We start from the raw sequence: 46,985 nt of genomic DNA on the forward strand, positions 1-46,985 counted from the left end.
TGCCGGCAAAGTGGTCGGTGGTGGTGTTGCGGATGCAGTTGCCGCTGGTCTGGATGGCATGCATCTGCACCGTGGCGAGTTCCGCCAGGATGGCAGGCGCGTCTTCCAGGCGCGGCCAGTTGAACTGCAGGTTCTGCCGCGTGCTGAAGTGCCCGTAGCCGCGGTCCCAGCGGCGCGCGATCCCGGCCAGCTTGCGCAGCTGCCTTGACGCCAGCATGCCGTAGGGGATGGCCACGCGCAGCATCGGGGCATGGCGCTGGATATACAGGCCATTCTGCAGCCGCAGCACGCGGAACTCTTCCTCGTCGAGCTCGCCGTCCAGGAAGCGGCGGGTCTGGTCGGTGAACTGCACGACCCGCTCGTCGACCAGCCTCTGGTCGATCTCGTCATAGACATACATGATGAAGGTCTCCTTGCGCGTAGCGCTAGTCTTTTGCCCGTGCCCGTTCGATGGACATGTCGGTCGGCATCATGTTGAGGTCGGCGTTGTGCATCACCCACAGCGAGCCGGCGACGACGATGACGATCAGGAAGCCGGTACAGGCGAAGATGGCGGTATTGCCGCGCTGGCCGGGACCGGTGCCCAGGTGCAGGAAGTACACCAGCTGCACCAGCAGTTGCGCGACGCACAGGCCGACAACCAGCGCGATCGCGGCGTGGCTTTGCAACGTGCCGGTCATCACCGAGGCAAACGATGCCACGGTAAGCGCGACCGACAGCAGCAGGCCGATGGTGTAGCTGCGCACGCTGCCGTGGGTGGGGTGCTCACCCGGATGGACGGAGTGAAGATGGGACGGCTTCATGCGAACTCCCGCAGGTAGACGAAGGTAAAGACGCAGATCCAGACCAGGTCCAGGAAGTGCCAGAACAGGCTCAGGCACGCCAGCCGGCGGCGCACGATGTCATCGAGGCCGAAACGCCGGACCTGGTGGATCATCACCGCCAGCCAGCACAGGCCCGCGGTGACGTGCAGGCCGTGGGTGCCGACCAGCGTGAAAAACGCCGACAGGTAGGCGCTTACGCCGGGCCCGGCGCCCTGGTGCAGCAGGTGGGCGAACTCGTAGACCTCCATCGCGACGAACACGGCGCCCAGCACGAAGGTGGCCGCCAGCCAGCGGATCATGCGCGGCGCGGCATTCGCGTCCTGCCGCAGCATGGCCAGGCCGAAGGTGTAGCTGCTGAGCAGCAGCACCATGGTCTCGGTGAACACGAACGGCAGCTCGAACAGTTGCTGCCCGCCCGGCCCGCCCGCCGTGTTGCCCGACAGCACGCCGAAGGTTGCGAACAGCACCGCGAAGATCAGGCAGTCGCTCATCAGGTAGAGCCAGAAGCCCAGCGTGGTATGGGCGGCGGCATCGTGATGGCCGTGGTCGGCGGCGTGCGGCACCGGATGTGCGGCGTGCGGGCCTGGATGGTGCAGGGTAGGGGATAGCGTCGGGTTCATGGTTCAGGCAGCTTGCTGCAGTTGGGCGTAGCGGGCGCGCTCGATGCGCTCGACTTCGGCGGCCGGGACGTAGTAGTCGACATCGCGGTCGTAGCTGCGCCGCACGAAGGTTGCGATCGCGCCAACCAGCCCGGCCACGGCGACCAGCCACATGTGCCAGACCAGCGCGAAGCAGGACACCAGCCCGAACACTGACACGAGGAAGCCGGCCGCGGTGGGGCGTGGCATGTGGATGTCCTCGTAGCGGGCCGGCTGGCGCCATGCGCGGCCGGCTTCCTTGTCGTCCCAGTGCTGCTCCAGGGAGGTGATGTGCGGCACCAGGGCGAAGTTGTAGAACGGCGCCGGCGATGCGGTCGACCATTCCAGGCTGCGGCCGTCCCACGGGTCGCCGGTCAGGTCCTGGTTCTGCTTGCGGTCGCGGATGCTGACGGCCAGTTGCACGATCATCGCCAGGATGCCGGCGCCGATGACGAAGGCGCCGATCATCGCCACCACCAGGTAGGGATGCCAGTCGACGTTGGCGTAGTGGTTCATCCGGCGGGTCATGCCCTTGAAGCCCAGCACGTAGAGCGGCATGAAGGCCAGGAAGAAGCCGGTCAGCCAGCACCAGAACGACACCTTGCCCCAGAACTCGTTCAGCTTGAAGCCGAACACCTTCGGGAACCAGAAGCTGATCGCCGCCAGGCAGCCGAACAGCACGCCGCCGATGATCACGTTATGGAAGTGGGCCACCAGGAACAGGCTGTTGTGCAGCACGAAGTCGGCGCCCGGCACCGCCAGCAGCACGCCGGTCATGCCGCCGACCGCGAACGTCACCATGAAGCCGATGGTCCACATGGTCGAGGTATGGAAGCGGATCCGGCCGCGGTACATGGTGAACAGCCAGTTGAACAGCTTCACGCCGGTGGGGATCGAGATGATCGACGTCATGATGCCGAAGAAGGCGTTGACGTTGGCGCCCGAGCCCATGGTGAAGAAGTGGTGCAGCCAGACGAAGAACGACAGCACGCCGATCGACGAGGTGGCATAGACCATCGACTTGTAGCCGAACAGGGGCTTGCGCGAGAACGTGGCGATGATTTCCGAGAACGCGCCGAACGCGGGCAGGATCAGCACATAGACCTCGGGGTGCCCCCAGATCCAGATCAGGTTCACGTACATCATGGCGTTGCCGCCCAGCTCGTTGGTGAAGAAGTGCATGCCGAGGTAGCGGTCGGCGGTGAGCAGGGCCAGCGTGGCGGTCAGCACCGGAAAGATGGCGACGATCAGGATGTTGGTGATCAGCGCGGTCCAGGTGAACACCGGCATCTTCATCAGGGTCAGGCCCGGAGCGCGCATGCGCAGGATGGTGACGATGAAGTTGATGCCGGTCAGCGTGGTGCCGAGCCCGGATATCTGCAATGACCAGATGTAGTAGTCCACGCCGACGGTCGGGCTGTAGCCCAGCTCGGACAACGGCGGATAGGCGACCCAGCCGGTCGCGGCGAAGTCGCCGACGAACATCGACAGCATCACCAGCACCGCGCCCATGGCCGACAGCCAGAAGCTCAGCGAGTTGACGAACGGGAAGGCCACGTCGCGCGCGCCGATCTGCAGCGGCACGATCACGTTCATCAGCCCCACCACCAGCGGCGTGGCCACGTAGAAGATCATGATCACGCCGTGGGCGGTAAAGATCTGGTCGTAGTGGTGCGGCGGCAGGTAGCCGGCGGCATCGCCGTAGGCGACTGCCTGCTGCGTGCGCATCAGGATCGCGTCGGCGAAGCCGCGCAGCAGCATGACAAGGGCCAGGATGATGTACATCACGCCGACCTTCTTGTGGTCGACCGAGCAGATCCATTCGGTCCACAGGTATTTCCACTTGCCGTACCTGGTGATCGCGCCGAGCAGCGCGGCGCCCAGCACCAGCACCACGGCCAGCGTCCCCATGATGATCGGCTCGTGGTAGGGGATGGCCTCGAGATTGAGTTTTCCTAGCATGTCATTGCTCCATGCGGCCGGGGAGCGCCGACGGGACGCGTTGGAAGGCCTGCAGTGATTCGGGGGTGTTCGCGCGGCAGATCGCGCCGTTGGCCAGCATGTACTTGTCAACCACCTGGTCGAACAGCTTCGGCGTCACCGATGCGTAGAGCGCGACGGGGTCCCTGGTGCTGGGCTGCTCCAGTGTGCTGTAGGTGTTCGCGTCAAGCGTCCGGGCCGAGGCCCGCGCCTTGCTGATCCACGCGTCGAAGTCCTCGCGCGAGGTCGCCAGGGTCTTGAAATGCATGTCCGAGAAGCCCGCGCCACTGTACGCCGCGGACTGGCCGAGATAGACGCCCGGTGTGTCCGCGATCAGGTGCAGGCGGGTCTGCATGCCGGCCATGGTGTAGACCATGCTGCCAAGCTGCGGAATGAAGAACGCATTCATCATCGATTCCGCGGTCAGCCGGAAGTTGACCGGCGTGCCGACCGGGATGGCAAGCTGGTTCACCGAGGCGACGCCGTATTCGGGATAGATGAACAGCCATTTCCAGTTCAGCGCGATGACGTCGACCTGCAGCGGCCTGACCTCGGACTCCAGCGGCCGATAGGGGTCGAGCTTGTGCGTCGAATCCCAGATCAGCACGGCCAGGCAGGCCACGATCACGCACGGGATGCCCCACACCACGATCTCGATTTTGGTCGAGTGCGACCACTTGGGCGCGTAGGTCGCGCGCGTGTTGCTCTCGCGGTAGCGCCAGGCAAACCACAGCGTCAGGAAGATCACCGGGATGACGACCATCAGCATGACGAACAACGCGATCAGGATCAGCGATTTTTCCTGTGCGCCGATGCTGCCCTTGGGATTGAGCAGTTCGAGGTTGCAGCCGCTGAGCAGGGCGCTCAGCCCGGCGGCCAGCAGCAACGCGCCGATGCGGGGCGGCAGGGCGGGCGATGGGCTGAGGCTGGGGGAAGGGTGGGGCAACGGGCCTTGTCGATCTTTGTTTGCCAGCCCGGCGGTAGGTTTGAGCATGTCGGACACCTTGGTTACGGATTACCGAAGGCATCCGGCCACGCGCTCCGATTCAAGTGCTGCGTCAGCCCGCGGCTGCGGGCTTGTATGGATTCCCTCGACAATGTCTGGCATGCTAGTCGAAGACAAGACCCATACATCGAGGAAAGTTTTGGGGACAGAATCCATACAAGATAGCGAAAGCGCTGCCCGGATCACCGGCCAGTGGGATCTGCGGATCACTGCGTCCGGTGGGGTCCGGTACCTGCAGATCGTCGACTTCATCGAGCGGGCAATCGGCGAGGGCCGCCTCGTGGCCGGCGACCGCGTGCCGCCGCAGCGCAGCCTGGCGCAATCTCTCGGCGTGGACCTGACGACAGTGACGCGCGCCTATAACGAGGCGCGGCGAAGACAGCTGATCGAAGCGAGGGGCGCGCTCGGCACCTTCATTGCCGCGCCGCGTGCGGAACTCGCGCGCGTGGTCGACATGAGCATGAACGTGCCGCCGCCGCCGGCGGGCGTGGATTTCCCGGACCTGTTGCGGCGCGGCCTGAACCAGGTCCTGCTGCGCAGCGACCCGCACCTGCTGATGACCTACCAGCTTGGCGGCGGCAGTGCGTCGGACCGGGCGGCCGGGGCGCTCTGGCTTGCGCCGATCTTCGGGCAGGTCGACACGGCGCGGCTGGTGGTGTGCCCCGGCGCCCAGGCTGCGCTGGCCGCCGTGATCCTGAGCTGGACCCGGCCCGGCGAGGCAATCGTGACCGAGCCGCTGGCCTATCCGGGCATCCGCGCCGCGGCAGCGCAACTGGGCCGGCGCGTGGTGGTCGCACCGTGCGATGCGGACGGGATGCTGCCCGACGCGCTCGCCGCGGCCCGCGCCGCAGGCGCCACGCTGGCCTACCTCAACCCGACCGCGCAGAATCCGACCACGCACACCATGCCGGCCTCGCGCCGGGCAGAGATCGCCAGCGCCGCGCACCGATGCGATATCGCCTTGCTGGAGGACGACCCGTACTGGCTGCTGACGCCGTCGGCACCGCCGCCGCTCGCCACCTTTGCGCCCGAGCGCACCTGCTACGTCGCGACGCTGTCCAAGGCGCTCACGCCGGGCCTGCGCACCGCGTACGTCCTGTTGCCGGAGGGCAGGAGTGGCGACGACCTGCTGGCTTCGCTGCGCGCCTTCGCGCTGATGGCCGCGCCGATGACCGCGGCGCTGGCCACGCAATGGATCCATGACGGCTCGGCCATGCAGCTGCTCGACGGCATCCGCACCGAAGCGCTGGCGCGGTGCGCGCTGGCAAGCCGATGGCTGAGCGGGATCGGCCAGCTGCCGCCCAGCGCCATCCACGTCTGGCACCGCCTTCCCGCGCAGTGGTCGGCGCAGCAGCTCACCCGGGCCGCGCTGGCGGAAGACCTGCGGGTCACGCCTTCCGACGCGTTCTGGGACGGGCCCAATGCGCCCAATGCCATCCGCATCTCGCTGGGCGGCGTCGACAATCACGCGCAGCTGTCGCTGGCTCTGAGGAAGCTGGCGGCATTGCTCGAGCGCCGGCCAGCGTCTGGGGTCGAGATGGTGGTGTGAACCAGCCTCGCGCAAGCAGCGCCGGTATCAGGCCTCTGAAACGAAGTTGATCACCGCGTCGGAAAACTCCGCCGGCAATTCCCAGTTCGACAGATGCGCCGCATTGAGCGCGAGGTAATCGGCGTTGGCAATGCCTTCAGCCAGCTCGCGCCCCTGTTCCGGCGTGGTGGCGGCATCCTGGACGCCGGCGATCACCAGCACGCGCGCATCGATGCCGGGCAGCAGGCCGTGCAGGTCGGCATCGCGCACCGCGGCGCAATTGGCGACATAGCCGTCGGCATCGGTCGAGGCGAGCATCGACAGCACCGGTGCCATGCGCGCCGGATCGCCGGCGAGCGCCGCCGGGGTGAACCAGCGGGCCAGCACGCCCTCGGCGATGGCCGCCATGCCTTCGGCCCGCACGCGCTCGATGCGCGTGTTCCAGCCGGAAGCCGGGCCGATCAGCGCCGCGGTGTTGGCCAGCACAAAGCGGCCGAAGCGTCCGGGGTGATGACGTGCCAGCCAGATGCCGGTCATGCCGCCCATCGACAGGCCGCAGAAATGTGCGCGTTCGACGCCGGCATGGTCCATCACGGCCAGCACGTCGGCGCCCAGTTCGGCCATGCCGAACGGCGCGTCAGGCACGGCAGAGGCGCCGTGGCCGCGCGTGTCGTAGCGCAGCACGCGGAAGCGCTCCAGCAGCGCCGGCATCTGCGGGTCCCACATCGACAGGCTGGTGCCGAGCGAGTTGGACATGACCAGCGCCGGCGCGCCGGCCGGGCCCTGGAGTTCGTAGTGCAGGCGCAGCCCGTCACGGGTGGCAATGCTCATTAGGGCGGCCTCTCTCAGCGAATCGAAGACGGATGCGGCGCCAGCGGCGTGACGGCGATTTTCATGTACGGGAACAGCGGCAGGGCCGACAGCAGGTTGTGCAGCGCCTCGTTCGACTCGACGTCGAACACGCTGTAGTTGGCATACTCGCCGACCACGCGGTAGAGGTGCAGCCATTTGCCCTGGCGCTGCAGGTCCTGCGCGTAGGCCTTCTCGCGCGCCTTGATTTCGTCGGCCTGCGCGGCGGGCATGTCGTGCGGCAGGTTCACGTCCATTCGTACCAGATACAGCATCGGGTTCTCCTTGTTCCAGTCTGATGGTGATTTCAGGCGCGACGATAGTGCGCCAGCTTGTCTTCGTCGAGCGCGATCCCCAGCCCGGGCCCTTGCGGCAGGTGCAGCGCAAAGTCGCGGTACACCGGCCGCTCCAGCACGATATCGTCCTTCAGCAGCAGCGGGCCGAACAGCTCGGTGCCCCACGCCAGTTGCGGCAACGTGGCGAAGCCGTGGGCCGCGGCGATGGTGCCGACGCTGCCTTCCAGCATAGTGCCGCCATACAGCGCGATGCCGGCCGCGTCGCCGACCGCGGCGGTGCGCAACATGCCGAAGATGCCGCCGGACTTGGCGATCTTCAGCGCGAACACGTCGGCGGCGCCGAGGCGGGCCAGTTCCATCGCGTCCTCGGGACCGCACACGGCTTCGTCGGCCATGATGGGCACGATAAAGCGCGCCGCCAGCCGGGCCAGCGCGGCGCGCTGCTCGCGCGGCGTGGGCTGCTCGATCAGGTCGATGCCGGCGGCTTCCAGCATGGCGATGCCGGTGGCGGCATCCGCTTCGTTCCAGGCCTGGTTGACGTCGACGGTGACCCGGGCACGGTCGCCCAGCGCGCGCTTGATCGCCGACACATGGGCCACGTCCTCGCGCACGCTGCGCCGGCCGATCTTGAGCTTGAAGGTGTCGTGGCGGCGCTCGGCCAGCAGGCGCTCGGCCTCGTCGATGTCGCGCGCGGTATCGCCGCTGGCCAGCGTCCACAGCACCGGCAGCGTTTCACGCACGGCGCCGCCCAGCAGCGTCGCCAGCGGCACGCCCAGGCGCTTGCCCTGCGCGTCGAGCAGCGCGGTCTCCAGTGCCGACTTGGCGAAGCGGTTGCCGCGCGCCACCTTGTTCAGCCGCGCCATGGCGGCGTGCACGTTGGTGGCATCCTGCCCCAGCAACGCCGGCGCCAGGTAAGTGTCGATAGTCAGCTTGATGCCCTCGGGGCTTTCATCGCCGTAGGACAGGCCGCCGATGGTGGTGGCCTCGCCGATGCCTTCCACGCCGTCGGCGCAGCGCAGGCGCACGATCACGAGGGTCTGCCGCTGCATGGTCGCCATGGCGAGCTGGTGCGGGCGGATGGTCGGCAGGTCGACCAGGATGGCCTCGATCGACTCGATGGCCGTGGAACTGGATTGTGTCGCCACTTTCATACCTTCCTGATGCAGTTGAACGTTGCATCGGAGTATGGATGGCTATTTTTCAGCTGTCCAAGACCGTTGTCGTCTGATTTGATACCTCAAAAGTATGGATTGTAGACGGCGCCTTATTCCTTGGACGATTGGGTCGAGTGCTACCACCCGGACGTGAAGTTCTGGATGCCGTGCTGGGACGACGACGGCAAGCTGGTCACCGACCCGCAACGCGGCGTGACGAAGGAGGGCAACAACATGAGAAGCTCCGCACGATTCGCCGGGAAGGCAATGATCGTCACCGGCGCCGCGCCGCGCAGGGCATCGGCCGCGGCGTGGCGCTGGCCGCCGCCGCAGAGGGCGCGTCGGTGGCGCTGGCCGCCGCTCGGCGCTGGTCGATGAAGTCGCCGCCGGGATCGTTGCCGCCGGCGGCAAGGCCATCGCCGTGCATGCCGACCTGGAAACGTTTGCCGGCGCCACGCAGATGGCGCAGGCCGCCGAAGCCGCCTACGGCCGCATCGACGTCCTCGTCAACAACGTCGGCGGCACGATCTGGGCCAAGCCCTACCAGTTCTACGAAGAGGACCAGGTCGAAGCCGAGATCCGGCGCTCGCTGTTTCCGACGCTGTGGTGCTGCCGCGCGGTGCTGCCGGGCATGGTCGAGCGCCGGCAGGGCGTGATCGTCAACGTGTCGTCGATCGCCACCCGCAGCATTCACCGCGTTCCTTATGCGGCGGCCAAGGGCGGCGTCAATGCGCTGACCGCCAGCCTGGCCTTCGAACACGCGCACGAAGGCATCCGCGTCAACGCCATCGCCACCGGCGGGACCGAGGCGCCGCCGCGCAGGATTCCGCGCAACACCGAAGCGCAGAGCGAGCAGGAGGCGGGCGGGTACCAGGCCATCGTCGACCAGACCCGCGAGAGCAGCCTGATGCACCGCTATGGCACGATCGACGAACAGGTGCATGTGATCCTGTTCCTGGCATCGGACGAAGCGTCCTACATCACCGGTACGGTCTTGCCGGTCGGTGGCGGCGACCAGGGCTGAGCGCGAGCGGTTGAGCCAGCCAGTCCGGCGCGGCTGGAGAACACGCGCTCGCCTATAGTGAACGCAGCCATGCAGCAGCCGGTCCTCGGGGGCTGCAGCGGCCACGGGAGGCGAGCCATGCGGATTGCGTCGATCGACACCATCGTGCTGCGCGTGCCATTCACGGTCGGCGGGGTCTCCGCCGCCGGCGTGTGGGGCGGGGCGGGTTTGCAGGCCGCCGATTCGCTGCTGGTCAAGGTGACCACGGACGACGGCATCGTGGGCTGGGGCGAAACCTTCGGCTTTATCGGCATCCCGATGGTCAAGGCGGCGCTCGACGAACTGCTGGCGCCCGCGTGCCTCGGCATGGATGCCACGCAGCCCGAGGCGCTAAGCCTGGACCTGCAGCGCCGGTTCCACGTCTTCGGGCGCAGCGGCGCCATCATGTACGGGCTGTCGGCGCTAGATATCGCGCTGTGGGACATCTGTGGCAAGGCCGCCGGCCTGCCGCTGTACCGGCTGCTGGGCGGAACGCGGCGGGAACAACTGCCGGCGTATGCCAGCCTGATCCGCTACGCCGACCGTGAGACGATCGCGGCCAACACGCAGCGCGCGATCGCCGACGGCTACCGCAGCATCAAGCTGCACGAGGTCGACCTCGCTGTCGTACAGGCCGCGCGCGAGACGGCCGGGCCCGATATCGAAATCACGCTCGATGCGAACTGTCCGTGGTCGCTGGCCGAGGCCATCGACATGGCGCGCGCGCTGGCGCCGCTGTCGCTGCGCTGGCTCGAGGAGCCGCTGTGGCCACCGGAGAACTACGCCGGCCTGGCCGCGTTGCGCCGGCAATGCGGCATTGCCGTGGCGGCGGGCGAGAACGCCTCGACGCTGATGGACTTCCACCAGATGCTCGGCGCCGGCGCGGTCGACGTCATCCAGCCGAGCCCGGCCAAGATGGGCGGCATCAGCCCGCTGCGCAAGGTGTTCGCGCTGGCCGAGGCGCACAACACGCAGGTGATGGTCCACACCTTCTACGACGGCCCCGGGCTGCTGGCCAGCATCCATGCCACGGCGGCGCTGGGCGATGCGCGTGCCATGATCGAATGGCGCTACTTCGACATGGAGGCCCGGGTGCTCGGCGATGCGGTGGTGCCGCGGGACGGGATGATTCGGGTGCCAGACGGGCCGGGTCTGGGCATCGATCCCGATCCGGAGGTGATCCGGCGCTACCGGGTCGGATGAAAGGCATCACCCCGAACAGCGCGTGCACCAGTTCCGTGCCTGTCCTGGGCTGGCGACGTCGGCAATCCAACGCAGGCAAAGTTGCCTGCGGCCCAACGGTCTCCGGGAAGTGCAGGGCCGGTACCAACACTACACCCATTCCGCCACACCGGCGTCCGCGAGTGGCTTGGCTAGCCGCCGGCGTCGATGCCCGCGCCGCACACCCAAAAATGTCATGCGAGGCAGGTACGCTGCACATCCCGCACGGCCTGGCAGCAAACTTGCTTGTTGATTGCATCTGGCCGACAGGGGACATCCATCCGTTGGGAGAAGCCATGCATCAAGCACGCATCACCGCGCACAAAGGGATTCTGGTCGTCGAACTGGTGCCTGACCCGGCAAACGGCGACGGCACCTCGACCGACAAGCTCCGCAACCTGGCCACGGTCATCCATGACACAGGACGGCACCTCGGCGTTTCAGAGGAAGCCCTGGCGCTGCTGAAGATGGTGAAGCGCGGCCTCGACCGCATCGGCGACTTTGCCTGGTTCAGCAGCGACGACGGCAAGGATCACTTCGCCTGGCTGGGCGGCCCGAAGCGGCTGGTGAGTCCGACGTCAGTGGCGGCTGCCCGCGACTACGCGATCCTTGCCCACCGGGTGATTCCGAACCAGGTGCCGGACGGCGCCAGGATGGCGATCGAGACGAACTTCTGAGTGCGGCGCCGCGCGCACCGGTGTCGAGACTGGCGTGAGGGGAAGCCATCACGGCCCAAAGCGCCGTGCTGTGGCTGGAATGCCAGCGGGTCCATTTGGTATACTTCAACGCAACTTCCTGGCCCTTTGCCGGGCCACAAATACCAACGACCCGCCATGACCCAACCGCAGAAGCAAAGCATGGCCGCCGAGATCCGGGCGGCCATCGAGGCCGAGATCGAAAGCGGTGCGTTGCCTCCCGGTACGCCGCTGGACGAGCGCAGCCTGGCAGAGCGCTTCGGCGTATCGCGCACGCCGGTGCGGGAGGCGCTGCAGCAACTCGCCGTGCAGAATCTCGTGCGCATCGCCCCGCGCGTAGGGGTCTTTGTCTCGCGCATGTCGATCACACAGTTGCGGGAAACGCTGGAACTGCTTGGCGAGCTGGAAGCGGTTGCCGCCAAGCTCGCCGCGCGCCGCATGGACGACGAGCAACGCCTCCAGCTCAAGGCCAGCATGCAGCAGTGCGCCGAGGCGTTCTCCCAGGAAGACGGCAAGAAATTCGCCGAGGCCAATGCCGGCTTTCATGACCTGGTCTACGCCGGCAGCCACAACGAATACCTGGTCGAGCAGATCCAGGGCATCCGCCGGCTGATGCAGCGCTACCGGCCGAAGATCTTCCTGACCCAGGGCCAGCGCCAGCGTGCGCTCGCGGACCACCAGCGCCTGGCCGATGCCATCCTGAGCGGCGACGAGGCCGCGGCGCATGCGGCCATGCTGGAACATGCGCCGGTCGGCACCACCGGGTTCTCGGAGTTCCTGTCGACGCTGCCGATGAGCTACCTCGAAACCGACAGCGGACCGGCCGCCGGCATGGCGCCCGCGACCGCCGGCAAGCGAGGCCGGCGCGCCGCGACGGAAGACGAGGGCGAAGCCAGGCCGCGCGCCCGGCGCATGCCGGGCCGCGTCAGCACGGCCTGACTGACGCGCCTCGCCGCCGCTCAGAAGCGGTGCCGTATGCCGGCGGCGACGCCGAACTGGCTGTCCTCGCTGGGCGCGATCCGGTAGGCCGCCGTGGCCCCGTTGAAGTTCTCGAAGTTGAGCGCCGCGTTCTTGGTGAAGGCTGCGCTGAGGTAGACGTCGGTGCGCTTGGACAAGCTGTAGTCGGCGATCATCGTGACCTGCCACGGGTTGGCCGGATCGCCCGCGGCGCCATAGACCGACCTGAGGTTGTCGTAGTAGACCGCGCCGGTCAGCTGCAGCGCCGGAGTGGCCTGGAAATTGAGGGCGAACCACCAGAGGTCGTCGCGCCCGATGGCGCCGGGCGTCGCGACATCGTTCTTGCCGTAGCGGTACGCGGCCTGGGCCAGCAACTGCGGCGTGACCTGGTAGCGCAGGCCCAGTGCTGCCTTCTGCGTCCGCTGGTAGTCGCCCGCCACCTTCGCGCTGTTCACATTGTCATAGGCCGCCGCAATGCCGAACGATCCGATGCGGTAGTCCACGCCGGCACCGTAGCCCGCGGATCCCGTCATCGAGCCCGGCTGCTCGCCAAAACTCCAGTGCAGTTCCGTGGACAGCGGGCCGAAGTCGCCGTGGTACTTCGCCATATTGTCCTGGCGCAGCCCGGCGCCGGCGATGGTGGTCACCGGTTCGTACAGGGTCGCATACGCGGTGGGCGAGTAGTTGGCCATGGTCAGGAACAGCGACGAGTATTGCCGGCCGAAGGTCAGCTTGTGCCCGCCGGCCGCGAGTCCGACCCAGGCCTGGCGCCCGAACAGCCGGCCGCCCTGCGTGGAAATGCCGGTGTCGACGCTGAAGCCGCTTTCCAGCGCGTAGATCGCCTGCTTGCCGCCGCCCAGGTCTTCCACCCCGCGCAGGCCCCAGCGGCTCGGCGACAGGCCGCCTGAGCTGAGCGCTACCTTTGACTTGCCGTCCGGCTGCCCCGTCGCGAGGTTGTTGTTGCTGTACTCGATGTTGGCATCGACCACGCCGTACAGCGTGACCGAAGCTTGCGCCGTGCCGGCCAGGCCGGCCAGGGCGCACGCGATGCCGATGGTGCTTTTTTTCATTGCTTTTCTCCTCCAGGATGAACGGATTGCGCGGCTGATCCCGCCGCTGCACCGGGGTGCCATTGCATCAACGGCATGAACAAAATGGCCGGAAACGGCGTTTTCCGGCGGCACGGACCCGCGCCCGAGGCGCAGCCCAGGCAGGGCTGCAATCCATCGGACGCATCGGACGGTGTCGGGGTGGCGAGGGGTGGAAAACTCAGGCCGGCACGAGGCCCGGCTCGAGGTCAGCGAAGCGACGGCCTTCGCGCGCCAGGCGTTGAAGCAGCGGGGACGGGGTCCACCAGTAGCCATGGCGGGCATGGAAGCGCTCGATATCCGCGCAGACGCTGGCCAGTCCCAGCTGGTCCGCCAGGTACATCGGTCCGCCGCGGTGCGCCGGGAAGCCGTAGCCGGTCACGTACACGATGTCGATATCGCTCGCGCGCAGCGCAACGCCCTGTTCGAGCAGTTTCGCGCCTTCATTGATCATGCCGTACAGGCAGCGCTTAAGGATCTCTTCCTCGTCAACCGGCTGGCGCGCGATGCCCAGCCTGGCGGATTCGTCGACGATAAACTGCTCGACCGCCGGGTCGCGTTGCGGCGTGCGGCTGCCTTGTTCGTAGCGATACCAGCCCGCACCGGACTTTTGGCCCAGGCGTCCCATCTCGGTCAGCTTCAGGATCAGGTCGTTCCAGCGCCGGTCGGTGGGGCGGGTGGCCAGCTGCGCCTTGCGGGTCTGGTAGCCCACGTCGTTGCCGGCCATGTCATGCACGGCGAAGATCCCCATCGCATAGCCGAAGCGTGTCAGCGCCTGGTCGACTTCATGCGGCAGCGCGCCTTCCTCCAGCAGGAAGTGCGCCTCGCGCGTGTAGTTGCGGAACAGCGCGTTGCCGATAAAGCCCGGATAGACGCGGGCGAGCACCGAGACCTTGCCCAGGCGGCGTCCCAGCTCCATCAGCGTCGCGATCACGTCCGGCGCAGTCTGCTGCGCGCGCACGACCTCAAGCAAACGCATGACATGGGCCGGGCTGAAGAAATGCGCGCCGACCACATCCTGCGGCCGCTGCGTGACCGCGGCGATGGCGTCCACATCCAGCCCCGAGGTATTGGTGGCCAGGATCGCACCGGGCTTGGCCAGCGCATCGAGCTTGCGGAAGATGTCCTGCTTGAGCGCCATGTCTTCGAACACGGCTTCCACGATCAGGTCGGCTCGTGCCACGTCGGCGAGCTCGACCGAGCCGCGGATCCGCGCCAGCCGCTCGTCCATCTGCGCCTGCTGCAGCCGGCCGCGCGCGACGCTGCCCGCATAGTTGTCGCGCACGCGCTGCAGGCCACGCTCCAGCGCGGCAGGCTCGGCATCGATCACCGTCACGGGAATGCCGGCATTGGCAAGCGCCATGGCGATGCCGCCGCCCATGGTGCCGGCGCCGATCACGGCCACGTGTTCTACCGGGCGCAGCGGCAGTTCCGCCGCAATGTCGGGAATCCTGGAGGCTTCCGCCTGCGCCAGGCGGATGTGGGTCTCGGCGGCGTCGCGTTCCGGCTGGGTCACGGCGTTGCCGGCAAGGGCAGGGGTGGGGTTTGTCATGGCCTCAGTCCTGTTTGCCTGCCGGGGAGACCAGCGGCTGGGCCCGCCCTTCGACGAATTCGCGCAGCCGCTCGGCGGTTTCGGGGGAACGCTCCATGTTCGAGTTCAGGTACTCCATGAACAGGCCGTCGTCATGCGACAGGTCGTTGATGCGCGGCAGCACATTGGTGATGCGCCAGTTGGTGTCGGGCGTATTGCGGGCGATCCTGGCGGCCAGCTCGCGCGCCTTGTCCAGCGCCTGCCCGGCCGGCACAACGTAGCGCACGATGTGCTCGCGCTCGCCCTCGGCCGCCGACAGCAGGCGGCCGGTCAGCATCATGTCGGCCATCACGGTGTAGCCCACCACGCGCTGCACGCGCACCGTTCCGCCACCGCCGACAAAGATGCCGCGCTGGCCTTCGGGCAGGCCGAAGAAGGCGGATTCATCCGCCACGCGCACGTGCGCCGCGGTGGCCAGCTCCAGCCCGCCGCCGACCACCGCGCCATGCAGTGCGGCCACGAACGGAATGGGACCGCGCGCGATGATGTCGAACACGGTGTGCCAGGAATGCCGCTGGCGCTTGCGTGGCCGCGGGGCGTTGGCGAGGGCGCCGGCCGCGCGCGCCAGCGCTTCCTTCAGGTCCAGGCCCGCGCAGAAGTTGCTGCCATGGCCAAACAGCACGCCGACGCTGGCTTCTTCGCCGGCGCGCACCACGGCATCGCGCAGCGCCCACACCACGTCTTCGTTGATGGCGTTGCGCTTGTCGGGGCGGTTGAGGCCGATCAGCGCGACCGGCCCGTCGAGTTCATAGGTAACCAGTTCAGTGCTCATAATGGGAGTTCCAGTTGGCAGGAGCGGATATCGCTCGTTCGTTCATTCGATCAGTGGATGGGGGCGGTCACAGGTCCAGCACCAGCTTGCGGCTCCTGGCGCCGGAGCAGCAGATCATCATGCGTTGGTTCGCGGCCTTGTCCGCCTCGCTGAGCACCAGGTCGCGATGGTCCGGCACGCCGTCGAGCACGCGCACCTCGCAGGTGCCGCAGATGCCCTCCTGGCACGAATACGGCGGCTCGATGCCCTGGCCGAGCAGGCAGTCCAGGATGGTCTGGCCCGCCTGCACTTCGACGCTGCGGCCGCTGCGGGCCAGCTCGACGGTGAAGCCGCCCTCGGTGGCGGCGCTCTCGCGCGCCGCGAAGTACTCGCGGTGGACCTGCGCGGGCGGCAGGCCGGTAGTGGCCTGCTCGAACGCTTCCAGCATCGGCAGCGGGCCGCAGCAATAGACATGGGCGCTGGCCGGCAGCGCACGGACGACGCCGGCGATATCCAGCATGCGCCCGCCGGGCTCGCGGTCGAAGCACAGCTGCACTTCGGCGTTGGCGTCATCGCGCAGCGCCTGCACGGCGTCGAGGAAGCCGGCATTGCGGCGCGTGCGCGCTGCGTAGTGCAGCTGCCAGTGCCGGCCGAGCGCCTGCAGGCGGCGGATCATGCCGAGGATCGGCGTAATGCCGATGCCGCCCGCGATAAACACACTCAGCGCGGCCGACTCCTCGAGCGGGAAGTTGTTGCGTGGGGCGCTGATCGCCAGCGTATCGCCGGGGCGCAGCACCTCGTGCAGGTAGCGCGAGCCGCCGCGGCTGTTCGGGTCCTTGTTCACGCCGATCACGTAGCGGTGCCGCTCGTGCGGCGCGTTGAGCAGCGAGTAGTTGCGGATCAGGCCATTGGGCAGGTGCACGTCGACATGGGAGCCGGCCGAGAACGGCGGCAGCGCCTTGCGCGGCGGCTCGGGCCACAGTTCGTAGCTCAGGATGCCGTCGGCCTCCCAGGCCATGGACTTGACCCTCACCTGCAGTGTTTCGGAATTGCTCATGGTGCTTCCTTCGGTTCTTCCTGTCGGAACGCTGTCATTCCGGGCGGAAGCCGGACGACCTGATGATGGGTTCCCACGTCGCCAGTTCGGCGCGCTGCCGGCGGGCCATGTCCGCGGCGTTGAGGTAGTCGGGCACGACCGACAGGCGCTGCATCAGGAACGTCGCGGTCCCGGGTGCGGACAGGATCTTGCGCAGGGCTTGCTGCATGCGCTCAAGTTCGGCCGGCGGGGTCCGGGCGGGCGCCCACATCGCGGTCCAGCCTTCGGCGAACGGCATGTTCACGCCTTGCTCGGCCATGGTCGGGATCTCGGGCGCCAGCGGCGAGCGCTTCGGGCTGAAGATGCCGATCACGCGGACCTTGCCGCTGCGGTGGTACTTCATCATGTCGTCCAGCAGCGTGACGGCCGCGGGCACATGGCCGCCCACCAGGTCGGTGATCATCGGCGGGGTACCCTTGTAGGGCGCCGCGGTCAGCGTGATGCCGGCCGCCCGCGCGAACTGCATGCCGAGGAAGTGGTTCTGCCCGCCCAGCCCGGGCGTGCCGAAGGCCTCGGCTGGATGGCTTTTGGCCCAGCGGATGAACTCCTGCGCGTTCTTGCCGGTATCCGGGCGCACGGCCATGCCCAGCGGGTATGACACCAGCCCGGCCACCGGCGCGAAGTCGCGCCACAGGTCCCACTTGAGCTGCTTGCCGAACACCAGGGTCTGGAAGGTCGGCGTCGCGTTGGGGGCGATCATGTAGGTCAGGCCGTCGGGCCTGGCCGCCATCAGCATGTCGGCCGCGATGCGGCCGCCCACGCCGACATGGCTTTCGATGATGACGGGCTGGTCCAGTAGCGCGGGCAGCCGGTCGGCGAAGTAGCGGGCGATCGCGTCGGTGCCGCCGCCGGGCGGCAGCCCGAGCAGAATACGGATCACGGGTTTGCCCTGCATGCCGGCATGCGCCGCCGCGGGGGCGGCTGGGGCGGCGATGGCGGCACAGGCCGCCAGCAACAGCCGGCGTCGGCACATGCTTGTCATGCTTGTCTCCGTTTCTCTTTGTCTTTGGTTTCCGTGCCGGCGCGCTTCAGCCCGCCTGGGTCAGCACGCGCCAGTCCGTGCCGGCGGGCAGCACGCCGCCCACCGATACCGCTTGCGCGTAGTCGAGCTCGGGGCTGTCCGCCAGCGTGGGGGTCTTGCCGGCCATGAACTCGCGCACGGACTTCAGCAGCGCCTGGCGCACGCGCAGCACGGCGCCGTCGGCCGAGCACAACTGTTCGGTGGTGCGGTCGGCGATCGGGCCCTGGCCCAGGAACATGGCGAAGTCTTCGGTCCCCAGGTGCTGCGGGAAGCCGGTGGCGTGGCCGCGCCGCATCAGGTCGCGGTTCTGTCCCCAGTTGTTGTCGGGGCCGCCCGGCGGCAGCGGCGGGAAGTCCCACACGTCCGGCGTGGCCGACATCACCGTCATGCCCAGCGGCCGGTGCGGATTGAAGTGGACGAACCAGGCGCGGTGCGTGACGTCGTCGACAGGCGTCGAGAAGAACACCGTGCCGGGACCCTTCGCGTCGGGGGCGCAGATGATCCCGTACCACGGCATCACGAAGTTGTTGACGCGGGCATAGACCTTGTCGTCGGCCAGGGGGCGGATGGCCGCATAACGGTAGCCGTAGGGCCGGTCCTCGAATTCCAGCCGCGGCGCCAGGGCCTGCGTCATGTGCAGGCGCTCGTTGCCGGAGCCGGCGGTGATCTGCGTGGTGGACTCGTGCAGCACGCCGACATGCGAAGAATCCATCGAGGCTTCCACGCCTTGGACCCAGTTGGTCGGCACTTCCTGGCTGGTGACCGAGCGCTGGTCTTCCGGCAGGGTGGTAAATGGCAGGTCGGGGAACTTCGGCGCTTGCTCGCCCTTGCCCAGCCACACCCAGACGATGCCGCCGCGCTCCTCCACCGCATAGCGGTTGACGCGCACGTGCTTGCAGAACTGCGCCTGCTCGCCGGTGTGGTTGGGCGCCTCCACTACCTCGCCGCGGGTGTTGAGCTTCCAGCCGTGGAAGATGCAGCGCAGGCCGTTGTCTTCGTTGCGGCCCATCAGCAACGAGGTCTTGCGGTGCGGGCACAATTCGTCGACCACGCCCACGCTGCCGTCGGTGGCGCGGAAGGCCGCATAGTTGCTGCCCAGCAGGCGCACGCGCACCGGCGCGCCGTCTGCCACCAGCTTGGCCGACGGCACCGCCGGCAGCCAGTAGTGCTGGCGGATCATCTCGCCCATCGGCGCGCCGCCCTCGACGCGGGTGAGCAGGTCGTTGTCTTCGCGGGTCATTGCCATGTCAGCACTCCTCGTCCTTGCGGAAGGCGCGTGAGTAGAGGCGGGTGCAGTTGCACTCGAAGATATTGCGGCGCTGTTCCTCGGTCAGCCAGTCGATGCTTTCGATCACCGGCTTCATGTCGTCGAAGTCGCGGCCCGAGACCGGGTCGCGCGCGCTACCCGTGCCGGGCTTCTCGGTGCCAAACAGCACGTTGTCGGTGCCGGCCACCTTGAGCAGCAGCTCGATCGCCTCGCGCGAGTAGTTGCAGGTGTCGAAGTACAGGTGCCTGAGCTGGTCGTCGAAACTGGTGGCTTCGCCCTTGCGCACGTTCCACGCGCGGAAGCGGCCCATCTGGTAGGGAATCGCGCCGCCGCCGTGTGCCACCACGATCTTCAGGTCCGGGTACTTGTCGAACACCTTGGCGCCCAGCAGCGAGACGATGGCGATGCTTTCCTCGTTGATGAACTTCAGCGTGTACGACTCGCGCGCGCTGCAGCTGCCCGCGGAGTGGATCAGGCCCGGCACGTCCAGTCGCGTCATGGCGTCGTAAAGCGGATGCCAGAACGGGTCGCCCAGCCCCGGCGGGGTCGGGCCTTCGCCTTCGGTGGGATCCGGATTGATCAGGCAGCCGACAAAGCCCAGTTCCTTGACGCAGCGTTCCAGCTCGGGCACCGCGCGCAGCGCCGGCGATTCGTCCATGTACTGGGGCAGGCCCGCCACGCCGCGGAAGCGGTCGGGGAACAGCTCGACGAAGCGCGCGATCAGGTCGTTGCAGTGGCGCGACCACAGTTCCGTGACGCGGCCGGGCTTGACCGAATGCATCTGCAGGTAGGGGCGTGGCGAGATGAACTGCACGTCGGTGCCGACGTTGTCCATGCTGCGCACCAGCTCCTCGGCGACCTTGCGCACCGATTCATCGGGGATGCGCGGCGTGGTCGAGGGGTTGGCGCGGCCGCCGACCAGTTCCGCCATGTAGCGGAAGCTTTCGGGGGGCATGACGATGTGGGCGTGGGAATCGATGATCATGGGTTTCAGCCTTGGGTATCGCTGGCCACCACGGCCAGGCATTCGAGTTGCAGCAACATGCCGTGCTGGAGGTCGTGCACGACGATGTGCCGCGCGGGGCGGTCGCGCGGGTCCGGGAAGCAGCGCAGCCATGCGCCGTTGATGGCATCGCGCACGCTGTCGTCCTTCACGTACACGGTGAGCTTGAGCACATCGGCGAGCGAGGCACCGCCGGCATCGAGCACGCCCTGCAGGTTGTGGAAGGCGAGCGCGGCCTGCGCGGCGGCGTCTGGCGGCAGCTCGCCGGTGCGCGCATCCTTGCCGGCGATCGCCGACGTGCAGATCAGGTTGCCCACGCGCGCGCCGACCGGGATCGGAGCCTTGTGCGCGAGGCCGGGAACATCGAGTGAGCGAGGCGGGCGGGTCATGGAGTCCTCTGTCAGGAGATGTCGGCGCCGTGGTCGCCGTCGAAGAAATGGCGGGGCACGGTGGCCAGGAATTCGGAAAAGCCGGTGGTGCCGGCCGGCACGTGCAGCAGCATCGCCTTGCCGGCCTGGGTTTCGTCGCCGGCCTGGATGGCGCGGGCGATCTGCTGGTGGTCGTGCAGCGACCTGGCGATCTGCGCCGGGCTGATGAAGTCGCGCGTGCGGTAGCGCTGCAGGCGCCGGCGCGCGTGGCGGATGTGGTCGGCCAGGAAGTCGTTGCGGCTGCCGGCATAGATGGCCTCGTGGAACACCACGTTGGCGGCCGCGTAGCCGGCGGCGTCGCCGCTGTCGGCGGCCGCCTGGCAGCAGCGCAGACCCTCGTCCAGCGCCGCCTGCACGGTTTCGTCGATGCGCCGCGCGGCCAGCCTGGCGCTCAGCGCCTCCAGTTCTCCCACGTACTCGAGCATCGCCCGCACCCTGGCGATCGACATGCGCGCCACCGTGGCGCCCTGGCGCGGCGACATGCATACCAGCTCGCGCGCGGCCAGCTGCTGCAGCGCCTCGCGCACCGGCGTGCGCGACACGCCGAAGCGGTCTGCCAGCGCGCGCTCGTCCAGCAGCGCGCCGGGCGGCAGCACACCCTTCTCGATCTCATCCTCGAGCGTGGCCCGGATGTCGTTGGCCAGGCCGGCACGTGCCGGGGCGTCAGCAGCGCCGGTGCCTGCCGTCGGGGCGGGCGTGTGCGGGTGAGGAGTGTGCGGAGTCATCGGCGTTTCTTTCTGTCGGGGCGAAGCCAGCTCTGTATGCGAAAAAATATACAACACATGATTTGTGGTATGCAAACAGAGATTTCAGGCATCCAGTTAGGTTGAGGCTGATACGCCGCTGGCAAAGTGCTGGTTTCGGGCCCATCGATGCATGCCGTCGCCTCCGCGGCAAGCTGTTGCTCCGGCTCGGAATTCGCAGCAAAGCCTTTGCTGGTGCGGAAAGCGCGTCCTAATCTGTTGCTGCGGAAGCGGCCCGGAAGCAGTGCCTTCAGCGCCGCGCCGCGCTTGGGTACGCAATCTCCGCCTAGGGAAAACACCGATCGGTGAATGCCAAGAAATTTATGTGGTGTGTTGAAATTGGTCTTCTGGTATGCCAGAATGAATTCAACCAACCCGGTCACGAACCAACCATGGCTGCGTGGGGCCTGTATGGCCCGGGTCGCACCATCCAACTGGAAGCTGCAATTCCATGAACAGTCACACTCCCGCCCCTGCATCCGAACTGGTGCCGGTGGATCGCATCCTGAAGCCGCGTTCGATCGCCATCGTCGGCGCCTCGGCGGACCCGAGGTCGTTTGGCGGCTTCGTGCTCGATAACCTGGAGCGCTTCGGCTATGCCGGCGCCATCCACCTGGTCAGCCGCAGCAGTACCGAGATCAACGGCCGTGCCTGCGTGAAGAGCGTGGATGAACTGCCGGAAGGCATCGACCTGGCCGTGCTGGCGATTCCCGAAGCCGGCGTGCTGGATGCCGTGCGGGCGCTGGCCGAGCGCCGTGCCAGCGCGGCGGTGTTGTTTGCCTCGGGCTATGCCGAGACCGGCGACGAAGGCCGTGCGAAGCAGGAGGAGCTGGCTGCCGCCGCGCGTGCGGCCGGCATCCTGCTGCTGGGCCCCAACTGCATGGGCTTCACCAACTTCGAGGCCGGCGTGCCGGTGACCTTCGAGCCGGTGCAGCCATATCCCTGCGGCGGCCGTCCCGGCATCGGCGTGGTGGCGCAGAGCGGCGCGATGGCGGCCAACCTGCGCGATGCCTTCATCGGCCGCGGGTTGCCGATGACCGCCACGGTGTCCACGGGCAACGAGGCGTCGGTCGGCATCGAGGACGTGCTCTCGTATTACATCGCCGATCCGCAGACGCGCGTCATCGCGGTCTACGCCGAGCAGGTGCGCAGGCCGGGCCTGTTCCTGCAGCTGGCGCGCACAGCCCGCGCCGCCGGCAAGCCCGTGGTGATGCTGATGCCGGGCCGCAGTGCGCGGGCGCGCGAGGCCGCGCAGTCGCATACCGGCGCGCTGGCCGGCGACCACGCCACGGCGTCGGTGCTGCTGGCGCGCGAGGCGGTGGTGCTGGTCGATGCGCTCGACGAACTGTTCGACACAGCGGCGATCCTGCTGCGTTTTCCGGTTCCGCCCAGCGGCGGGCCGGCCTTTATGACCGGATCGGGTGCGATGAAGAACATCGCGCTCGACTTCTGCGACGGACTCGGCCTGGAGCTGCCGGCGCTGACCGCGCCGACCACGCAGCGCCTTACCGAAATGCTGCCCGGCTATGCCGTCGCGGAGAATCCGCTGGACTACACCACCATCGGCGTGCGCCAGCCCGGCCTGATCGGCGACATCCTGCTGACCATGCTGGCCGATCCCAACATCGGCAGCATCGTGCTGGGCATTCCGGCCGGCCCGGAGGTGGCCCAGCGCGACAAGGCCGAGCACATCGTGCCGGCGCTGGCCCGCGCGGACAAGCCGGCGGTGCTGGTGGTGACCGGCGACAGCGGACCGATCGAACCGTTCTTCGTGGAGGCGATCCGCGCCAGCGGCGTGCCGTTCTTCCGTTCGCCGGACCGCGCGCTGCGCGCGCTGGCGCGCGTGGCCGCCTACGGCGAGGCGCTGCAGCGTGCGCACCGTGCCACGCAGGGCGCGCCACGGGCGCTGCCGTTGCCCGGCCCGGTGCCACCCTCGGGTGTCTTTGCCGAGTACCAGGGCAAGGCCTGGCTCGCCGGCGCCGGGCTGCCGGTGCCGCAGGGTGGCCTCGCCGCCACCGCGGACGAGGCCGTCGCAGTGGCCGCGCGCATCGGCTATCCGGTGGTGATCAAGGCGCAGGCCAGCGAGCTGCCGCACAAGAGCGACGTCGGCGGCGTGATCGTCGGGCTGGCGGGCGAGGCGGCCTTGCGTGCCGGCTGGCAGCAGCTGCACGACAACATCGGCAAGCACCGTCCCGGCCTGCGCCTGGACGGCGTGCTGGTCGAGGCCATGGGCCCGCGCGGGCTCGAACTGGTGGTTGGCGCGCGGCGCGATGCCGACTGGGGGCCGGTGGTGCTGGTGGGCCTGGGCGGCATCTGGATCGAGGCGCTGAAGGACGTGCGGCTACTGCCGGCCGACCTGGCCGAGGCCGACATCCTGCAGGAACTCGGCCGGCTGAAGGCGGCATCGCTGCTGCGCGGCATCCGTGGCGCGGCTGCGGTCGACACCGCGGCCATCGCCAAAGTGGTCGCGCTGATCGGCGAGCAGATGCGGGCCAATCCCGGGATTGCGGAGATCGACATCAATCCGCTGGTGGCCTACCCGGACCGCGTGCTGGCGCTGGATGCGCTGGTGGTCCTGCAGCCGCAGGCGGTGGTCATGAAGCCGCACGCATGAGGCAAGCACGATGAGACTGACATTTTCCCCCGCGGAAGAAGCCTTTCGCCAGGAAGTGCGCGCCTTCGTGAAGGCGCACCTGCCGGCCGCCATCAAGCGCAAGGTCGAACTCGGCCTGCGCCTCGAACACGCCGACTACGTGACCTGGTTCCGCATCCTGGAAGCGCGCGGCTGGCTCACGCCGGGCTGGCCGGTCGAGCACGGCGGCCCGGGCTGGACCCACGTGCAGCGCTACCTGTTCGACGAAGAGACCATGCTCGGCGGCGCGCCGCGCATCATCGCCAGCGGTATCCAGATGCTGGGCCCGGTGCTGATTGCCTTCGGCACGCCCGAGCAAAAGGCCAGATACCTGCCGGACATCCGGCAGAGCAATACCTGGTGGGCGCAGGGTTTCTCAGAGCCGGGAGCCGGTTCGGACCTGGCAGCGGTGCGCACGACGGCGGTGCTGGAATCCGACGGCAAGCATTTCGTCGTGAACGGGCACAAGGTGTGGACCTCCTACGCGCACTGGTGCTCGATGATGTTCGCGCTGGTCCGCACCGATCCCGATGCCGCCAAGCCGCAGGAGGGCATCTCCTTCCTGCTGATCGACATGAAGTCGCCCGGCGTGGAAGTGCGCCCGATCCGCATGCTCGAAGGCGGCACCGACCTCAACGAGTGCTACCTGGACAACGTGCGCGTGCCGGTCGAGAACCTGGTCGGCGAGCTGCACAAGGGCTGGTCCTACGGCAAGTACCTGCTGGGCCATGAGCGCACCGGCATCGCCGGCATCGGCTCGTGCAAGCAGCAGCTCGAGCGGGCACGTGCGCTGGCGGTGCAGCAGGGACTGGAGCACGACGCGGTACTGCAGTCGCGGCTCGCGCAGTTCGAGATCGAGCTGATGGCGCTGGAATTCACCGCGCTGCGCCTGCTGAGCCCGAACCAGCAAAGCCGCGTGCCGGCCGTCGAGGCCTCGATGCTGAAGGTGCGCGGCACCGAATTGCGCCAGGCCATCTATGAGCTGCTGGTGGAAATCGCCGGCCCGCATGCGGTGCCGTTCGACGAGGCCGCGCTGCTGGGTGGTGCCGGTGATGGCGCGGACGCAGCCAGCCCGCCGGAGCTCGCCGCGCTGGCGGCCAACTACCTCGATGCGCGCAAGCTGTCGATCTACGGCGGCGTCAATGAAGTGCAGCGCAACCTGATCAGCAAGGCCTTCCTTTCGGCCTGACACCGTACCCGACCATGGATTTTTCTCTTAGCGACGAACACCTGGCGCTGCGCGACGCGGTGCGCCGATTTTGCGACGGCGAGTATCCCGCCCACCAACGCGGCGAGGCCGAGCCGGCGGAACTGGCCGCCGCGCGCTGGGCCGGTATGGCCGATCTGGGCCTGCTCGGGCTGCCGCTGGCCGACGATGTCGGCGGCAGTGCGCAGGGCCCCGTGGAAATGATGCTGGTGGCGCAGGAACTCGGCCGCGCGCTGGGTGGCGCGGGCTGGCTCTCCAGCGTGGTGCTGGCCGGCCAGCTGCTGGACGAGGCGGGCAGCCAGGCCCAGCGCCAACGCTGGCTGCCGGCCCTCGCCGGAGGCGAAGCGCGCATGGCGCTGGCATGCAGTGAAGCCGATGCGCGCTACGACCTGTCCCGCGTCGCCACGCTGGCGCGGCGCGATGGCGCTGGCTGGGTGCTGGACGGCACCAAGACGCTGGTGCTGGAGGCCGGCAGCGCGGACGTGTTTCTGGTTGTCGCGCGCACCGCCGGCGAGGTCGACGATGCCGACGGCCTTTCGCTCTTTCTCGTCGAGGCGGGCGCGGCGGGCTTGTCGCTCAGGGAATTCAGCACGCTCGACGGGCGCCGCGCCGCACACCTGACGCTGCGTGGCGTGCGCGTAGCGGCCGATGCCCTGGTGGGAGAGGCCGGCGCAGCGCTGCCACTGGTCGAGGCCGCCACCGACCGCGCCAGCGCCATGCTGTGCGCGGAGGCGGTGGGCGCGCTGGAAGCGCTGATCGAGCTGACTGCCGAGCAGCTCAAGACCCGCAAGCAGTTCGGCTCCACGCTGGCCAAGTTCCAGGTGCTGCAGCACCGCATCGCCGACATGCTGATCGCGCTGGAGCAGGGCAAGTCGATGGCCTGCGCGGCCGCCATGGCGGTGCAGGAAGGCGAGCCGGCACAACGGCGCCGGCTGGTGTCCGCGGCCAAGGTGCTGGCCGGCCAGGCCGGCCGCCAGCTCGGGCAGTGGGCCATCCAGATGCACGGTGCCATGGGCATGACCGACGAATGCCGCGTGGGGCACTACGCCAAGCGGCTGATGGTGATCAACCAGCTGTTCGGCGACGCCTCGCATCACCTGCGCCGCTTCGGCGGACAAGCGTAGCCGCCCGGACGGCGCATCCATAAAGATAAAAGGAGACAAGGCATGGCCATTTTCAAGACCCTCAGGACGGTGTGCTGCGCGCTGGCGCTGGGCTTCTGCCTCGCGGCCCACGCCCAGGAAAAGCCGCCGATCCGGCTGCTGGTGGGCTTTCCGCCGGGCGGCTCCACCGATACCGTCGCCCGCGTGCTGGCAGACAAGCTGCAAGGCGTGCTCGGCCAGGTGGTGATCGTCGACAACAAGCCCGGCGCGGGCGGCCGCATCGCCACCGGCATGCTCAAGCACAGCGCGCCCGATGGGCTGACCTATATGGTCGCGCCGAATGCCACCGCGATCTTCCCGACGCTGCTCTATCCGCCGGCAACGCTCAAGTACGACCTGCTGACCGACCTGAGCCCCGTCGCCGTGGTGATTTCCTACCCGCTGGCGCTGGTGGTGAGCAGCCAGACCGGCGTGACCAACGTCAGGGAATACGTGGCCTGGCTCAAGGCGCATCCCAAGGAAACCGTGTTCGGCAGCGCCGGCCTTGGCGGCCAGACGCACTTTACCGGGCTGCAGTTCGGCAAGGCAGCCGGCGTGCCGCTGAACGTGGTGCCGTACAAGGGCAACGGGCCGCTGGCGACAGACCTGATCGGCGGCCAGCTGGCCGCCGCGGTGATGACCGCCGGCGACATCCTGCCGCACACGCGCGGCGGCAAGGTGCGCATCATCGGCGTGTTCGGCGCCAGGCGCTCGCCGTTGCTGCCCGACGTGCCCACGGTGGCCGAGCAGGGCGTCAAGGTAGATGCCGGCGAGGCCTGGACCGGCGTCTGGGCGCCGGCGAAGACGCCCAAGGCCGAACTCGAACGCATGCAGACGGCGCTCGGCAAGGTGCTGGCCATGCCCGACGTGCGCAGCATGCTGGAAGAAAAGGCGGTGCTGCAGCCGGACTACCGCGACGCCGCGGACCTGGACCGCCTGCAGCGCAAAGAGCTGGCCTACTGGGGCCCCGTCATCAAGGCCAGCGGCTTCAAGCCCGAACAGTGACCCCTCCATCCATCCCGCTATGACTCTGAACGGATCCGCATACATCGTGGGGGCCTACGAGCACCCCACCCGCAAGGCCGACGATCTTTCCGTTGCCCGCCTGCACGCCGACGTCGCCCTCGGGGCGCTGGCCGATGCCGGCCTCTCGGCGAGCGATATCGACGGCTACTTCTGCGCCGGCGATGCGCCGGGGCTCGGCACCACCACCATCGTCGAATACCTCGGCCTGCGCCCGCGCCACGTCGATTCCACCGAATGCGGCGGCTCGGCGCCGATCCTGCACGTGGCCCACGCCGCCGAGGCGATTGCCGCGGGGCGCTGCAACGTGGCGCTGATCACGCTGGCCGGGCGCCCCCGCGCGGCGGGCGCGGCGCTCTCGCTCAAGGCGCCGGACCCGGACGCGCCGGAGCTGGCCTTCGAGTTGCCGTTCGGGCCGGCCACGCAGAATCTGTATGGCCTGGTGGCCCGGCGCCACATGCACGAATTCGGCACCACCAGCGAGCAGCTGGCGTGGATCAAGGTTGCCGCCTCGCACCATGCCCGGCACAACCCGCACGCGATGCTGCGCAATGTGGTGACGGTGGAAGACGTGGTGAATTCGCCCATGGTCTCGGATCCGCTGCACCGGCTCGACTGCTGCGTGATGAGCGACGGCGGCGGCGCGCTGATCGTGGCGCGTCCCGAGATCGCCAGGCAGCTCAGGCGCCCGCTGGTCAAGGTGAAGGGCGCTGGCGAGGCACCCAAGCACGCCATGGGCGGCAAGATCGACCTGACCTGGTCCGCGGCCGCGTGGTCCGGCCCCGCGGCATTCGCCGAAGCCGGGGTGACGCCGGCCGACATCAAGTACGCATCGCTCTACGACAGCTTCACCATCACCGTGCTGATGCAGCTGGAAGACCTCGGCTTCTGCAAGAAGGGCGAGGGTGGCAAATTCGTCGCCGACGGCGGCCTGATCTCCGGCGTGGGCAGGCTGCCTTTCAACACCGACGGCGGCGGGCTGTGCAACAACCACCCGGCCAATCGCGGCGGCGTTACCAAGGTGATCGAGGCCGTCCGCCAGCTGCGCGGCGAAGCGCATCCCGCCGTGCAGGTCAAGAACTGCGACCTGGCGCTGGCCAGCGGCATCGGCGGCGCGCTTGCCTCGCGCCACACCGCGGCCACGCTCATCCTGGAAAGGGTTTGAAACCATGAGCACCACGACTACCAACACCGCCGCGCGCAGGATCCCCGCGCCGCGCACGCTGGCAGAGAGCCTTCCTTTCTGGGAGGCCGCCGACCAGGGCCGCCTGCTGGTCAAGTTCTGCCTGGACTGCGGCGAGGCGCATCACTACCCGCGCGACGTCTGTCCGCACTGCCAGTCCCTGCGCACCGAATGGCGCGAGGCCAGCGGCCACGGCACGGTCTATTCGTACAGCACCATGGGGCGGGCCGAGGCGGCCTACACGCTGGCCTTCATCCAGCTCGACGAGGGCGTGACCATGATGAGCAACCTGGTGGACTGCGATCCGCGCGAGCTGGCCATCGGCCAGCGCGTGCGGGTGGTGTTCAGGGCGAGCGATGGCGGCCACGCTGTGCCAATGTTCACACCCGCATGACCTGGGAGAGCTTGAAGATGGAAGACAACGCAACCAATCCCCGGCAGGCGGAGCCGAAGCGCCACGGCCCCTTGTCGCGCTTCACCGTGATCGACGCCTCGCGCGTGCGGGCCGGCCCCACCGCGGTGCGGCTGTTCGCCGACATGGGCGCGCGCGTGATCAAGCTGGAGATCCCGCCCGGCGCACCCGGCGGCGACGACATGATCGGCGGGCGCGACCACAACCGTGCCGACTACGAGAACCTGCACCGCAACAAGGAAAGCCTGACGCTCAACATGAAGTCGCCGCAGGGCGTGGCGATCCTGCATGACCTGGTCCGGCGCGCCGATGTCTTCATCGAGAACTACCGGCCGGACGTGAAGCATCGCCTTGGCATCGGGCCCGATGCGCTGCGCGAGATCAATCCGCGCCTGGTCTACGCCAGCATCTCCGGCTTTGGCCAGGACGGCCCCTATGCGGGCTGGCCGGGCTTTGACTCCATCGCGCAGGGCATGGGCGGCCTGATGAGCGTGACCGGCAAGCCGGGCGAAGGGCCGATGCGGGTAGGCATTCCCATTGCCGACCTGTGCGCGGGCCACTTCTGCGCCATGGGCATCCTGACCGCGCTGCTCGAACGCGAAGCGTCGGGCCAGGGGCAGTGGGTGCAGACCTCGCTGCTGGAAGCGCAGATCGCCATGCTGGACTTCCAGGCCGCGCAATGGCTGATCGACGGCAAGGTGCCGGCGCAGAGCGGCAACGAGCATCCGCTCACCGTGCCCACCGGCGTGTTTGCCACGCGGGACGGCTACCTCAATATCGCCGCGATCGGGCAGACCATGTGGAAGCGGCTGTGCGAGGCACTCGACGTGCCGCATCTCGTCGACGAGCCGGGCATGGGCTCGGACCCGGAACGCGTGTGCAACCGCGACCAGGTCAATGCGGCAGTCGCCGCCGCGCTGCGCGGGCGCACCACCGCGGAATGGACCGAGCGCCTGCTCAAGGCCGGCGTGCCGTGCGGGCCGATCCACGGCATCGACCAGGTATTCGCCGACGCGCAGGTGCGCCACCTGGGCATGGCATGGCCGATGCGGCATGCGGAACTGGGCGAGGTCTCGCTGGTGGGCCAGCCCATGCGCCTGTCGCGCTATCCGCGCGAAGCGCCGCCGCGCATGGCGCCCGAACAGGGCGGCGACACCGACACCATTCTCGCGGAGCTTGGCTACAGCGCGGCGCGCATCGCCGAACTGCGCGCGGCATTCATCGTCTGATCGAAGGACATTTCCATGGCAAAAATCGTTGCCGCATTCGGCTCTTCACACAGCATCATGCTGGCCGCCCAGCGCGAGGACTGGCAATACGGCTTCCCGCAGGTCGATCCCAAGAACCCGTATTACTTCGACCGCGCGGGCGAGCCCACCACCTACGAGAAGCTGCTTGCCGCGGCGCCGGCCGAGGCCGAGTCCATGGTTACGCCCGATCGCATGGGCGAGCGCTATGACCGTGCCGAGGCCGCCATGGACGAGCTGCGCGAGCGTATCCACGCCGCCCGGCTGGACGTGCTGCTGGTGGTCGGCGACGACCAGACCGAGTTGTTCCGCACCACTAACAACCCGGCCTTCGCGATCTACTACGGCGACACCATCCGCAACGCCAGGCGCGACGTGGGCGCGAACGACGGCTGGTACAAGAAGGCCCGCATGGCGCGGCAAGAGCCCGACGCCGACCGCGACTACCCCGTGCATGCGCCGCTGGCGCGCTGGCTGATCCGCGCGCTGTGCGACCGCGATTTCGACATCACCGCAATGGACGGCCTGGAGCGCGGGCAGTTCGAGGGCCATGCCTTCTCGTTTATCCACCGCCGCTACCTGCAGGACATTGACCGGCCAGTGGTTCCGATCGTGCCGGTGATCGTCAACACCTTCGATCCGCCCAACCAGCCCACGCCGCGGCGCTGCATCCAGCTCGGCACCGCGCTGCGCGAGCTGATCGCCAGCTACCCGGAAGACCTGCGCGTGGGCGTGCTGGCCTCCGGCGGCCTGAGCCACTTCGTGGTGGACGAAACGCTGGACGAAGCCATCATCGCCGCCATCCGCAACAAGGACACCGCCTTCCTGGCTTCGCTCGATCCGAAGCAGCTGCAGGCCGGCAGCTCAGAGATCCGCAACTGGCTGATCGCCGTGGAAGCGGTGCGCGAGCTGGACCTGGAATGGGTCAGCTACGTGCCGGGCTACCGCACCCCCGCGCTGACCGGCACCGGCCTGTGCTTCGCCGCCTGGCGCACGCTGGGCTGACCGGATCCCGCCACACAAGACAAGCCAAGACAACACCATGACGCAACCTGATTCCTACGTACAACGCCTGCGCCGGCTCGATTGCTGCGCCGTCTCGGACGCGCTCGACAAGCTGCAACTGCCCGGCGTGGTCACGGGCCTGCCGCAGCGCAGCGGCGCCGGCCGCATTGCCGGCCGCGCCATCACCGTCAAGCTCGGCACCGGCGCGCCGCCGGCGGGGCCGGTGCGGCACCTGGGCTGCACCGCCATCGAAGCGGCCGGCCCCGACCACATCATCGTGGTCGAGCAGCGCAGCGGCGTCGAAGCCGGCAGCTGGGGCGGCCTGCTGTCGCTGGGCGCCAAGGTGCGCGGCGTGGCCGGCGTGGTCGCCGATGGCCCCGTGCGCGATATCGACGAGGCCATCGCCTTTGATTTCCCGGTGTTCAGCCGGGGCCTGACGTCCTTCACCGCACGCGGCCGCGTGGTGGAGAAGGGCACCAACGTGCCGGTCGAGATCGCGGACGTGACCGTGGCCGGCGGCGACTACGTGCTTGCCGACCGCAGCGCGGTGATCTTCATCGCGGCGAGCGATATCGAGCGCGTGCTCGACACCGCCGAGGCCATCGTCCTCAAGGAGTCCGCCATGTCGAAGGCCATCCTGGCCGGCACGCCGATCGGGCAGGTGATGGGCGGCAACTACGAACACATGCTGAAGGATTGACGACCATGAGCGAATCAACGGACATCAACGTGGGCCGCGCGGCGCGGCTCGATACCGCCACCCTGAGCGACGCGCTCGACAAGCTCGGCATCGCCGGGCAGTGCTACCGCATCAAGCCGCGCGGCGACAGCTTTGCCATGGCGGGGCGCGCGTGGACGCTGCTGTACGGCCCGGCTTCCAACCCGCCGGGCACGGTGGGCGACTACATCGACGACGTGCCGCCGGGCAGCGTGCTGGTACTCGACAACGGCGGGCGCGACAACGCCACCGTGTGGGGCGACATCCTGACCGAGATCGCGCACCGCCGCGGCATCGCCGGCACCGTGATCGACGGCGTGTGCCGCGACGTGGCGCTGTGCCGCCAGCTCGGCTACCCGGTCTTCAGCAAGGACCACTGGATGCGCACCGGCAAGGACCGCGTGCAGGTGGAAGCCACCAATATCCCCGTCAATATCGGCGATGCGCGCGTGCAGCCCGGCGATATCGTGCGCGGCGATGCCGATGGGGTGGTGGTGATCCCGCGCGAGCATGAAGCGGCGGTGCTGGACACGGCCGAGGCCGTCGAGCATGCCGAGAACGCGATCCGCGAAGCCGTGCGCGGCGGCATGCGCCTGGACGAGGCGCGCCGCCAGTTCCGCTATCACCAGTTGCAGACGAAAGGGGCATGAGCATGAAGGAACATGACGCAGCCAGCACCACGCGTGCGGATTTCGAACGCGTGCCGGCGGAGGTCGTCGTGGCCGCGGCGACGCTGCCAACCGCCACGCTGCACGAGGCAGGCGGCAAGATCGGCGTGCTGCCGCCGGTGATCAAGCCGGTGGCGCCCCGCTTCCGCCTGTGCGGCCCGGCGCTGACCGTGCATTCGCCCGGTGGCGACAACCTGTGGCTGCATCGCGCCATCGAAGCCGCCCGGCCCGGCGATGTGCTGGTGGTCCATGTCGGCGGCGCCTACGAGCACGGCTATTGGGGCGAGATCATGACCACTGCCGCCAAGGTGAAGGGCCTGGCGGGACTGGTAATCGACGGCTGCGTGCGCGACGGCGTGCTGCTCGACGAGATCGGCCTCCCCGTCTTTGCGCGCGGGCTGTGCATACGCGGCACCGGCAAGGACTATGGCGCCATCGGCTGGCTCAACGAGCCGGTGCTGTTCGGCGAAACCCGCGTGGAAGCCGGCGACCTGATCGTGGGCGACGCGGATGGCGTGGTGGTCGTGCCGCGGCGGAGCGCGGCCGACGTGGTGGCGCGCGCGCAGCAGCGCGAAGCTGCCGAAGCCGCCATCCTCGGCCGCGTGCGCGCGGGCGAATCGACCATGCAGATCTATGGCTTCCACTGACGGTAAGGCCAGCGCGACCGCGCCGGGGCAGCCGCCGGCGCTTGCCATCGACGGTGCGGTGGCGGTCATCACGCTGCGCCGGCCCGAGGTCGCGAACCGCCTCGAGCCGGAAGACCTCGACCTGATGCGCGAGCACATCGCCGCCATCAATGCCCGCGACGAAGTGCTGGTGCTGCGGATCGAGGCGCAGGGCAAGCATTTCTGCAGCGGCTTCCATATCGGAAAGGTCGGTGGCAGCAACGCCGGCGAGCGCTTCGAAGCCCTCGCCAACGCGCTCGAAGCGGCACGGCCCGTCACCATCGCGGTGATCCAGGGCGGCCTGTACGGGGGCGCTACCGACCTCGCGCTGGCCTGCGATTTCCGGCTGGGCGCGCAGGGCGTCGACATGTTCGTGCCGGCGGCGCGGCTGGGGCTGCTGTTCTATCGCGGCGGGCTGGAGCGCTACGTGGCCCGGCTGGGCCTGGCCACGGCCAAGCGCGTGCTGCTGGCGGCCGACAGGCTTGATGCGGCGCAGATGCTGGCATGCGGCTTCCTTGACCGCGTGGCGGCGGATGCGCAAGCGCTGCAGGTGCAGGCCGCCGGGTTGAGCGAAAAGCTGGCCGGCATGGCGCCGCTGGCCCTGCTTGGCATGAAGCGATACCTGAACCGGATCGCGGCCGGCACGCTCGATCCGGCGGAGATTGCCGCCGACATTGCGCGCGCCGATGCGTCCGCAGACCTGCGCGAAGGCGCGCAGGCCTGGCTGGAAAAGCGCGCGCCGCGCTTTCGCGGCTGCTGAGAAGAGAGGATAGGGAATGACATCGTTGTCGACATCGTTGGAAAAAGCCTCGGACAACTACTTTGCCAGGATGCGGCGCGGGCAGGTGCCGCCACCGCCGATCTGCGCATTGCTTGGCGGCAATATCGGCGCGGTCGACCTGCAAGCGGGAACGCTGGAATCCGCCTATCAGGCCACGCCGGCTTTCCTGAACCCGGCCGGCCAGGTGCAGGGCGGCATGCTGGGAGCGATGCTCGACGACGTGACTGCCATGCTGGTGACGGCTACGCTGGGCGCTGAGGAATTCTGTGCAACGCTGAACCTCAACCTCTCCTTCCTGCGGCCGGCCAGAGCAGGCGAATTGCTCGGGCGCGCCAGGCTGGAGCGCCGCGGCAAGAACGTCTGTTACGTTGCGGCGGAGCTGCTGCAGGACGGCCGGGCGGTCGCCACCGCGACGGCAACGTGCATGCTCGTCAGCCGGGCATCGGGCTGACCGGACGCGGCAGCCTTCAGCGCTTGCCGCCCGCTTGCGCCGCGAACGTCCGCCATTCGCGGAACACGGCGTCGAGGCATGCCGCCGTCTCGCAGCCGTCACGCTTCTTGCGGAACGCGGCAACCTCGGCCTCCGTGATCGTGCCGGCCTTCAGCTGCCGCTGCTGGTCGGCATAAATGCGCTGATAGCCCATCGAAAACAGCGCCGACTCGCAGATCAGCCGCTGCGAGGGCGCGCGGCCCGCGGGCGCGGCCGACGGGTCGCAGTCGATATCGGTCGCAGCATGGGCGGTGCCGGCGAGCGCAATGGCAATGGCGGCAATGCAGCAGCGCACAAAGCGGGAGCGGAAAAAGCGGAAGCGGAGAAAGCGGGTCATGACGGGTTATGCAGCGGCACGGCCTGACGGCGCTGTGGTGCCGAACTGCTTGCGGTAGGCGGAAGGTGAAATGGCAAAGGTCTGGGCAAAGTGCTGGCGCAACGAAACCGCCGAGCCGAACCCGACCAGGCCGGCGATCACGTCGATGCTCTTGCTGGTGGTCTCCAGCAGCCGCTGCGCCGCGGTGAGCCGGTGGTTCAGCACCCACTGCGTCACCGTGGTGCCGGTCTTGGCCTTGAAGCGCCGCGTGAAATTGCGCCGGCTCATGCCCGCCTTGTCGGCCAGCAGGTCAAGCGTCAGCGGCTGTTCCAGGTGCTCGATGGCCCAATCGAGCGTGGTGCTCAGCTTGTCGGCGCCGGCCGTCTGCGGCAGCGGCTGCTCGATGTACTGCGCCTGCCCGCCATGCCGGTGCGGCGCCACCACCATGCGGCGGGCCACGCGGTTGGCGACGTCCGCGCCATGGTCGCGGCGCACCAGGTGCAGGCAGCAGTCCAGCGCGGCGGCGGTGCCCGCCGACGTGAGGATGCTGCCATCGTCGATATAGAGCGAACGGCGGTCGAGCCGGACCCTGGGATAGCGCGCGGCGAAGTCATCGGCCCAGACCCAGTGGGTGGCCGCCGGCCGGCCGTCGAGCAGGCCGGCCTCGGCGACCACGAAGGTGCCCAGGCACAGCCCGGCGATGCGCGCGCCGCGGGCGCTGGCGGCCTGCAGCGCCGCCAGCAGGGCCGGCGACGGACGTTCCGCCGGGTCGCGCCAGGCCGGCATGATGACGGTATCGGCCTGTTCCAGCGCGCAGAGGTCGTGCTCGACCTCGATGCGGAAGCCCGACATGGTCCGGATCAGGCCGGTCTGCTCGCCGCAGATCAGCAGTCGGTAGCGCGGCACGCCCAGATTGGCGAGATCGTCGCCGAACACGATGCAGGGCACGGACAGGTGAAACGGGCTGATGCCTTCGAAGGCAATCACGGCGACGGTGTGCATCGCTTCCTCGCAGGCAGGGGGGCGTCTGAAGTTGGCCCGATTCTAGCGGATGTTGTCCATCGGGACGCTTTCGGGGCGGCGGCGGTCGTTGGAAACTGCGTGCAGCGATGTGCCATGGCGGCAATCCCGCCAGGCAGGCGCGCTCCCTTCCATCACGATGAAGACAGCGAGGACAACGATGACACACCCGACGATCCGCACCCTGGCCGGTGCCAGCGCCCCCACCGCGATCGCAGCCGCCAGCACGGCGCTGCTGGTGATCGATTTCCAGAACGAATACTTCGACGGCAAGCTGCCGATCCCGGATGGCGCGGCCGCGCTCGGCAACGCGCGGCGCCTGGTGGCGCATGCGGACGCCGCCGGCATTCCCGTGTTCCACGTCCAGCACCTGGCGCCGGCGGGCAGCCCCGTCTTTGCGGAGCAGGGCGCCAGCGCGGCGTTCCACCGGGACCTGCAGCCCGCAGGCCACCATACGGTGGCGCAGAAGACTTCGGTCAGCGTGTTTCCGACCACCGACCTGGACCAGCGCCTCAAGGCCGCCGGCATCAGGACGCTGGTCATCACCGGGTTGATGACGCACGCCTGCGTCGCTGGCGCCGCGCGCGACGCGGTGCCGCTGGGCTATGGCGTGATCGTGGCGGAAGACGCCTGCGCGACGCGCGACCTGGACCGGCCCGGCGGCGTGGTGCGGCATCGTGACCTGCACCAGGCGGCGCTGGCGAGCATCGAGGATACCTTTGGCGATGTGCTGACGACGGAGCAGGTGCTGAAGCTGCCGGTGGTCTGACCGCGGGGGAGCGCGGTCGCCTGCCTACTGTTGCGCCTTTGCCAGACGCATCGGATTCACCAGCCGGTCGAATTCCTCGCCGCGCAGCAAGCCCAGCGCGATGGCCGCTCAGGCTGGAGCCGGGCGCGGCCGCGTTGAAGATCGTGCGGCGCTACCTGGACGCCGCCGGCGAGACTTTCAAAGTCTCGGTGACCGTGCACCCCGCCGCCAGCTTTTCTGTTTCGATGCGCTTGCAGCGCTCGGCGGGGTAGGGATCGCCGCAGCCGATTGGCACGGACTCGAATTGATGTGCGGGCATCGCCAGTTGAGCGGGCCTTGCGGTGGCGCTATGCTGAAGTGGGAGCGCCAGCGGACATGCACCATCTGCACCTTCAGCCAGGCACACTTTGGCCGGCCATTGTCCGACGGACAGCGCACGCCCTGCAGAGCGGGGCATTGTGTCCGATCGAAACCATCCAGACGGTAATCGAGGACGGCGGCGTGCGCTTCCTGGTGCGCGAGGTGTCGAGCCTGCAGAGCAAGGACAAGGCGCGCAAGGTGGGCAGTGCCGGCGGCAATCCGTTCCTGCCCTATGACCCTGCACTGTTTGTCACGGATATCTCCGACGGCCATGTGGCCCTGCTGAACAAGTTCTACGTCATCGAACATCACCTGCTGATCGTCACCCGCTGCTTCGAACCGCAGGAATCACTACTGACCCTCCCGGACTTTGCCGCACTGCTTGCTTGCATGGCGGAGTTCCCAAGCCTGGGCTTCTACAACGGCGGGGCGGCCGCCGGTGCGAGCCAGGCCCACAAGCACCTGCAGCTCGTGCCGCTGCCTCTGGCCGCAGGCAGTCCATTGCCGATCGATGCCTTGCTGCAGCCGGCGCGGATCAGCGGCGACCCAGGAGCCATCCGCGCCGTCCCGGGCCTTCCGTTTGCGCACGCATTCGCACCACTGGACCTGGTTGCGGCGCCCCCGCACGAGCTGGCGTGCACGGCCTGCGAGCGCTACCGCGCATTGCTCGATTCGGTTGGCGTACGGACGCTGCATGTCGATGGCACATTGCTTCAGTCGGCGCCATACAACCTGCTGGTCATGCCTGCCGGGCTGCTGCTGGTGCGCAGGGCCAGGGAATGCGTGGAAGGCATCGCGCTCAATGCCCTCGCATTTGCCGGCTCGTTGTTTGTCCGGGATGCAGCGCAGAGACGCACGGTTGAGAGGCTTGGCCCGATGAGTCTCCTCCGGCGCGCCGCGGCAGACGGTGAGACGGGTGGGGAGGGGTAGCCATGCACGCCATTATGTAAGCAAATGTTATATACATGACGTTTAATGCACATTAAGGCGTGGGCTTCACTTCACCTCTGGTAAGTCCCTAGGGACGAAATTAGAGCAAGTCCTCTAATCTTTGCGTTGGTCTTTGTGCAGTGCACCAAGGCCCATAACCGTTTGGAAAACCACGCTCGACCGGTGCGTTGTAGCCTTGCGGCAGGCGACACCCGGCGACTACAAGAGGCATACTCAATCCATGTCCTTTTTTACGTCCGATCAGTTTGCGGCAGTCCATAAGAACAACCTGACCAACCTGGCCAAGCTGTCGAACTCCACCCTCGAAGGGATCCAGAAGCTGACGGAACTGAACCTGCAGGCGGCCAAGGCAGCCATGGCTGAAGGGCAGGTAATCCTGCAGGCCGTGTCGGCCAACCAAGATCCGGGGTTGTCAGTTCAAGGCAATGTGCCGCAATCTGCTGCGGACAAAGCCATCGAGTATGCGCGCCACGTGTGCGAGATCGCATCGCAGGCCCAGGCCGACCTGGCCAGGGCCGTTGAAGAGCAATACGAGCAGCAGCAGCGCAATGTGCAGGCCTTCGTCGATGCCTTCGTGAAAAATGCCCCGGCCGGTTCCGAAGCCATTTCCGCCACGCTGCAGGCGACATTAGATAACGCCACGCAATCCTACCGCGCCGCGCAAGCCCTGAGCCAGCAGCTGGCCGGCCTGGCTTCCGCCACGTTTACCGCAACCCCCGGCGCGGCTACGGGCCCGGATCGCCAGCCAACGCAGCGCTAGTCCGCCGGATCGAGCGGCGCGCGCCGGCCTGGCCGGTATCCATCCAAGAAGAAACTCGGCCATCGATCGGCTCCCCCCTTGCCGCATGGCGCCGGCAGGGGCTGCAGCCGTTGCGGTAAGCCGTTAAGTCGGCCTGCCATTCCCGGCAGGTCAGGGGTCTTTTACTTTGCAAGAAGAGAGAATCAGCATGACGAAGAAAATCGCATTGGTTACCGGCGGCATGGGTGGCCTGGGAGAGGCCATTTCCATCCGCTTGCATGACGCGGGCTATACGGTGGTGGTCACGCATTCGCCGGGCAACACCAAGGTCCAGGAATGGCTGGCATCCATGGCCGCCGGCGGCCGCGAGATCCGCGCGTACGAGGTCGATGTGGCGGACTACGAGAGCTGCCAGGCAGGCATGGCACGAATCCTGGCCGAGTTCGGCCGCGTCGACATCCTGGTGAACAACGCCGGCATCACGCGGGACATGGCGTTCAGGAAGATGGACAAGCCAAACTGGGATGCGGTGATCAGGACCAATCTCGACTCCGTGTTCAATGTCACCAAGCCCCTCTGCGAGGGCATGGTGGAGCGCGGGTGGGGCCGGATCATCAACATCTCGTCAGTCAACGCTTCCAAGGGCGCCTTTGGCCAGACCAACTATTCCGCGGCCAAGGCCGGTATGCATGGCTTCACCAAGGCCCTGGCCCTGGAGGTCGCCAGGAAAGGCGTGACGGTCAACACGGTATCGCCGGGCTACCTGGCCACCAAGATGGTGACGGCCGTGCCGAAGGAGATCATGGACAGCAAGATCCTGCCGCAGATTCCGATGGGGCGCCTGGGCAAGCCCGAGGAAGTGGCGGGGCTGGTCGCTTTCCTTTGCTCGGAGGATGCGGCTTACCTGACTGGTGCGAATCTCGCCATCAACGGCGGTCAGCATATGGACTGACGTAGGGATGGGCGGTCGGGGCGCCGTCAATGGCTATATCGCCGGCTATGCGGCAGCCGTGATTGCCGGCCTCGGATTCCAAAGAAAATGCCCGCCGTGATCCGCGGCGGGCATTCCTTGGCAACGAACCCGGTGGCGGCGCGCCGGCCTTACTCCAGCTTCGCGCCCGAACGCTCGACGATATCCTTCCACTTCTTGTAGTCCGACTGCACCAGGTCGGAGAACTCCCTGGTCGTCATCAGCTTGGCTTCCGCGCCTTGCTCCTGGATCGCCTGGATCATCGCCGGCGTGGCCAGGACCTTGTTCACTTCGGCATGGATGCGGTTGACCACCTCGGGCGGCGTCCTGGCCGGGGCGAACAGGCCGTACCAGGTGCTGACGTCCACCTGCTTGTAGCCGCTTTCCGCCACGGTGGGCACGTCAGGCAGCGACGTGCTGCGCGTGGCCGAGGTCACGGCCAGCGCGCGCAGCTTGCCCGCCTTGACCTGCGCCAGCGCCGACGGCACCGATGCCACCATCAGGTCGACGTTGCCGGCCAGCGCGTCCATCATCGCCGCGTTGGAGCCCTTGTAGGGCACGTGCAGCAGCTTGATCCCCGCCGCATGGCTGAAGATCTCGGCAGCCAGGTGGATGGTGGTGCCGTTGCCGGGCGAACCATACTTGACCGCGCCCGGTGCGCTGCGCGCGGCGGTGACCACGTCGGCCAGCGTCTTGAAGCGCGAATTGGCCGACGTGACGATCACGATCGGGGTGTAAGCGACATGGCTGATCGCGACCAGGTCGCGGTTCGGCACATAAGTGACCGACTTGTACAGCCACGGCGCGACCACCAGATTGTCCTTCTGGCCCATCACCAGCTCATAACCGGTCGGCGCTGCCCGGACCGCCTCGGCGATGCCCAGCGTGCCGCCGGCGCCCGGCTTGTTGTCCGGCACGAAATTCCACTTGGTGGCCTGGCCGACCTGCGTTGCCACCAGGCGGGACAGGATGTCGGTGCCGCCGCCGGGCGGGAACGGGATCACCAGCCGGATCGGCTTGGTCGGAAAGCTGGCCGGGGTCTGCGCGTGGGCGCTCGTCAGTCCGCATGCCACCAGCAGGGTGGCAAAGAGGGCCTTCAACATCTTGTTTCTCCTCGATCGAAATCTTGCGGGGTGGACCCTGGCTTGCTGCCTGTGAACCTGTCGGATTGCGGCGGTGTCGGGCACTGGAACGGCCCGGAGCGGATGGCGGGGAACGTCTGGATCGTGCGGTGGCGAGGCAAGCGCAGGGGTCTCGGCCCTGGTCGCGAGCCGACATTTTCGCATATTAGGTATGCGTTGGCCCGATATCGCCTTCGGGCAGCGTGGGTCCTGTTGCGTTGGCGCGCTCAGCCGGCCAGCGCGCGGCAGAGCGATTGCAGGTCGCTGAGGATCAGGTGCGGGCGCGCGCCGCCGCGTTGCCATTGCGCCGTGTGCGGGCCGTCCGGGCGCACCAGCCACGCGGCCTGCAGCCCCGCGCCCAGTGCGCCGACGATGTCGAGGTCGGGATCGTCGCCGACATGCAGCATCTGTTCCGGCGGCGTGTCGACTGCCGCGGCCGCCGCATGGAAGATCGCCGCCGCCGGCTTGGCCGTGCCGAACGTTCCGGCGCTGAGCGCCGCGCGGAAGAAGTGATGGCCGCCGGTGACCTTCAGGTCGGCGTTGCCGTTGGACACGGCCACCAGCGGGAAGCGTTCGCTGAGCCATTCCAGCGCGGGCAGCGCGTCCTCGAAGAATTCGACCTGCTGCCGCGCGGCAAAGAAGGCGTCGTATGCGTCTTCTGCCAGGCTAGCGTCCTCGCCGGCCATCTCCAGCGCCAGCAGGATCGAGCCGAGGCGCAGCGCACGGTAGTCATGCGCAAGGTGCGGGTTGCGGCCTTCATAGCTCGCGCGCAGGTCGCGCAGCACCGCGGGCGAGGTCAGCACCCCGGCTGTCTTCGGCGCGTGCTGCAGCAGCCAGGCCAGCAGCGTCGCCTCGGCGCGGGCCACGGCGGGGCCGAACGGCCACAGGGTGTCGTCGAGATCGAAGGAGATGGCGGAGACCTTGGACAGGCGCATGGGGCGGGGACGCTGCGGATTGGCGAGGGCGATGGGGTCTGGTAGCTTACCACCGCGCGGGCCCCGATTCCGTCGCTCGTTTCCGCCGGCCATTTCCGCCGGCCGTTTCCGATGTGCCGGCCGCGCCATAATCTCGCACCGCCCGCATCTTGTGGCTAGAATCCGCCAGCGTGTTCGAGCCCGATTATGCGACCGAGGCGTCGCGGCGCGGCGACTCCACCGTGCGCGTGCACCTGCGCAACTACGATGCCGCGCGCCTGCAGCGCTTCTGGCATGCGTGGTGCGCAGATACGACGTACAACCTGACCTACCGGAATTGCGCCGTCAGCGCGGCGCGCGCGCTCGAAGCCGCGGTGGAAGGCGCCTTGATGCGCAGGCGAGGGCAGCGGCAGTCGTGGACGCTGCTGCTGCAGACGCTGTGCATGCCGGAGCTATGGCTGGCCGCACAAATCCGCAAGCGCGGCAAGACCATGGCGTGGACGCCGGGGCTGGTGCGTGACTACGCGCGTGCACAGAGCCTGCTGGTCGATCCGCATCCGCACCCGCATGCGCACCCGCGCCGGTTGTGGCGGCTCGGCATCGCTGCGATGAATCGCTGGCGCCGGCAGCGGCGGCAATGGCGCGCGGCCGACCACCGCGTGCACGCGGAATAGCGCGCGTACGCGTGGTCGTCTTCAATGCAAGCGCTGGCTACTTGCCCTGCCGCTGACCCGGCTTGCGGCTTGCATCGCCCTGGTGTTGCCTGCTTGGGTCCTGGTTCTTGAAGCCGCCATAGCTGCTCTGGCCCGGATCTTCGCTGCGGCTCTTGATGTCGCGCGCGTCGCGGTCGGTCCTGACGCCCGGATTGGGCTGGGCCCCAGGCGCATTCCGCTGTTCCTTCTGCGTTGCCATATCGCTCTCCTGTGGGTTGGCCGGAACCGATGGAGTTGCAACATCCATGCCGTGGCGGGCAGGGCGCTGCAGACTCCGGCAGAGCTGTGCCGGAGGGCGTTGCGCCCTGGGTTTCCGTGCCTCCCGCTGAACATCTTGCCGCCCGTTGTAGAAATGAAACCCGTCGCGGGCGATGCGGTAACAGGCGTGTTCTAACATCTCTGTTCCCGCGCTCCAGTGACGTGGCACGAGCCGAACTTTCGCGCCGCCGGGGTGTCGTTAGCTCCATAACCGTGCAACCCGCAATGAACAGGACGACGCATGAACCTTGACCTCCTCCTCGATCATCCCTGGTTCGGCACGTGGACCGCCGCGCTGGTCGCCGTCATCGTCGCGCTGATCGCGCATCGCCTTGGCGGCCTGGTGCTGTTGCGCATTACGCGCGCCACGCCGGTGCTGCATGCCATCGCGATCAAGTCGCGCGCGCCGGCCAAGGCGGTGCTGCCGCTGCTGGCGTTGCAGGCAGTTTGGCAGGCGGCGCCGGACGACCTGCGCTGGATCGACAACGTGCGTCATCTGAACGGCCTGCTGATGATCATCGCCATGACCTGGCTGGCGGCGCGCGTCATTGCGGGCTTTGCGCAGGGCGTGCTGGAACGGCACCCGGTCGATGTGGCGGACAACATGGGCGCGCGGCGCATCCACACGCAGACTCGGGTGCTTTCGCGCATCGCCATGTCGCTGGTGATCGTGATCGGCGCGTCGATGGTGCTGATGACCTTCCCCGGCGCTCGGCAGGTCGGCGCCAGCCTGCTGGCCTCGGCCGGCGTGGTCGGCCTGATCGCGGGCTTTGCCGCCAAGCCGGTGTTCAGCAACCTGATCGCCGGCCTGCAACTGGCGCTGACCCAGCCGATCCGGCTGGACGATGTGCTGATAGTCGAGGGCGAGTGGGGCCGCGTGGAGGAGATCACCGGCACTTACGTGGTGCTGCGGATCTGGGACGATCGCCGCCTCATCATTCCGCTGCAGTACTTCATCGAGAAGCCGTTCCAGAACTGGACCCGCAGCAGCGCGGAGCTGCTGGGCTCGGTGTTCTTCCACGTGGACTACGGCATGCCGCTGGCACCGCTGCGCAAGGAGCTGGAGCGCATCGTCCACGCGGCGCCCGAATGGGACCGGCGCTTCTTCAACCTGGTGGTGACCGATGCGACCGAGCGCACCATGCAGCTGCGCGTGCTGTGCACCGCGGCGTCATCCGGCCTGGCGTGGGACTTGCGCTGCGTCGTGCGCGAAGGGCTGATCGACTTCATGCAGCGCGAGTATCCGCAGTTCCTGCCTCGCCTTCGCATTGAAGGGGAGGGTGAGGGCAAGGGAGATGCCGCGGTTCGCGGCGCCGCCGTGCACATGGCGTAAAGCGGTGTGCACGGCAACGACCCTTGCCGTGCGAATCAGAAATCTACCTTTTCTCCCGGCTGCGGCACGATCACGCGCGTGACCGCGCCGGCGCCCAGCGCGGTGGTGAATTCCTCCGGCGTGCCGCGCAGCTGCGGTGAAGTCTGATAGTGGATCGGGATGGCAAAGCGAGGCCGGATCATGTCGCGCACCGCGATCGCCGCGTCCTGCGGCCCCATGGTGAAGTGGTCGCCGATCGGGATCAGCACCAGGTCGGGGCGGTAGCGGTCGCCGATCAGCCGCATGTCGCCGAACAGGCCGGTATCGCCCATGTGCCAGATGCGGAAGCCGTTCTCCATCTCGACGATGTAGCCGACCGGTTCGCCGCCATAGTGGGTTTCGTCCTTGCCGGTGGCCGGGTTCTTCATCACCAGTTCGGACGAGTGCTCGGCGTGTACCGCGGTGATCTTGGGTCCGGTCTGGCCGAACGGCATCACGGTGCCGCTCTTGCCAAAGCGCTGCACCAGCGCGGCCGGGACCATGCCGAGGTTGATCAGTGCCTGCCCCATGCCGCCTGCGTTGTAGATCGGCGCGTTGTTGAGCTGCGCGAGCGCGGGGGCGTCGCCAAGATGGTCGCTATGCGCATGGGTGACCAGGATCAGGTCGACCTTGCCCAGCGACGTCAGCTGCTTGAATCCTGCAGGGGTCTTTGGGTTGGTGGTGAGCCACGGATCGATGACGATGACCTTGCCGCCCGGCGAGGTGATGCGGATCGCGGACTGGCCGAGCCACAGGACTTCAGTCTTGCCGGCGGCGGTGGTGGGGGTGGGTACCTGCGTAACCGCGGTCGGTGTCGGCGTGGGCGTGCCGCAGGCGGCGAGTGTGGCGACGGCGGCGGTGAGTACGACTGCGCGGAATCTGATCATGGTCATTCCTTCCGTGGCGGAGTCATGGGTTTGCGGCAAGGCTTAGCGGACGAAAACGCCGAGCCCTTCGTGGTCGTAATACTCCAGCCATACCCGGTCGCTGGAGAATTCTGCCCGGGAGATGGTGCCGGGATTGGCGTTCTCGTTATTTAGCGTGAATGTAAAGACATCTCCGTCCCAGTGCGTCAGCGGCAGGACCAGCGGTTTCGCGCCCAGCGTCATCACCAGCGCGCCGCCCTGCTCGGCGACCACTAGCGGGCCGTAATAGTCGTTGCGATAGGTGCCGGCATAGGTTGACAACGCCCGCGCGGGCAACGGGCTTGCCGGCGGCGACTGCCCGACCAGCCTGCCTTCGGGCAGCAGCAAGGGCGCGAAGGCCTCGGCAAAGATCGCGCCCCAGTCGCGGCGGAAGGTGCCGTACTGGACCAGATCGAAGAACTGCGCATTCAATGTTTCCGGGATGCCGATGGGGTAGCCGTTGGTCAGCGTGACGATGGCCAGGTTCAGCGACGGCACCGCGGTAAAGCTGGTCGCCGCGCCGACCGCGAAGGCCCCGGAATGGTTGTAGTTGGTCAGCCCCAGTTCGGTCGTGCCGATATTGAAGCCGTAGCCGTAGTAGCTCGCAGGGCGGCCTTGCACGGGCGGGCCGCTTTGCATCTGCTGCGACAGCGCCGGCGCAAGGGCCGCCGCATCGACGATGCGCTGGCCGGCGAACTCGCCCTTGGCCAGCACCATGATCAGCCATTTCGCCAGGTCGTTGACCGAGGCGCTGACGCCGCCCGCGGGCGATTGCGCATCGGGCATGGTGCCCATGCCCTGCACCCAGGTGCCGTTGACCTTGACGTGGCCGAGCGCGCGGTTGTCGCGCGCGGCAAAGTCGGCGTAGCGCGAGCTGGTGCGGGTCATGCCCAGCGGCTGGTAGATGGCCTGCTCGGACAGCGTGGCCCAGTCGATGCCCGCGGCGCTGGCCACCGCATCGGCGGCGGCGGTCATGCCGAAGTTGGTGTACTCGTAGACCGCGCCCAGCGGATGCAGCGGCAGGAAGCGCAGGCGCGTCAGCACTTCGCGGCGGTCGTAGCCCATGTCCTCGAGGCGGTCGCCGGCATGGTCGGGCAGGCCGGAGCGATGCGCATAAAGGTCGCCGATGGTGACGGCTTCTGTCGTTTCCGCATCGGCCAGCGCGAACCATGGCAGGTGCTGAATGACCGGGGTGTCCCAGCCGATGCTGCCGCGCCCCACCTGCCGCGCCACCACCGTGGCGCCGATGGACTTCGACACGGACGCCAGCTGGAACACGGTATCGGCATCGACTGGCGCGGGATCGGTGACCAGCCGGCGGCCGAAGCCCCTGGCGTAGACGACCCGGTTGCCGCGCACCACCGCGATGGCCATGCCGGGCACGCCCGAGCTGGCCATCAGGTTGGCGGCCAGCGTATCGACCTGCGCGATGGCGGCGGTGATCTGCGCTTCGGGAACCGGATCCGGCGGCGGCGCGGGATCGTCATCGCCGCCGCAGGCGGGCAGGGCCGGTGCGAGCAGGCCGCTCAGCGCGGCTCCCAGGAAACGGCGACGCTCTTTCAGTTTGCCCACGGCAGGTCTCCCGACGGCGGCGCTATGGCGCCTGTCGGATTTACTGTAGGCGATGGATGCGGGCAATGAATGCGAAGCGTCTCATGTACGCCCTGACGGCAGGGCGGGAGACTGGAAGCCTCACCGAGGGGTTCGGTGAGGCGGGCGTGACAACCCGAAGGAACCAAGGGAGTTTGGTAAGAATCGCGCGAGCAAGCCGTTTCCACGGCGGGCCGGGCGGGGCAGCCGCATGGCTGGCCGGTTTTCCCTCGGTTCACCGGTTGTCACCCCCGTTGTCAGGCCCGCCACCTCCTGTCTGAACCAGATCGGCGGCGTTTCTCTTGTCGGAGGAAGAATGCTATGCATACGCGCAGTTATCACACCACAGACGTACTCAACATTGTCCCGCCCGGGACGGCGGAATCGCTGGAGCGAATTAGCGCCGGATTGAGCGCCATCTTGTTGTTGCTGGAGAAGGAGAGCAAGCGATCAGAGTCGACGCATGATATCCATTGCCTGTTGGCAATGGTCAAGTCGCAATGGACTTGGCGGCGTCGGAGCTTTGCTCGGCGGATTGATTGACAGGTTCCGGAAAAACAAAAAGCCCGCACATTCGTGCGGGCTTCTCGCTTGAAACCTTTGGTGCCCAGGAGAGGACTCGAACCTCCACAGTGTTGCCACCGCTAGGACCTGAACCTAGTGCGTCTACCAATTCCG

The 46,985-nt window shown here is 67.9% G+C and carries 48 protein-coding genes, 1 tRNA gene and 2 pseudogenes (1 of these 51 cut by a window edge); 25 read left to right on the forward strand and 26 right to left on the reverse strand.

Going from position 1 to position 46,985, the window contains the following annotated elements; all coding sequences use genetic code 11:
• The 5 genes in view from ACAD63_RS08100 to cyoA are tightly spaced (at most 25 nt apart) and all read right to left on the reverse strand, a layout consistent with a single transcriptional unit that may run on beyond the window.
• Window positions 1-400 carry the 5' end (the start) of a nitrite/sulfite reductase gene (locus tag ACAD63_RS08100; RefSeq protein ID WP_135705441.1) on the reverse strand. The gene continues 1,328 nt to the left of window position 1, outside the view, so the window shows 400 of its 1,728 coding nt (coding positions 1-400); it begins with the start codon at window positions 398-400; the stop codon falls past the left edge of the window.
• 25 nt (window positions 401-425) lie between these two features.
• Window positions 426-803, reverse strand: a complete 378-nt coding sequence (gene cyoD, locus ACAD63_RS08105) for a cytochrome o ubiquinol oxidase subunit IV (RefSeq protein ID WP_133096410.1) — start codon at window positions 801-803, stop codon at window positions 426-428.
• Window positions 800-1,444 (reverse strand): cytochrome o ubiquinol oxidase subunit III, encoded by a 645-nt coding sequence (cyoC, locus tag ACAD63_RS08110; RefSeq protein WP_133096409.1) that lies wholly within the window; start codon window positions 1,442-1,444, stop codon window positions 800-802. The genes cyoD and cyoC overlap by 4 nt, the downstream gene beginning before the upstream one ends.
• A 3-nt stretch (window positions 1,445-1,447) precedes the next feature.
• Complete coding sequence (cyoB, locus tag ACAD63_RS08115) at window positions 1,448-3,424, reverse strand: cytochrome o ubiquinol oxidase subunit I (RefSeq protein WP_135705440.1); 1,977 nt, start codon at window positions 3,422-3,424, stop codon at window positions 1,448-1,450.
• A 1-nt stretch (window position 3,425) separates the two neighbouring features.
• Entirely contained in the window at window positions 3,426-4,436 is a 1,011-nt protein-coding gene (gene cyoA, locus ACAD63_RS08120; protein WP_135705439.1) for a ubiquinol oxidase subunit II, read from the reverse strand.
• A 151-nt stretch (window positions 4,437-4,587) separates the two neighbouring features.
• Here cyoA and ACAD63_RS08125 point away from each other — a divergent pair, with 151 nt between their 5' ends.
• Window positions 4,588-5,997: a PLP-dependent aminotransferase family protein gene (locus ACAD63_RS08125; protein WP_240745879.1), complete on the forward strand. Its 1,410-nt coding sequence runs from the start codon at window positions 4,588-4,590 to the stop codon at window positions 5,995-5,997.
• A gap of 27 nt (window positions 5,998-6,024) precedes the next feature.
• Here the strand turns inward: ACAD63_RS08125 and pcaD are convergent, their stop codons facing one another.
• Genes pcaD through ACAD63_RS08140 form a run of 3 tightly spaced genes read right to left on the reverse strand, consistent with a single transcriptional unit; the run spans window position 6,025 to window position 8,272 of the window.
• Complete coding sequence (gene pcaD / locus ACAD63_RS08130; protein WP_434033745.1) at window positions 6,025-6,807, reverse strand: 3-oxoadipate enol-lactonase; 783 nt, start codon at window positions 6,805-6,807, stop codon at window positions 6,025-6,027.
• Window positions 6,808-6,821: 14 nt separating this feature from the next.
• The gene (gene catC / locus ACAD63_RS08135) at window positions 6,822-7,100 is read right to left on the reverse strand and encodes a muconolactone Delta-isomerase (RefSeq protein WP_029048466.1); all 279 of its coding nucleotides are present in this window, start codon (window positions 7,098-7,100) and stop codon (window positions 6,822-6,824) included.
• Between the two features lie 32 nt (window positions 7,101-7,132).
• On the reverse strand, window positions 7,133-8,272 hold the full coding sequence (locus ACAD63_RS08140; RefSeq protein WP_133096404.1) for a muconate/chloromuconate family cycloisomerase: 1,140 nt from the start codon (window positions 8,270-8,272) through the stop codon (window positions 7,133-7,135).
• Window positions 8,273-8,395: 123 nt separating this feature from the next.
• Here ACAD63_RS08140 and ACAD63_RS08145 point away from each other — a divergent pair.
• The 5 genes and pseudogenes from ACAD63_RS08145 to ACAD63_RS08165 all read left to right on the forward strand — a co-directional run.
• Window positions 8,396-8,494 (forward strand): annotated as a pseudogene (locus ACAD63_RS08145) (benzoate 1,2-dioxygenase small subunit); the annotation flags it as partial.
• 15 nt (window positions 8,495-8,509) lie between these two features.
• Window positions 8,510-9,299, forward strand: a pseudogene (locus ACAD63_RS08150) (1,6-dihydroxycyclohexa-2,4-diene-1-carboxylate dehydrogenase).
• Between the two features lie 117 nt (window positions 9,300-9,416).
• Complete coding sequence (locus tag ACAD63_RS08155) at window positions 9,417-10,520, forward strand: mandelate racemase/muconate lactonizing enzyme family protein (protein WP_434033746.1); 1,104 nt, start codon at window positions 9,417-9,419, stop codon at window positions 10,518-10,520.
• Between the two features lie 314 nt (window positions 10,521-10,834).
• Window positions 10,835-11,215, forward strand: coding sequence for a hypothetical protein (locus ACAD63_RS08160; RefSeq protein ID WP_135705434.1), 381 nt, complete (start codon window positions 10,835-10,837; stop codon window positions 11,213-11,215).
• A gap of 156 nt (window positions 11,216-11,371) precedes the next feature.
• On the forward strand, window positions 11,372-12,172 hold the full coding sequence (locus ACAD63_RS08165; protein WP_135705433.1) for a GntR family transcriptional regulator: 801 nt from the start codon (window positions 11,372-11,374) through the stop codon (window positions 12,170-12,172).
• 20 nt (window positions 12,173-12,192) lie between these two features.
• On the opposite strand, the gene ACAD63_RS08170 is transcribed toward ACAD63_RS08165, so the two are convergent.
• The 10 genes from ACAD63_RS08170 to ACAD63_RS08215 all read right to left on the reverse strand — a co-directional run bounded on the left by ACAD63_RS08170 (window position 12,193) and on the right by ACAD63_RS08215 (window position 21,612).
• Complete coding sequence (locus ACAD63_RS08170) at window positions 12,193-13,260, reverse strand: porin (RefSeq protein ID WP_135705432.1); 1,068 nt, start codon at window positions 13,258-13,260, stop codon at window positions 12,193-12,195.
• 199 nt (window positions 13,261-13,459) lie between these two features.
• A complete protein-coding gene (locus ACAD63_RS08175) occupies window positions 13,460-14,830 on the reverse strand; it encodes a 3-hydroxyacyl-CoA dehydrogenase (protein WP_195427595.1) in 1,371 nt (456 codons plus the stop codon).
• A 4-nt stretch (window positions 14,831-14,834) separates the two neighbouring features.
• A complete protein-coding gene (locus ACAD63_RS08180) occupies window positions 14,835-15,641 on the reverse strand; it encodes a crotonase/enoyl-CoA hydratase family protein (protein WP_133096398.1) in 807 nt (268 codons plus the stop codon).
• A gap of 67 nt (window positions 15,642-15,708) precedes the next feature.
• Window positions 15,709-16,677 (reverse strand): PDR/VanB family oxidoreductase, encoded by a 969-nt coding sequence (locus ACAD63_RS08185; protein WP_434033747.1) that lies wholly within the window; start codon window positions 16,675-16,677, stop codon window positions 15,709-15,711.
• 34 nt (window positions 16,678-16,711) lie between these two features.
• Window positions 16,712-17,698 carry a tripartite tricarboxylate transporter substrate-binding protein gene (locus tag ACAD63_RS08190; protein ID WP_434033748.1) on the reverse strand — a complete coding sequence of 329 codons (987 nt, stop codon included), beginning with the start codon at window positions 17,696-17,698 and terminating at the stop codon, window positions 16,712-16,714.
• Between the two features lie 46 nt (window positions 17,699-17,744).
• Window positions 17,745-18,983: a Rieske 2Fe-2S domain-containing protein gene (locus ACAD63_RS08195; protein WP_133096395.1), complete on the reverse strand. Its 1,239-nt coding sequence runs from the start codon at window positions 18,981-18,983 to the stop codon at window positions 17,745-17,747.
• Between the two features lies 1 nt (window position 18,984).
• A complete protein-coding gene (locus ACAD63_RS08200) occupies window positions 18,985-19,989 on the reverse strand; it encodes an amidohydrolase family protein (protein WP_133096394.1) in 1,005 nt (334 codons plus the stop codon).
• 5 nt (window positions 19,990-19,994) lie between these two features.
• Entirely contained in the window at window positions 19,995-20,396 is a 402-nt protein-coding gene (locus ACAD63_RS08205; RefSeq protein WP_434033749.1) for a RidA family protein, read from the reverse strand.
• 11 nt (window positions 20,397-20,407) lie between these two features.
• Entirely contained in the window at window positions 20,408-21,160 is a 753-nt protein-coding gene (locus ACAD63_RS08210; RefSeq protein ID WP_434033750.1) for a GntR family transcriptional regulator, read from the reverse strand.
• Window positions 21,157-21,612, reverse strand: coding sequence for a hypothetical protein (locus ACAD63_RS08215; protein ID WP_434033751.1), 456 nt, complete (start codon window positions 21,610-21,612; stop codon window positions 21,157-21,159). The genes ACAD63_RS08210 and ACAD63_RS08215 overlap by 4 nt, the downstream gene beginning before the upstream one ends.
• A 17-nt stretch (window positions 21,613-21,629) precedes the next feature.
• Here ACAD63_RS08215 and ACAD63_RS08220 point away from each other — a divergent pair, with 17 nt between their 5' ends.
• Genes ACAD63_RS08220 through ACAD63_RS08280 form a run of 13 tightly spaced genes read left to right on the forward strand, consistent with a single transcriptional unit; the run spans window position 21,630 to window position 34,312 of the window.
• Window positions 21,630-23,792, forward strand: a complete 2,163-nt coding sequence (locus tag ACAD63_RS08220) for an acetate--CoA ligase family protein (RefSeq protein ID WP_434033752.1) — start codon at window positions 21,630-21,632, stop codon at window positions 23,790-23,792.
• A gap of 10 nt (window positions 23,793-23,802) precedes the next feature.
• Window positions 23,803-24,999 carry an acyl-CoA dehydrogenase family protein gene (locus ACAD63_RS08225; RefSeq protein WP_133096389.1) on the forward strand — a complete coding sequence of 399 codons (1,197 nt, stop codon included), beginning with the start codon at window positions 23,803-23,805 and terminating at the stop codon, window positions 24,997-24,999.
• A 14-nt stretch (window positions 25,000-25,013) separates the two neighbouring features.
• A complete protein-coding gene (locus ACAD63_RS08230) occupies window positions 25,014-26,141 on the forward strand; it encodes an acyl-CoA dehydrogenase family protein (protein WP_434033753.1) in 1,128 nt (375 codons plus the stop codon).
• A gap of 42 nt (window positions 26,142-26,183) precedes the next feature.
• A complete protein-coding gene (locus ACAD63_RS08235) occupies window positions 26,184-27,164 on the forward strand; it encodes a Bug family tripartite tricarboxylate transporter substrate binding protein (RefSeq protein WP_133096387.1) in 981 nt (326 codons plus the stop codon).
• 19 nt (window positions 27,165-27,183) lie between these two features.
• Window positions 27,184-28,347 (forward strand): thiolase domain-containing protein, encoded by a 1,164-nt coding sequence (locus tag ACAD63_RS08240; protein ID WP_133096386.1) that lies wholly within the window; start codon window positions 27,184-27,186, stop codon window positions 28,345-28,347.
• 4 nt (window positions 28,348-28,351) lie between these two features.
• Window positions 28,352-28,759, forward strand: a complete 408-nt coding sequence (locus ACAD63_RS08245) for a Zn-ribbon domain-containing OB-fold protein (protein WP_135705423.1) — start codon at window positions 28,352-28,354, stop codon at window positions 28,757-28,759.
• A 17-nt stretch (window positions 28,760-28,776) separates the two neighbouring features.
• Window positions 28,777-30,006, forward strand: a complete 1,230-nt coding sequence (locus tag ACAD63_RS08250) for a CaiB/BaiF CoA transferase family protein (protein WP_434033754.1) — start codon at window positions 28,777-28,779, stop codon at window positions 30,004-30,006.
• A gap of 15 nt (window positions 30,007-30,021) precedes the next feature.
• Window positions 30,022-31,029: a protocatechuate 3,4-dioxygenase gene (locus tag ACAD63_RS08255; RefSeq protein ID WP_133096383.1), complete on the forward strand. Its 1,008-nt coding sequence runs from the start codon at window positions 30,022-30,024 to the stop codon at window positions 31,027-31,029.
• Window positions 31,030-31,066: 37 nt separating this feature from the next.
• Window positions 31,067-31,729 (forward strand): RraA family protein, encoded by a 663-nt coding sequence (locus ACAD63_RS08260; protein ID WP_434033755.1) that lies wholly within the window; start codon window positions 31,067-31,069, stop codon window positions 31,727-31,729.
• Window positions 31,730-31,734: 5 nt separating this feature from the next.
• Complete coding sequence (locus ACAD63_RS08265; protein ID WP_133096381.1) at window positions 31,735-32,397, forward strand: RraA family protein; 663 nt, start codon at window positions 31,735-31,737, stop codon at window positions 32,395-32,397.
• A 2-nt stretch (window positions 32,398-32,399) separates the two neighbouring features.
• On the forward strand, window positions 32,400-33,062 hold the full coding sequence (locus ACAD63_RS08270) for a 4-carboxy-4-hydroxy-2-oxoadipate aldolase/oxaloacetate decarboxylase (RefSeq protein WP_133096559.1): 663 nt from the start codon (window positions 32,400-32,402) through the stop codon (window positions 33,060-33,062).
• Complete coding sequence (locus tag ACAD63_RS08275) at window positions 33,049-33,840, forward strand: enoyl-CoA hydratase/isomerase family protein (protein WP_135705421.1); 792 nt, start codon at window positions 33,049-33,051, stop codon at window positions 33,838-33,840. The genes ACAD63_RS08270 and ACAD63_RS08275 overlap by 14 nt, the downstream gene beginning before the upstream one ends.
• 16 nt (window positions 33,841-33,856) lie before the next feature.
• The gene (locus tag ACAD63_RS08280) at window positions 33,857-34,312 is read left to right on the forward strand and encodes a PaaI family thioesterase (RefSeq protein ID WP_135705420.1); all 456 of its coding nucleotides are present in this window, start codon (window positions 33,857-33,859) and stop codon (window positions 34,310-34,312) included.
• Between the two features lie 16 nt (window positions 34,313-34,328).
• On the opposite strand, the gene ACAD63_RS08285 is transcribed toward ACAD63_RS08280, so the two are convergent.
• A complete protein-coding gene (locus tag ACAD63_RS08285) occupies window positions 34,329-34,688 on the reverse strand; it encodes a hypothetical protein (protein ID WP_434033756.1) in 360 nt (119 codons plus the stop codon).
• 6 nt (window positions 34,689-34,694) lie between these two features.
• Window positions 34,695-35,669: a GlxA family transcriptional regulator gene (locus ACAD63_RS08290; protein WP_195427602.1), complete on the reverse strand. Its 975-nt coding sequence runs from the start codon at window positions 35,667-35,669 to the stop codon at window positions 34,695-34,697.
• 178 nt (window positions 35,670-35,847) lie between these two features.
• On the opposite strand from ACAD63_RS08290, the gene ACAD63_RS08295 reads away from it, so the two are divergent.
• From ACAD63_RS08295 to phbB, 4 genes are all read left to right on the forward strand, one after another.
• A complete protein-coding gene (locus ACAD63_RS08295; protein ID WP_434033757.1) occupies window positions 35,848-36,456 on the forward strand; it encodes a cysteine hydrolase family protein in 609 nt (202 codons plus the stop codon).
• A gap of 354 nt (window positions 36,457-36,810) precedes the next feature.
• Window positions 36,811-37,725, forward strand: a complete 915-nt coding sequence (locus ACAD63_RS08300; RefSeq protein ID WP_434033758.1) for an ATP adenylyltransferase family protein — start codon at window positions 36,811-36,813, stop codon at window positions 37,723-37,725.
• Window positions 37,726-37,921: 196 nt separating this feature from the next.
• The gene (phaP, locus tag ACAD63_RS08305) at window positions 37,922-38,506 is read left to right on the forward strand and encodes a TIGR01841 family phasin (protein WP_240745876.1); all 585 of its coding nucleotides are present in this window, start codon (window positions 37,922-37,924) and stop codon (window positions 38,504-38,506) included.
• Window positions 38,507-38,693: 187 nt separating this feature from the next.
• Window positions 38,694-39,437 carry an acetoacetyl-CoA reductase gene (gene phbB / locus ACAD63_RS08310; RefSeq protein ID WP_133096373.1) on the forward strand — a complete coding sequence of 248 codons (744 nt, stop codon included), beginning with the start codon at window positions 38,694-38,696 and terminating at the stop codon, window positions 39,435-39,437.
• A gap of 149 nt (window positions 39,438-39,586) precedes the next feature.
• Here phbB and ACAD63_RS08315 read toward each other — a convergent pair whose 3' ends face one another.
• Both ACAD63_RS08315 and ACAD63_RS08320 read right to left on the reverse strand, forming a co-directional pair.
• Window positions 39,587-40,558, reverse strand: coding sequence for a Bug family tripartite tricarboxylate transporter substrate binding protein (locus ACAD63_RS08315; RefSeq protein WP_133096372.1), 972 nt, complete (start codon window positions 40,556-40,558; stop codon window positions 39,587-39,589).
• Window positions 40,559-40,803: 245 nt separating this feature from the next.
• A complete protein-coding gene (locus ACAD63_RS08320; RefSeq protein ID WP_434033759.1) occupies window positions 40,804-41,511 on the reverse strand; it encodes an HAD-IA family hydrolase in 708 nt (235 codons plus the stop codon).
• Window positions 41,512-41,681: 170 nt separating this feature from the next.
• Between ACAD63_RS08320 and ACAD63_RS08325 the strand changes: the two genes are divergently transcribed.
• Complete coding sequence (locus tag ACAD63_RS08325; RefSeq protein ID WP_434033760.1) at window positions 41,682-42,164, forward strand: hypothetical protein; 483 nt, start codon at window positions 41,682-41,684, stop codon at window positions 42,162-42,164.
• A gap of 37 nt (window positions 42,165-42,201) precedes the next feature.
• Here ACAD63_RS08325 and ACAD63_RS08330 read toward each other — a convergent pair whose 3' ends face one another.
• Window positions 42,202-42,402 carry a hypothetical protein gene (locus ACAD63_RS08330; RefSeq protein ID WP_135705411.1) on the reverse strand — a complete coding sequence of 67 codons (201 nt, stop codon included), beginning with the start codon at window positions 42,400-42,402 and terminating at the stop codon, window positions 42,202-42,204.
• Between the two features lie 300 nt (window positions 42,403-42,702).
• Between ACAD63_RS08330 and ACAD63_RS08335 the strand changes: the two genes are divergently transcribed.
• Entirely contained in the window at window positions 42,703-43,794 is a 1,092-nt protein-coding gene (locus ACAD63_RS08335; protein WP_133096369.1) for a mechanosensitive ion channel family protein, read from the forward strand.
• A 35-nt stretch (window positions 43,795-43,829) separates the two neighbouring features.
• On the opposite strand, the gene ACAD63_RS08340 is transcribed toward ACAD63_RS08335, so the two are convergent.
• The 3 genes from ACAD63_RS08340 to ACAD63_RS08350 form a co-directional block, all read right to left on the reverse strand.
• Window positions 43,830-44,699 (reverse strand): metal-dependent hydrolase, encoded by an 870-nt coding sequence (locus ACAD63_RS08340; RefSeq protein WP_135705410.1) that lies wholly within the window; start codon window positions 44,697-44,699, stop codon window positions 43,830-43,832.
• A 42-nt stretch (window positions 44,700-44,741) separates the two neighbouring features.
• Complete coding sequence (locus tag ACAD63_RS08345; RefSeq protein WP_133096367.1) at window positions 44,742-46,289, reverse strand: serine hydrolase; 1,548 nt, start codon at window positions 46,287-46,289, stop codon at window positions 44,742-44,744.
• A 619-nt stretch (window positions 46,290-46,908) separates the two neighbouring features.
• Window positions 46,909-46,985 (reverse strand) — tRNA-Leu (locus tag ACAD63_RS08350).

Origin of the sequence: Cupriavidus sp. a3 (assembly GCF_051015765.1) — a bacterium.
In the GTDB taxonomy this organism is placed as follows: Bacteria; Pseudomonadota; Gammaproteobacteria; order Burkholderiales; family Burkholderiaceae; genus Cupriavidus; species Cupriavidus oxalaticus_A.

Bases quoted from the DNA above. Each gene is read 5' to 3' on its own strand.
- ACAD63_RS08160 (WP_135705434.1), top strand. From the start codon at position 10,835: ATGCATCAAGCACGCATCACCGCGCACAAAGGGATTCTGGTCGTCGAA.
- ACAD63_RS08270 (WP_133096559.1), top strand. From the start codon at position 32,400: ATGAAGGAACATGACGCAGCCAGCACCACGCGTGCGGATTTCGAACGC.
- ACAD63_RS08170 (WP_135705432.1), bottom strand. From the start codon at position 13,260: ATGAAAAAAAGCACCATCGGCATCGCGTGCGCCCTGGCCGGCCTGGCC.
- ACAD63_RS08230 (WP_434033753.1), top strand. From the start codon at position 25,014: ATGGATTTTTCTCTTAGCGACGAACACCTGGCGCTGCGCGACGCGGTG.
- ACAD63_RS08190 (WP_434033748.1), bottom strand. From the start codon at position 17,698: ATGACAAGCATGTGCCGACGCCGGCTGTTGCTGGCGGCCTGTGCCGCC.
- pcaD (WP_434033745.1), bottom strand. From the start codon at position 6,807: ATGAGCATTGCCACCCGTGACGGGCTGCGCCTGCACTACGAACTCCAG.
- ACAD63_RS08180 (WP_133096398.1), bottom strand. From the start codon at position 15,641: ATGAGCACTGAACTGGTTACCTATGAACTCGACGGGCCGGTCGCGCTG.
- ACAD63_RS08250 (WP_434033754.1), top strand. From the start codon at position 28,777: ATGGAAGACAACGCAACCAATCCCCGGCAGGCGGAGCCGAAGCGCCAC.
- ACAD63_RS08315 (WP_133096372.1), bottom strand. From the start codon at position 40,558: ATGTTGAAGGCCCTCTTTGCCACCCTGCTGGTGGCATGCGGACTGACG.
- ACAD63_RS08320 (WP_434033759.1), bottom strand. From the start codon at position 41,511: ATGCGCCTGTCCAAGGTCTCCGCCATCTCCTTCGATCTCGACGACACC.
- ACAD63_RS08155 (WP_434033746.1), top strand. From the start codon at position 9,417: ATGCGGATTGCGTCGATCGACACCATCGTGCTGCGCGTGCCATTCACG.
- ACAD63_RS08295 (WP_434033757.1), top strand. From the start codon at position 35,848: ATGACACACCCGACGATCCGCACCCTGGCCGGTGCCAGCGCCCCCACC.
- cyoA (WP_135705439.1), bottom strand. From the start codon at position 4,436: ATGCTCAAACCTACCGCCGGGCTGGCAAACAAAGATCGACAAGGCCCG.
- ACAD63_RS08290 (WP_195427602.1), bottom strand. From the start codon at position 35,669: ATGCACACCGTCGCCGTGATTGCCTTCGAAGGCATCAGCCCGTTTCAC.
- ACAD63_RS08205 (WP_434033749.1), bottom strand. From the start codon at position 20,396: ATGACCCGCCCGCCTCGCTCACTCGATGTTCCCGGCCTCGCGCACAAG.
- ACAD63_RS08200 (WP_133096394.1), bottom strand. From the start codon at position 19,989: ATGATCATCGATTCCCACGCCCACATCGTCATGCCCCCCGAAAGCTTC.
- cyoB (WP_135705440.1), bottom strand. From the start codon at position 3,424: ATGCTAGGAAAACTCAATCTCGAGGCCATCCCCTACCACGAGCCGATC.
- ACAD63_RS08175 (WP_195427595.1), bottom strand. From the start codon at position 14,830: ATGACAAACCCCACCCCTGCCCTTGCCGGCAACGCCGTGACCCAGCCG.
- ACAD63_RS08335 (WP_133096369.1), top strand. From the start codon at position 42,703: ATGAACCTTGACCTCCTCCTCGATCATCCCTGGTTCGGCACGTGGACC.
- ACAD63_RS08280 (WP_135705420.1), top strand. From the start codon at position 33,857: ATGACATCGTTGTCGACATCGTTGGAAAAAGCCTCGGACAACTACTTT.
- ACAD63_RS08140 (WP_133096404.1), bottom strand. From the start codon at position 8,272: ATGAAAGTGGCGACACAATCCAGTTCCACGGCCATCGAGTCGATCGAG.
- ACAD63_RS08265 (WP_133096381.1), top strand. From the start codon at position 31,735: ATGAGCGAATCAACGGACATCAACGTGGGCCGCGCGGCGCGGCTCGAT.
- ACAD63_RS08210 (WP_434033750.1), bottom strand. From the start codon at position 21,160: ATGACTCCGCACACTCCTCACCCGCACACGCCCGCCCCGACGGCAGGC.
- cyoC (WP_133096409.1), bottom strand. From the start codon at position 1,444: ATGAACCCGACGCTATCCCCTACCCTGCACCATCCAGGCCCGCACGCC.
- ACAD63_RS08255 (WP_133096383.1), top strand. From the start codon at position 30,022: ATGGCAAAAATCGTTGCCGCATTCGGCTCTTCACACAGCATCATGCTG.
- ACAD63_RS08185 (WP_434033747.1), bottom strand. From the start codon at position 16,677: ATGAGCAATTCCGAAACACTGCAGGTGAGGGTCAAGTCCATGGCCTGG.
- cyoD (WP_133096410.1), bottom strand. From the start codon at position 803: ATGAAGCCGTCCCATCTTCACTCCGTCCATCCGGGTGAGCACCCCACC.
- ACAD63_RS08165 (WP_135705433.1), top strand. From the start codon at position 11,372: ATGACCCAACCGCAGAAGCAAAGCATGGCCGCCGAGATCCGGGCGGCC.
- ACAD63_RS08245 (WP_135705423.1), top strand. From the start codon at position 28,352: ATGAGCACCACGACTACCAACACCGCCGCGCGCAGGATCCCCGCGCCG.
- ACAD63_RS08240 (WP_133096386.1), top strand. From the start codon at position 27,184: ATGACTCTGAACGGATCCGCATACATCGTGGGGGCCTACGAGCACCCC.
- ACAD63_RS08220 (WP_434033752.1), top strand. From the start codon at position 21,630: ATGAACAGTCACACTCCCGCCCCTGCATCCGAACTGGTGCCGGTGGAT.
- ACAD63_RS08300 (WP_434033758.1), top strand. From the start codon at position 36,811: ATGCACCATCTGCACCTTCAGCCAGGCACACTTTGGCCGGCCATTGTC.
- ACAD63_RS08275 (WP_135705421.1), top strand. From the start codon at position 33,049: ATGGCTTCCACTGACGGTAAGGCCAGCGCGACCGCGCCGGGGCAGCCG.
- ACAD63_RS08285 (WP_434033756.1), bottom strand. From the start codon at position 34,688: ATGACCCGCTTTCTCCGCTTCCGCTTTTTCCGCTCCCGCTTTGTGCGC.
- ACAD63_RS08225 (WP_133096389.1), top strand. From the start codon at position 23,803: ATGAGACTGACATTTTCCCCCGCGGAAGAAGCCTTTCGCCAGGAAGTG.
- ACAD63_RS08260 (WP_434033755.1), top strand. From the start codon at position 31,067: ATGACGCAACCTGATTCCTACGTACAACGCCTGCGCCGGCTCGATTGC.
- ACAD63_RS08235 (WP_133096387.1), top strand. From the start codon at position 26,184: ATGGCCATTTTCAAGACCCTCAGGACGGTGTGCTGCGCGCTGGCGCTG.
- catC (WP_029048466.1), bottom strand. From the start codon at position 7,100: ATGCTGTATCTGGTACGAATGGACGTGAACCTGCCGCACGACATGCCC.
- phbB (WP_133096373.1), top strand. From the start codon at position 38,694: ATGACGAAGAAAATCGCATTGGTTACCGGCGGCATGGGTGGCCTGGGA.
- ACAD63_RS08330 (WP_135705411.1), bottom strand. From the start codon at position 42,402: ATGGCAACGCAGAAGGAACAGCGGAATGCGCCTGGGGCCCAGCCCAAT.
- ACAD63_RS08340 (WP_135705410.1), bottom strand. From the start codon at position 44,699: ATGATCAGATTCCGCGCAGTCGTACTCACCGCCGCCGTCGCCACACTC.
- ACAD63_RS08195 (WP_133096395.1), bottom strand. From the start codon at position 18,983: ATGGCAATGACCCGCGAAGACAACGACCTGCTCACCCGCGTCGAGGGC.